This is a genomic window from Candidatus Hydrogenedentota bacterium (genome assembly GCA_013359265.1).
Lineage (GTDB): Bacteria > Hydrogenedentota > Hydrogenedentia > Hydrogenedentales > SLHB01 > JABWCD01.
The window spans coordinates 115,343-173,013 of sequence record JABWCD010000004.1 but is presented as its reverse complement, the minus strand read 5'-3'; the positions used below and the strand labels follow the sequence as shown (position 1 = coordinate 173,013).

The window sequence follows — 57,671 nt, the reverse complement described above, 5'->3', positions numbered from 1 at the left end:
TCGTCGCCGGCGCGTCACTCGACAACAACATCATTTGCACGGCCGAGAAGGAAGTCGTTGTGGTGTCATCCGTCGCCGACGAACTGAAGCGCGAGATGATTGCGTGCGGATGCGTAGAAGTCACCGGCAGCGACATCGAACGTCTGTGCAACGTGATCTTCGATTCTCGCGATGGCCGAAACGGCGTCATCAACAAGAATTGGATCGGCAAAGACGCAAACCTGATCCTGCGCGAAGTCGGAATCGACGCGCCCGCATCGACGCGCCTTGCAATCTGCGAAGTGGACCGCGATCATCCGCTCCCGTGGACCGAGCAGCTTATGCCGGTGTTGCCAGTCGTGCGCGCTGCAAATGCCGACGATGCAATCGATCTTGCGCTGGCCTACGAGGGCGGCCGCCGCCACACCGCGACAATGCACTCGCGAAACATCGATAAGCTGTCCAAGATGGCGCGGCTCGTAAACTGCTCGATCTTTGTGAAAAACGGCCCGACCTTCGCCGGCCTCGGCATGGGCGGCGAGGGCTACACCTCCTTCACCATCGCCAGCCCCACCGGCGAAGGCATGACCTCCCCCATCAGCTTCACGCGCGAGCGCCGCTGCACCTTGGTGGATTCGTTCCGCATTGTGTGATGAAAAATCGTGCGGGGCGCACAGGGAGCAATGGGGCCGCAATTGCGTAGATTTGGCACACGTTTCGGTTCCTTGGTTTCCTGACTTTCGATCTCGGCGCGTCGCGCAAGTACAAGGTAGTGCCGCATTCAATCTGTGATTCCGCATGGCCGACGCACAGCGGCGTCTCGGTAAATGACGCATCGCTGCGCTCGTCGAGACACGGCAATACTCTTCCCACCAGTCCATCTCGTCATGATCGAATGCCTTCCAGATTCCTGACCCCGGATCTCCTTTCCCCTTTTGAAACTTAAAATCCGAGATTCGAGATTCCTCTGGTTCGCAGCACGACATCCCAACGGACCAGTCGGGCCGCGCCATGTTATACTCATTCCAGGATTACGGCCGTGGGGGATTGCGCCATGATCCATCCGACTCTCTTGTTTCTCTTTGGGCTTGCGGCGTTTGGTCAGCCAGGGGCGGCGCTCGTTCCCGTTCCAGATGCCCATGCCGAAGACAACCCTCTCATCCCATTGCCCAATGCAGCAGCACCGGAACCCGGCGCCAGCGTGCGCGACGAACGATTGGGAACATCGCAGACGCGCGTCACTTCTCAGACAGGATTGCGCCACGAATACTCGCGCCATGATCCATTCAACGCCGATTGCAGTCTGATCCTCCTCATGGACACCGCGAACGGCGCATGGAATGTATTCAAGACGAATCAACGCCCGTACGATGTGGACGGCCAACTCGTGCGCACGATTGAACTGGAAGAACCGCGTTGGGACGCCGCCACCAGAACAACGCTCTGGGGCACGCGCGAGTTCAGCATCCTCCGAATCGACGTCGAATCGGGGGAGTCGACGGTGGTCAAGGACTTCCGAACCGATCCCGTCGTCGGACCGATCCTGAAGGCCGAACCCGACCTGTACCGAATCACGATGAAGGACGAAGGCGAGGCGTCATTGGATCGGCGTTACTGGGCGTTCATCGTGCAAGGCATGAACGAAGACTATCGCGCCCGGTATCTCCTCGTGTGGGACCGCACCGACGACCAGGTGATCGGCCTGCGGAAACTCGCGGCGGCCGAGTCGCGAATCGATTGGGTCGGCATGTCGCCCAAGGGAAATTGGGTGCTCGTAGGCTCGGATCACGACAATGCCGCGCCGCTGGCCGGATTGGTGATGGCCGACCGCACATTGAAGCGGTTCCATCCGCTGCACTACAGCACGGGCCACGCCGACGTCGGGCTTGACGCGCAGGGCAGCGAAGTGATCGTGATGCAAAACGCGCAGACGGACTACATCGATCTCATCCCGCTCGATCTCGCGGTGAAGCCCATCGCTCCCGGCGGCCGGTACGAAGGCTCCGGACATGTGCCGCTGGTGCGCCTCTTCTACGCATCGGACTCCCCCGTCGGCTTCAGCAGCGGCGTACACATCTCCTGCAACTACCCCGGCTGGTGTCTCGTGTCCACGCACATCGAACCAGGCGTCGCGGCAAAGAACTGGCTGGACCGATCCATCATCCTCGTCCGCCTCGATCCCGCGCGCCCGCGCGCGTACTTCGCCGCGAAAGTGTACGGCACGTGCAGCAGCTACTGGGAAGAGACGCACGCGGCGATCAGCGCGGACGGCTCGCGAATTGTATGGGCCACGAACTGGGGCCGCAACCCGGGAAATGATAAGGTTTGGCTCATGGAACTTGTACTGCCACACGACTGGCAACGCGTCGTCCCACCTTCACAGTGACCCCAAGCACGCGGGGACGCGCCAAGCCCGTACACCATTGCCGACAAGAACCGCAGGCCCACGGATTGTCCTCCGGCGCTTTCGGGAAAGACGCCCTGCCTCGCGCCACGACCGCCCGGAGCAGTGCAAGAATGCCGGCATAGCGCAACGTCGGGTCGACGTATTTCTCCAGCACGTAAAACAGAAAGTAGTAGAACCGGCACGAGGCCCACACCAAGACACTTGCCAGAACGGCCGTGCGCGGTAACGGGCTTTCCAACAGGAGCAACAGAAACGCAACGACCGCGATGCAAAGGAATAGGACGCCTTTCGCGACGATGAGCCGTTTAGATTTTAGGTCGGGCATCTATGCTCCGTCGCGGTCCTACGCGGAATAAGATGACGTTCCCATTTGCCGGGCGTGAACGCTTTCTAAAAGCGAAACGCTTCAGTTGCCCACTCCCGTGAGCGGGTTCAGCCAGCGCACCTTCGCAAAGCGCAGGAAGTCGGCATCCGCGGTATGGACGATGGCGCCATACTGGATGGCAAGCGCCGCGATCTGGGCGTCGGTGACCAGGTCCCCAGCCGTCCCGATTTCTTCGAGCAGGGTTAGTACGCGCTCAATGTGCCGCGGATCGGGTTCAATTACTTGCAGGCACGCAACCTCGAGCCATGATCGGACAGTCCTGGCAGCCTCGGTTGGCGTCATCGCGTGGCTGAATAAGTGCGGATTCGTGGCGATACGCATGAACCCGAATAGCACGAGCAAAGGTAAACCTACGGGCTCAGACCCCGAGAGACAATTCTCCCACCACGCCTTCGCCTTCGTGTGGTGGGGCGAATTCTGATCGTGGGCGTAGATGAGCACGTTGAGATCGGGTATGATCACGTCGATTCGGTTCGCTTCAATTCCGCGATAAAGTCCTCGACCTCAAGCTCATCAACGAGCTTATTGAAACCCGCGGGATCGATGCCCGGACGCAATCCCATGGGCCGCGCCTCAACCTTAAAGGGCTTGCGTTCCCGCTGGGGTTCAGAAACACGAAGCCCCGTGCGCACGGCGTCGTTCAACGTCTCCTTAAACGAGCGCCGGGTACGATGCATCGCGTCTTTGAGCAAGCGCTCCACATCAGGATCGAGTGTGACGGTAGTTCTCATGTACGCATTATGATGCCTCAATCTACTGCTGTCAAGATGCCTGAATCGTGGGAACCTTGCCGGACAAAAGACGCCGCATACTAAGTAAATTATTATAAACATAAGAGTTAAATATACCGAACATTTCTTGCGTTTTGGGGGCTTTTCAGGTATGAATTAGCAGGGCCTTTTGCTTTCTGGGGTTCTCGGTCTTAGAGAGGGAATGTTGTAATGTTAGACGGAAAGCTGCGCCCTGCCCACCCGTTCCTGCTCCTCTTTCTCCTCTTGCCCGGAATTGTGCCGGCCTCGTCTGTCGCGGACGAGGCCAAGGGAATCGCAATTCCCAATCCCGTGATGTTCGTCACCCAGACGCCGTACGCCGGCGACTTCGCGATGGTCAATTCGACGTTCGCCAACCACAAAGGGAACTCCGGTTCCTCCCCGCGCGGCGGGCACCTGTACATCCGCTACCCGGACGGGACACTGCGGAATCTGACCGCCGAACTGGGGTACGGCGTGAACAAGAAGAAGCTGCTCACCGTTCGCGACCCCCACGTGCATTGGGATGGCACGAAGGCACTCTTCAGCATGGTCATAGGCGGCATCACGCAGGACGACTACTCCCCCGTCTATTTCCAGATTTACGAGGTGACCGGCATCGGCCAAGGCGAGACGGCGTCCATCAAGAAGCTGAAGCAGCCCAAGAACTACAACAATGTCGCGCCATGCTATGCAACGGACGACCGGATCGTTTTTACGAGTGACCGGCCGCGGAACGGCGACCGGGACCTGTATCCGCAGTTGGACGAATACGAATCGACGGCGACGGTGTCCGGCCTCTGGATCATGAACGCGGACGGCAGCAATCTGCACATCCTCGATCATGCGCCATCGGGCGACTTCGACCCGTTCGTGGACAGCTTCGGGCGCATCGTCTTCACCCGGTGGGACCATTTGCAGCGGGATCAGCAGGCCGATGCGGATATTTACGCAATCATCAACGGCGGCGATACGTCGTATGACGTGGTGACCTACGAGTCCGAGGAGACAAACCAGAAGCATGACTTGGCCCCCGGCGACGAAGTGTTTCCCGAAGCGCGCGGGACGCACGGGCCCGGCGGCGCGTACAACCCCACGTGGGACGATTTGCAGGACACGGAGAACGGGCATACGTTCAACCACTTCATGCCGTGGGCCATCAACGAAGACGGATCGGACCACGAGACGTTGAACCATATCGGGCGTTTGGAAATGGTCGGCTACATTCCCGCCGCGCGCGACTACCTGCCGGAGGCGTACGCGTTTTCGACGCCGCGCATCACGAACTTCTTCCAGCTCGCCGAGGACCCGACGAAACCCGGGCGGTATTACGGGACGAACGCCCCGGAGTTTTCCACGCACGCCGCGGGGCAGATCGTGCGCCTCGACGCGCCGCGAGGAAAGAACGCGGACGATCTCGCCGTAAAGTACATCACGCACAAGAACACGGCGGGGTACATCGGCGACGGGCAACAGCCGGACGACACGCGCCCGGGTCTGTTTCGCGACCCGATGCCAATGACCGACGGGACGCTGTGGGCCGCGCATAGCTCGAGTCCATACGCGGACGAAGAGACCGTGAACGATCCCGGCTATCCCAACCCGTACACCTACAGCAGCCGCTATGATTTCGCGATTCGCCAACTCGTCAAGGGCGGGCCAAACAAGAGCTTCATCCCCGGCGCGCGGCTAATCCCCGGCGGCATCGCCGGAAAGGTGAAGTACTTCGAGAACAACGGCTACCGCGAGGTGAAGTACGACGGCTTAATGTGGGAACTCCAGCCGGTAGAGGTCGTCGCGCGGACGCGTCCCGAGTCGAACGTGACACCGCTTCCGGATATCGAGGCAGACATCCTCGATGCCGAGCTTGGCGGCGAAGCTGGCGTGCAGGAATTGCGCGACTATCTTGTTGCCAACAATCTTGCGCTGGTCATCGCGCGCGATGTGACCATGCGCGCGGACGAGCAGCAGGACTTCAATCTGAAAGTCGCGGGCAGCGGCCACCAACACGCGGAGACAGGGTCTACGCCGAAAGAAATCAAGTGGCTTCAATTCTTCAGCGGCAAGCAAGTGCGCGGCTATCGCTGGGACGGGCGGCGCGTGCTTGGGCGCGCAATGGGCGATGACCTGAACCCGCCAAATGCGAACGCGCCGGAAGGCGCGGTAAAGATCGCCGACGACGGATCGGCTGCCGCCTTCGTGCCGGCGCAACGCGCCATGGCATGGCAGACCACCGAACCCGACGGCACGGCCGCCGTCCGCGAGCGGCTCTGGGTGACGTTCAAATCGGGCGAAATCCGCGTATGCACGAATTGCCACGGCGTAAATACGACCGACTTGTTTGGTAACCCCCCACCCACCAATTCGCCGCAGGCCTTGGTGGATTTGTTGGATTGGTGGAAATCGCTGAAGTCGGGCGGTGAGTAATCCACTGCCGGAGCGAATAGAGCGAGACTATGCACATTCGCCGGAGCGAGTCTATGGCAGTACACTCAACAAATCTTGCGCGACCAAGGGAAAGAGCGGGCTCGACTGGGTGTCATCGTCGTAGCGGCCGGTGATCGTGTCGTAATGGCTCCAGCCTTCGAGGATGCGGAGGCGGTCCGGATTCGCTAGGGTGTGCTCGCGGATCAGTTTCAGGCGCGGCGTGAAGGGGCGCAGCGGGAGTGTCCGGCCATTGACCACGCGCGTCTTGTAGATGAGTTTGTCTTCCCTGCCGTCGAGCATGAGTTGGCTTTGGAGTGGTACGAAGCCGTCACTCAACAGAAAAGTCCCGAGCGGCGCATGCGATCCGTTCGTTTCGATTTGCGCCATAAGTGCGCTGAGAAGACGCAAGGCCGCATCGTAGTACAGGCCGGTGTTCCCCCCGCCGTAGGCCTGTTCGGCTTGGTCGCGCAACTCGTCGAGATTATTTCCCGGTTCCAGGTAGGCGCCATAAAGAAAGAACTTGTCCATGTTGATCCCGCCTCGATTCTTCGGCGTGATCTCGTCGATGCCGCCGCAGTAATTCGGCAAAAGGTCTGCGGGCTCAAACGTTTCATCGGAGTATCCGGGCAACTCGCGCGCGTCGGTTGCGTTCGCGTCGCGGGCCGAGAGCGTGCGCCACTCGAAGCCGCGCAAGGGAATCCACGCGCGAAACGTCCGCGTCGGGATGCCGCCGATGCCTTGCGCGTCCAAGTTGGCCCAGCCCATGTCCATGTCGCTCTGGCGCTGCGTCGAAAGATAGTTATCGAGCAAAAAGCCGGCGAACACGCCGCGCAACGGTTGCGGGAGAATCTGCCGGGGGAGCGGCCCAAGTTGCGCGAGTGCGTAGCGCACCCATTCCGGCGTGGCGCCGGGCGAACCCGTGTGCGGCGCGCTGAGTGTGACGACGCCAAGGCAGCGTTCGGCCATGTTCGGGAAATTGGCGAGGAAGGCGCGCGCGGTGACGCCCCCTTGGCTGTGCGTAAGCATGCAGAAGGGGCCATTGGGGAGGAGGTAGTTCTCGCCGTCCGTGCCTTCACTGCCGTTTAGTTCGGCGTCGAGGATGAAGCGGTTGAGATATGCCGCGAGGCTTTCGTCGAATCCCGGGTACGCGTCGCTGTAGCCCACCGCGGCGTTGACGCCTTCGTTCGGTGTCAGGTATTTCCAGAGTTGGAATTCTTGGCGGAACTCGGAGGCCTCGTCGCTCTCCGACGCCCAGCGCACGAACACCTCCCAAAAATCGGTGCTCAGCCCGTGAACAAGGATCAACGGCGTCGGCCCGTTGACCTCCGATGCCGCGGTGCGCGTCAGTTTCCAGTTCGCCTTTGCCGCGGGGTCTTCAGAAAGGTGTTGCTGGTCGAATAGGCGCGGTTCGGCGGCAAGAACCGGAGTAACCGACAGAGCCAACGCGATCACAAAACGCATGAGTCCATTCCAAACCTGCACGCCCGATGGCGGGCACGAGAATACCACAGCCAAGGCGGCCCTGGCAGAGTCCACTGAAAATAGCGCGATGACAAAATGTGACGTCACCCTGCATTGCCAGCGTGTTGGTCCATTTCGTCTTTTTGGTCGTTTAGGTCCTATTGGTCCTTTCGACTTCCTGACCTGTTCATTACTCGCTGCCTCACCGTTCGCTACTTCGCGTCACCTCCCAGTGCAACACGCTGGGCTAGAGGTTAGAACAGGAACGTACGGGTATGCGAGTGTCTTTGGCAAATCCAAAAAAGGCCGCGGCCGCTGCACGCGCCATAAACCTGGACGTGAATTCTTAACGGGTTTGGCACGGTATCGCCGCCTTTCTTGCCGTCGGACCAATCGTCCGTTCCACAAGATTTTGCGGGGCATCGTAGAGCCCGGACTCCGCGCCGGGCGGACTTAGACCAGTGTTCCTGTTCGTGCCTTGTTTGAAGCACCCATAAGTTTGAGCGGAGCAAACCACTGGGTTTCCGCCTTGGCTCCCAGTACTGACCCCGATATCGTGCCGCCCCTGATAGCGTTCAACACAAGGTAGGAGCGGACCAAAGGTTCATTCCATGTCGAACACGAAGATCTGACCTCGAGAAGTTTCGCTTGCTCCAATTCCGCCCGAGCCAATCTGCACCCCAGTTCACCGGGGGGTGTCATCCCCGCGGCTACCACAGAATCTGGACTTACGACGATTTCGGCATCGCGCCCCCCTTGAACCGTCAAAAAGCCATACGACACCCCCCTCCTTGTATCGTCAAGAATCCGCGCCACCTTACCGAACCGCTGCCGCACAACTTCGCCCGCGATACCCCTTGTTTCGACAAAAGAATTCCGCACCCCCCCGCCCCAGATTTTCCTCGGACGCCGCTGAAAGCCCAAAAGGTCCTTGTCCTCCGTGGCAGTCGCGTAAGAGGTGCCTGTCCTCCAGAGCGTTAAGCGAAAGAGGATGCAACGCGGTGGGCATGTAAGGTGAAAGCCTCTCGCTCGTTCGCTCGTTCCCAAGCTCCCAGCTTGGGAACGGGTGCGGATACGCTCGGTGGCAAGGAGCTTGGAAACGAGAAAAGCGGATTGAATCGTGCACAGCCACCACGTGCCACGCGACCACAGATGGTCGTCGTAAGTCGTCCCCTTGCTTCCTAACTCCATCGCTATTCGCTACTTCGCTGGTCGCTACCTCGCTCGCCCGAGTGCAACACGATGGCCTTACAGGGTGAAGTCGATCGCTCATGGCAGTCTTCTCGTAGTAGCATCGGATATACTTCACCGTTCGTCGGCGGGGTGCGCGCACAACGGTGGAGATATCGGATGAGGACTATGAAGAAACGGATCGTGCTATTTCTAATTGGGTCGTTCATTGCGTTCGTTGCGCGCGGCAATGAGATTGCGGAACTTGTGAAGGGCGCTCCGGAGGTCCCGCCGGGGTATACGGATTACAAGGAAGTCCAGAAGGCGGTGCTATCGGGACAAGTGAAGCTGATCAAACCGCCCAAGGAATTGCCGGCGTCGATCGCGGTCACGAAGGACATCGAGTACGGCAAAGGCGGCGACAAACCGTTGCTGCTCGATCTGTACGCGCCGAAGGAACTCGCGAAGCCGGTACCCGCGCTTGTCTTCATTCACGGTGGCGGCTGGCAGATGGGCGATAAGAAGGACTACGAGGTCTATTGCATCGATTACGCGGCGAAGGGTTACGTTTGCGTGACGATAAATTACCGCTTGCGGCAGGACGCCCTTTTCCCCGCTGCCGTCGAGGACTGCAAGGCGGCTGTGCGTTGGATGCGCGCGAACGCCGCGAAGTTCGGCGCAGACCCGGAGAAAATAGCGGCAATTGGCGGGTCGGCGGGCGGACATCTCTCGATGATGGTGGGGTATTGCGACGATCCGGCGATGGAAGGCAGTGGCGGCAATCCGGAGCAGAGCAGCAGGGTGCAGGTCGTGGTGAACTTTTATGGTGTGCCCGATCTAACCGGCGAACTGGCGAAAGAAGCGCCCGAGGCGATCAACTTCCTGGGCAAGAAGCAAGACGAAGATTTTGCGCTGTATGCCAAGGCATCGCCCCTGACATTTCTGGACAGGAGCGACCCGCCCACGTTGAGTTTCCACGGCACGATCGACGAATTGGTCCCATTCGTGGAGACCGACCGGCTCCACGCCAATCTAGACGCGTTGGGAATCCCGAATGCGTATGACAAGATCGAGGGGTGGCCCCACACGATGGACGCGGCGGTCGAGATTAACAAGCATTGTCAGTACGTGATCGATCGGTTCCTGGAGAAATATCTGCCGCTGCCGAAGTGAACGGGAACCCGCCGGGCGCGTCGCCGCACTTGCGTGGCGCAACAATCGATTGCGTGGCCCGTGAGCATTTGCGGATGAAACGCGGCGCTATTCGCCGAGATCGTCGGTGTATTTTCTGTATAGGCCGCGGAACTGGTGGTAGGTCAGGCCGAGCAGGTCGGCGGCTTTGCGCTGGTTGAAGCGCGCGCGCTCGAGCGCGGAACGCAGCATCGTCAGTTCCACGTCGCGAATGGCCTCGTCGTACGTTTTCCCCTCGAGCAACGTGTCGAGGGCCGGCGCGGCGGCGGGTTGCGCGACGATCGAAGACGACGATTGCGCCGCAGGTGCAAAGGTCCGTTGTTGTTTCACATTGAACGGCGAACAAAACGGATCGAAAACGATTTCCACGTCGGTGATTATTGCGTCGTCGGAGCGGTAGACCGCGCGTTCGACGACATTCTTCAATTCGCGTACGTTGCCCGGCCAGTCGTGGTTCTCGAGTTTGGCGACGGCGCGATCCGTGAACTGGGGCACATCGCCGCGATTCAACTCATAGGCCATACGCGCCGCGAAATGGTTCGCGAGGAGCATGATGTCCTCCCGGCGCTCGCGCATTGGCGGAATGAAAAGCACCTCAAACGAGAGGCGATCGAGCAGGTCGCGCATGAAGTGGCCGAGTTCGGCCATCTCGGCCAGGTTCATATTCGTTGCGCCGATGATGCGGGCGTCCACCTGAATCGAGCGCGAACTGCCCACGCGCTCGAAACTGCCGTATTCGACCACGCGCAGTATCTTCTCTTGCGTCTCGATGGGGATATTGCCGATTTCATCGAGGAACAGCGTTCCCTGGTTCGCCGCCTCGAAACGGCCCGAGCGGCGGCGGCCCGCGCCGGTGAATGCTCCCTCCTCGTGTCCGAACAGTTCGGACTCGATCAGCGTGGATGCGAGCGCGGCGCAGTTCAGCGCAACGAAGGGTTCCTGCCACCGCGGCGACAGAAAGTGCAAGCGGGACGCGGCCAGTTCCTTGCCGGTGCCGCGTTCCCCGATAAGGAGGACGGGCCTGTCCACGCGGGCCACGCGAGAGAGCTGTTCCTGAAATCCAAGGAATATCTCGGATTGGCCCAGCGCTTCCTGCGGGGCTTGTGTTGCGCGTGAGGCGGGCGGGGGCGTCTCGCGGGGTCCGGCCATAGGGTTCTCCGCCATCGGTTTCGTGACGAAGCCAGAGTTTAGCGATTTTCACCAGAGCAGGTCAAGGGAATTCTAGGTGTAAGCAACGCTAAACCGAATAGTTACAAGCCCTTGTGTAGTCTGGCCGATTCTGGCACGTGGATTGTGTACTGCGGTGTGTCACAAGACGAAACGGGAGCTCGGAACCATGAACCAGTTGACCACGAATCGGGAACGCCGGCGCGCGAAGCGGGTGTCCTGCGCCGCAGCAGTCCGGTACCAGTTGGGCCGTGAAATCGGCGGTCACGCGACGCTCGCGGATGTCGATCACGGAGGAATCGGAGTACTGGTCTCGCACCCGTTGCGGGAAGGCCAGCGCGTGATGCTCGAAGTCGACGAACCGAAACGCGGCGACGGCACGGTGGAACTGAAGGGCCGAGTCGCGTGGTGCGAGAAGTGTGCGGATGGATATCGCGCAGGCATCCGCGTGTATCACGACGAAGGCGACGCGCGCGTGGCGTTGTGCGCGCTGATGTGCGCGGCGCTGAAGCAGCAGGCGGCCGTCGCCGATTTGCGCAACCGGCACTTTATCTATGCGGAGTGGAAGCTTGTCTCGCTCGCCGCAAACGAGGAGCCGCACTGGATTTGGAAGAAGCGCGAGCGCCTTACCGGCGCGATGCGAAACGTGCTGGCGCTGGGTTACTAACGACGCGGCAATCGCCGCGAATGGATGACGAAGGAGGAAACATGGGTATCTTCACACGGGCGCGCGACATTATCAGCTCGAACATCAACGCGATGCTGGACCAAGCCGAGGACCCGGAAAAGATCGTGAACCTGATGGTGCGCGAGATGGAAGACACGCTCATCGAATTGAAGGCGTCGTGCGCGGGCGCGAAGGCCGCGAAACGGCGCATCGAACAAGACCGCGAGGCGGCGGTGAAGCAGGTCGCCGATTGGTCGGCCCGCGCGCAGCGCGCGGTCGACAAGGGCCGCGACGATTTGGCGCGCGAGGCGCTGATCGAGAAGCGCCGTCAGGTGGAGCACGTTGATGCGCTCGATCGCGAGCACGCGCAGTGCTCCGGCGTGATTGACCAGTACAACGAGGATATGAAGCTGCTTGAAGAGAAGTTGAACGCGGCGCGCGAGAAACAGCGCGTGCTGGTGCAGCGGCACATCCACGCGGTGCACAAGCGCCGCGCACAGGGTGACATTCGACGCATGGAAACGTCGGACGTGTTCGCACGGTTCGACGACGTCGAGTATCGCATCGAGCGGCTGGAAGCGGAGGCGGACCTTGCGGGACCACCGCCGTTGCCGGGTCTGAGCGAGGCGATCGACGCGCTTGATGACGACGACGAAATCGAACAGGAACTGCGCAAGCTCAAGGGCGCCTCGGTACGGTAGGGGCAAGAGACTACGGGCAAGACTGATGGTCTGTTTGTGGGCCAAAGCAGAGCTTTTCAAGAGTGCGTTCCCAACTGGAAAGTCGGGAACGAGGCGGACCGAACAATGACGACGGCCCAACGGCCGCGCGTGGGACGAAAGGAAGGAACGACGATGGGATATTCATACGGGTACGGACGTACGGGCTTATACCGTTCGCGCGACGGCGTGTTCTTCGGCGTGTGCCGCGGCATCGCGGAATACTTTGACATATCGGTGTTCTGGACGCGCGTGATCGTGGTCGTCACGTTCGTGCTGACTGGTTTTTTCCCGATTGTGCTGCTGTACATTCTGGCAGCGCTGTTGATGAAACCCGAACCGCGTTGCAGGTATTAACTGGACAGAACATGGTGGAACCGGGCGAGATTGGCTGAACGCCGAACCTCGATTGCCAGGACGATCAAGATCGCGACTCGAAGGCGGCTGGCCTTCGTCATACGATAGAAACCTCAAGCCCCTCAATGGGAAGTTGACACACCCTACTTCCCCTTCCCCTCGCGGTGCGGCGCCCCTCCGCACCGCGAGCACCTCTTTTTTCGATGCGTGTTTGCCGCGCCGGTACCACAGGCGAAGGCGAATCGAAGGCGGCGATGCCTAACGCCAGAATCCGATGCAGTGCGCGGGAAGGACTGGCATTACACTCCCGAATGTTTCCGCGCCCGCGCGGGTGGCGGGAAAATAGTTGGACGAGTTGTAGTGGCTGTACTTTATGAACTCGACGTGGCCATCGAAATGCAAGACGTTTATGCCGGCCGGAGTATGGGAAAACTCGTCTTCGCCGAGCGGTACGCGGTCCCAGACAACGGGGATTCCGCTGTAACCTGGCGAGCCGGTGATGCGCGTCGAATCCGGCCAGACGGGGACCAACACCTCCAGGATGTTTCCCGCTATTACGGAATGCGGGGCGATCATGTATGCGTCGAATAACCCCTTTGCTTGCTCATCGGAGAAGATTGCGTACCCCGTGTAGATATAGAAAAGCGAGGAGACGCATTCCGGGTCCATCGATCTGCTGCCGGTCTGGCGCGCCGAATCAAAGAGGCCGGGCTTTGAAAACGGACTTTGTGGGCAGACGAGGACGTTTAGATCGGCCAAGTACTCGGGATAGACTAATCGGAGATCGAACATCCAATTGTCGATGATTGGGCTCAGCGGGGGCAGAAATTCACCGCGACTTTCGGATGCATACATCCTGAGGACAATCCCGATCTGTTTCAGATTGTTCTGGCAACTGGCTCGACGTGATGCCTCGCGTGCGCGGGAGAACATTGGAAGACAAATCAGGATCGTGGCGAACACAACAACGAGGATGGCGGCGAGTTCCACGATTCGAGTCTTCGACCCAGGGATTCGCGCTCGCATGATCACGCCGCCTCCGCCGAGTACGGCTTTGGCGCACTCACGCGCCGCAACGAGGCCGAGAGAAGCGCCAACGCAAATCCGCAAAACGCCGCGGCCGCGCATGCGCTAACGGTCGCACCCGCAAACGCAACCGCACACGTCACCAGGGTAATGCAGGCGGCGAGTGCAACATGACGTCCTCTACTCCAGATTCTTCGCGTGAACCGCGCTACGACGAAGCGGCCCGCTAGCGCGCCGCCGAGAAGTGCAGCGGCGAGCGCAGTGTATCGAATGGATGAAACGATCGATCGCGGAACGGTGGTGAGCGTGAGCGTCAACGGCCTTCCCTGCGCGGCGAGGATGGCGCCGAAACGGTAGGGTATCCCGTCTTTGGGCAAATTGACGGGAACCGGAAGCACGCCGGAGATCGCGGACGCAGCCTTGGATGAACCGGCTTCTTGCGGCGTCAACATATCTCCCGAATAGCGCGGGGAGCCGGCTTGTGCCTGAGACGCAGGGCCGTTGATATCGGTGATGTAAAACCGTTCGACTCCCTCTCGCAGCCGGTATAGCGTCTCCTGCCGCGTCACCGACGTTGGTTGCGGACCAGTACGTTGCATTACGATCGTGCCCGGAAGCGGCGAACTAGACGGATGGACATCGCCCGCGCTAGAGAACAGGGTCCTCCGCTCGGGCAGTAATACCTCCCAATCGACCGTACTCGCCAAAATGTCCGTTGCGGGCGCGGTGAGGTCCGTTGCGCACCACAGCCCCTTCGGCTCGGCGATTCGTTGCATATACAGCAGTTGGACCGGGAAACTTCCGAGGCGCCGGTCTACCTCGACCGATTTCGATAATGGGATGAGGACCTCGCCCGTCGCCGCATCGCGCGCAGGTTTTACGACGCGGTCGCCGACCATGGCCGACCAAATCTCGGCGCTCTTGCCGACATTCAAGCGCAAGAATTGCCGCACGCTGTTACGAACGTCGTACGAGGCCCGGGTAACAGCCATGCCGTCAGCGGTGACAAGCGTGGTCAGGCTTGCGAAATCAATGCTCGAGTCGGGAACTGCGACGTCCTCGAGCCGTCTCACATCTACAGCGAGTAGGCGTTCGCCCTCACCGTAGCGGAACGCTAGCAAGAGCGGCGTCGCTGACATGGATCGCAATTCCGCCGGCAGTTCCGCCGTGTCGAGCCGAGTCAGTCCTTCGATAGTTGCTGCCGGATTCACTTCGACGTTGCCGCGTGCGGAAACGCCGACGTAACCAGACTCGCGCACAACACCAGGCACATTCGGGAGCGGGATGTTCGCCAATTCTCCGTCAAATGGGCGCTCGTAGGCGAGGGTCACGTTGTAGCTGTCGTTTACGCGGTGGTTGGTCTTGATCTCGATCCGTTGTTTGGATTCCTCATCTTGGCGCGACCACGCGAGACCTTGTCCTGCGACTTCGAGCACGTTCACTTCGGCTGGGAGCAGTACGGAAAACGTGTCGGTGTCCCCGCGTAATATCCGATAGCGAAGTTGCACCGTGCTGGTGACATAGGATTCAGTCAGCGCAGCCAGCGTCCACGATGTGCAAGCGATTCGCGGCTCGACTGCCGGCGGGGCAACCGGCAACTTCGCAGGCAGTGTCCAACTTACGGCGAGCTTTTGCGATTTTGGGAAGGCCAAATCCGCCTGGACACCGGTCTCCGTTTGCGTTACCTCCGTGACGCTCGCCGCAGGCGCGTGGACCTTTGCGTCCTTCGCGGGGATGCGCAGGGTCATGCGCGTCATGGCGCTTTCCCGGCATGGAAATTCAAACGAGACGACGCCCTGATTCTCCGTGGCTGCTACGTAGAACGTCATGTTCACGTCATGTTCGCCCGCGCCTTGTTTTAGCAGCGTTAATTGACCATTGTCGTCTGGCGTAAGGCTGGCGGGCGCGTTGTCAAGCGTGAGGCCGGTTACCGCGACTGTGTCGCCGACGAGCGGAATGCGCACCCATTCCGACGGCTCCCAGATTTGCAGATGAAAGGTTGCGGTGATCTTTACTGATGCACTATCTTCGCGGGCTTCCGCGAGGTAGGTTGCTTCCACAAGCGACCACTGGGCGGGCGGTTTAGGCGGAGGCGGGGTGACCTTTTCCTTTGCGGCACTTAGCGCTTCCCACATTACGCGGAAGTCGGCCCAGGGTATCTGCATCTGCGCCTGGGACAGCGACGGTAACGCAGCTATGTTGTCTGCGTGCGCGGGAAACCCCAGAAAAGTCACAAGGAGCACAATGGCTTGAACGTGTCTCATGGGCGGCCCTCCATGCGTTTATTCGGCGGGCCGTTATGTCCGCCGGCAATTGTCAGTACGCCGGCGGAGTGGGAAGGTTCATTTCAGGAGGGATGGAATATCCGGGTGATCCATTTCAAACGCTACATGTCCGTCGAGATATAGGATACTTCCGCCCGATGGACGTGCACGGGGTGACGTGTCAAAAACAACGGGGAGCAGGGACTGATATTCGCTCGAAGATGCCGGGTTGTTGATGTCTGTTATGAAGAACCTCTCGATGCCATCCTTCAACCGATAGAATGTTTTTCCGCCCACGTGGATGTCGCCATCGAGTTGTGCGGCGTCGAGGCCTCGGCGCGCTTCGGCGAGGGGCTTGAGTTCGGACGCGTCCTGGATTGCCCATGCCGTATATGTGTAGCTCCTTGCCGCGATTCGGGTGATACGTTCCCAATCGACCGGCTTCTTTGCAGCAAGTTCGTTTAGCTCCTCGGTTAGTTTCTCGGCTTCCGGCAATTCCGGGTTCACCAAGACCGCGAGGTCGGTCAAGTACTCCGGGTACACGGACCGAATGTCGAACATCCACACATCGGGATAGGGCGCGATGGGCGGATACTTCTCGCCTTTGGATTCGTCCGCGTACATCTTGAAGACTATTCCCAGTTGTTTGAGATTGTTTTGATTGCTGGCACGGCGCGATGCTTCTCGGGCCCGTGAAAACAAGGGCAACACAACGGAGACCACTACGCAAACCACCACGGCACTAGCCAGGACTGGAACCCACGGAAACCCGCTCCGACGATTCACACGCCTGACCTCAACGTCCGCTTCGATAGCGCGCCGGACGGCGGATGCGGCTAAGTCGGGCGGCGGCGATTCTGCCGATACCGACTGCAGCGCAGCGATCGCTTTCCGCTGCGATTCCAGCGTTTCGCGCCATTCATCTGAATGTTCGACCAGGCGCTCCACGTCCGCATGGTCCGCCGCGGAGAGCGTGCCCAGAATGTAACCGCGAACCAGGCGTGTGCGTTCCACGTCACGGGGATTCATGGCAGTATGTCCCGCAGCTCACCAAGCAAGTAGGTGACGGCTTTGTTCATGCGCGATTTCACGGTGCCCACGGGGATGAACAAGGCGCGGGCAATCTCGTTGTATGGCATTTCTTGGTAGCGAGCCATGAGAAACACTGTCCTTTGCTTGATGGGCAGCTTTTCGATTGCCGCTTTCAGCCGTTGCTCCAATTCGTTGGCGCGCGCCAGCGCATCCGGTGCGGGATTGCCGTTCGCAATAGTATTCGCCACGGGCCACGAGTCGCTTGCTTCTGCCGTGGAAGATTCCAAGGATGTCAGCCTCCGACGCTTGCGAGTCCGCAGCCGATCCCGGCACAAGTTGGTGGCGATACGGTATATCCAGGGGCGTACAGGCGCACCGGGACGGTACCGCGCGCGATGTTGAAACACTCGTAGGAATGTCTCCTGAAACACGTCCTCCGCCTCGATGCGATCGCCGAGCATGCGGCACGCGTAGTTAAAGAGCGGCGACTCGTACCGGCGCACGAGCTGCTCGAACGCTTCCGTCGAATCGTCGCAGACCGCCGCCATCAGCGCCTCGTCGCTTTCGGTTAGACTACTGTCCTGCGAAGAATACGTCATAGGCGTCTGGGTGGTTCAGTCCGGACTTCACTGGTTCGAGAGACTGATAGCCACAGAAGTTTCAGAACCCGTACGGGTGGTGATCACCGACAAGACGCGCTTTTCTTTCTTGTAGATCAGCGACACCATCTCACCCTGCTTGACGGATGCGTCTTCGGTCCAACCGTTCTTTGCGGCCTGATCTTTGTAGAACGATTCTACTTTGGCTGCGGAATCGGTTGTCGTACCCTGAAGCGCTGCGCCTTCGGGGGTTGAAAAGGCCGTCACGAGTTTCACCCCGGCGTAGACCGGCACGTCGGATGGCCAGTTGTCCGGGACCTTCGTCCCTTCACCAATGCTCATCGTCCCCTCGCTCGTCGTTACTTTCATAGAATCTGAATCGATTGAGACATCGGCCTTTTGGCCCTGGGCCGCCATCGCGGACTCGACGACTTTTTCCGCGGCACTCTCCGAAGCGCTCTTCCCACATCCGACCGTTGCCAGCGCCAGTAGAGCGGTCATACACAGCGAAAAGCGGAACCGTTGCATAGCAATTCTCCCTCTGATTGTCCCCACGTTTTGTCGCGGTGAAACCGTCCGTTTCTCGGACGCGCGACAGTCAAGGAGCTACGTCCAAACCACGTATTCAATTGTAACCGAACCTCGATTCCTTGCGGACACCAGCGGGACGCGCGGGCGCGGGCCGCTTTTACTTAGGTGTTGACCTAAGTATCATTTTCTGTTACAGTCTGTCGCATGTCCGCCGAACTGAAATCGGTCGATTCGGTCTTTCGCGCCCTGTCCGACCCGACGCGGCGGCGCGTGCTGGAACGGCTGAGCAGGGGCGCTGCATCGGTGAGCGAGTTGGCGGGGCCGTTCGACATGGCACTGCCATCGTTCGTGCAGCATTTGCGGCTGCTGGAAGATACCGGCCTGGTGCAATCCACGAAGAAGGGCCGTGTGCGGACGTATCGGCTCGCGCCGAAACGTTTGAAGATCGCGGAAGACTGGCTGATGCGGCAGCGTTCGCTGTGGGAGCGCCGTTTGGATCAGCTTGACGAGTATCTCTTGAAATTGAAGGAGCAACAGCTATGAGCCTCTCCCCCATTTACACGTTTGATCCAAAACTTGACCTGAAGCTTGAGCGGGTAATCGACGTGCCGCGCGAACTCGTGTGGAAAGCGTGGACCGAGCCGGAGCACGTGAAGGTGTGGTTCTGTCCGAAGCCGTGGTATGTGTCGGAGTGCGAGATTGACCTGCGGCAGGGCGGCAGGTTCTGGACGATTATGAATGGGCCGGAGGGGCAGTCGTTCCCGAACGAAGGATGTTACCTTGAAATCGTGCCTAACGAACGGCTCGTGTGGACAGATGCGCTGTTGCCTGGGTACCGACCCGCCGAGAAACCGTTCATGACGGCGATCCTCGAGCTTGAGCCAAGTGGCAACGGCACGCGCTACGTGGCGACGGCGCTGCACCGCGACGAGACTTCGCGCAAGCAGCACGAGGACATGGGATTCGCGGAAGGCTGGGGAAAGGCGCTGGACCAGTTGGTCGCGCACGTGAAGACGATGTGATCGTTCCCCGCGCCAAGTATACTATATGTGATTAAGGACTTGGTTTGTCGGGTACCGGTGGAATTCAATTCGTAACGGCGGACAAGGGCTAAAACGTTGGGGTAATCGTACCGATTGAGCTTTGGCGCAAAATCGAGTCGGAACGCGAAGCCGCGTATTGACGGTCCAGCCCGGCGATGAAACGCAGGCTGCTCGATGCGAAGAAATGAACAAGGGGAATTCCGCAAAAAGTCGATCGTGAAACGTTAGAAGTCGATCGTGCCCCCAATGGAGTCTCGCGGAAGCAGAATTTGCTACGGAGGAGAAGGAAATGAAATCGGTCGAGCAAATTCAACAGCAGTTGAGCGAATTGCCGTTGGAAAAGCAGAATGAAGTACTCGACTTTATCTCATTTCTGCGACATCAAGCGACGACCGAACAACTTGTGCCCGGGAAGCGTACGCTCCATCAACACCCTGCCTTCGGATCCTGGCGTGGACGCAACATTGATTCGCTGAAATATCAAGAAGTCCTCCGCTCCGAGTGGGAACGGGCATGATAGCGGTCTTTGATACAAACATAGTGATTGATGCACTGAACGGGTCGCCGTCAGCCGATGCGGAGTACGATCGCTATGAACGAGTACTTGTCAGCCGAATCACCTGGATGGAGGTCCTGGCCGGGGCGCAGGGCGACGATTCCCAATTGCGCGACTTCCTCGAAACCCTTTTTGCAGTCATTCCACTCGATCTCGCGGTCGCCGAAACGGCGGTACAATTGCGCCGCAGGTATCACGTGCGATTGCCCGACGCCATTATCTGGGCGACGGCGAAAACACAAAACGCAGTGTTGGTCTCTCGCAATACTAAGGACTTCAAAGAAGAATGGGGCGGCATACGCGTCCCTTACAATGTGTAGTTCGTGTTGCGGGCGATCATCTCACTTGTCGTGCGCGGCGAGTCGTTCGACGGCGCGAACGGCGGACACAACGCAGTCATTGAGCCCGACGCCACGGTAGGCGTTGCCGGCGAAGTAGAGACCGGGGTGGCGTTGTTCCGCTGCGTCGATGGCGTCAAGGTTTTCGGCATGGTTGAGCAAGTACTGCGGAATCCCGGGCGCGTGGCGGAATATGCGGACAAGTTGAGGCGCGCCGGAGACCTGCATAAGCGGGTGAATCTCGCGCTGGACGATGGCAAGCAACTCGGCGTCGGATAGCCGCACGGCGTCCGGATCGGTTGCGCCGCCGATCATCGTGCGGAGCAGTACGCCGCCGCTCGGCGCTTCGTGAGGGAAGATCGAAGAAGTCCATAGACAACCGAGTGCGCGTTTGCCTTCGCTGCGCGGGACAAGGAACCCGAAGCCGTCAACATCGCGCGCTACTTGGTCTCCCGAGTACCCGGTACATACGACCACAATATCCGCGTAGGGAATGTTTGTAAGCGTATTGCAGAGGTCCGGATCGAGATTGGCCAGCGCAACTGCGGCCGCGTGGGTTGGCATGGCGACCACGATGTAACGCGCGTTCACTGTGTCGCCGGCGGATGTCTCGATGGAGTATTCGCCGTTCTCGCGCGTGACTCGTTTCGCGCCGTTACCGTAAAGCATGCGCGGCCCGATTTGTTCGGCGACGTGACGAGGAAGAAATCCGATACCCTCGCGAAACGTCGTCAGCACGCCTCCCGGTCCCATTGCGCTGGCGCTCTTATTGATGCGGCGTTTGCTCATCAAGGCTTTGAAGAGCGTGCCGTACTCGCGCTCCATCGCGGCCATACGGGGAAAGCAGTGCTCGAGCGAGAGAAGTTTGGCGTCACCACCAAACACTCCGCTCACCATGCACGAGACGAGGGTGTCCGCTGCCTCTGGTCCGATGCGGCGCGCGGCGAAGTTCCAGATGGTCTCGGGCGAGATATCGGTTTTCTGCGCGACAAACGGTTCGCATAGCAGCCGTAGGCGGCCGCGCACGGATAGCAGCGGACTGAACAAGAATGCCGGCGGCGGCTTGATTTCGACGAGTTGACCATTCTTCAGAATTAACCGTTTTGCCGCGGCCTCGTTCGCTCGGACCAATTCGCCGGTGAGGCCGAGATCGTCGACCCACTTCAAGGTGAGCGGTTCGCGATCGAGAAACCCGTTGGGGCCCCAGTCGAGACGAAAGCCGTCGACGGCGTCGGTGCGTGTGGTGCCGCCGGCGGTGTCGGAGGATTCGAGCACGAGCACCGATTCCCGGCCGAGCAGTTCGCACAAGTAGTGCGCGGCGCACATGCCTGTCACGCCGCCGCCAAGAACCGCCACTTTGGTTTCGTACGTCATCGAATCCTCATAACGCGCACCCCAGTATAACGATTTGTGCAACAGCGACGCGATTGCCGCGTCCGAGCGTGTGGTACACTTGAGGTGTTATGGGCGACAATTTCTATCCGCCACCGCCGCTTCTTTCGGCGAAGCAATACGCAGTTCTCGCAAGCGTGATTCTTGCGACGCTGGCGGGCGGTATTGGTGTTGGGTATTGGATCGGCGCCGAACGCGATGAGGTTGCCGAGACGTTGGTTGCGGAGGTGCCCGCTGGTTCGCCATCGATCACGCGCGGTGAGCAGGCCCCGGCCGTGGTGGAACGCCTGCCCGAGGGCCCCTTCACCGCGTCGTTCGAAGAAGGGCAACTTCTGGCCTACCGGTTGGACACGGAAATCGAGGGCGGCGGAACGGACAGCGGCGACTTCGCGGAAGTTTATATGAAGTTTGGCAGCGACGTTACGCTTTACACAAAGAAAGTAGCGGACGACGGAACGGCAGACATGCGGTTCGTCTTCGAGCACGCGTCTGTCGCAGGCACCTTTTTCGAGAGTCCGTTCGAGATATCGTTCGATCAGCCGACCGACGCGAGCGATCCAAAAGGCGACGCCGTACAACACACACCGCAGTACGCGTTCCTGACTACGCCGATCGAAATGCGTGTTGCGCCGGACGGGACCATTCTGGACATTTCAAGCCCGGGATCGTTGAAAGACATGTTGGGATCGATCGCGACCATTCCGCACCTGAAGTTTCCGAATACGGAATTGGCCGAGGGAATGGAATGGGAGACAAAGCTGAAATTGCCCGTGCCGGGAATCGGGGACGCAATCGATACGACGGTACACAACAAGCTGATCGGCTTGGAACGGTTGGGGAATTACGAATGCGGCGTCGTCCGCCAGCAGATCGGTGCGCGGGCGAAGGACACGCAGGCGAGCGCGAGCGGCAATCCGGGTGAACAACCGATGTTGTTCAGCGTGCCGCTTTTCGATTTGCAGGGCGAGAACATCATCTACTTCGACGTGAAAACCGGGCGGTTGGTGCATGCGGCGCTCGATATGACGTTTGCACTGCGTATCAAGGAGCAGCTCGGCGACGCGGGACGGTTGTTGCAACAACTCATTCCGAGCATGTCCGGCGAACCAGGCGCCCGAAGTTTGGACGATTTGCTGCAGCCCGAAGACAAGCCGGATTTGATGGATCTCTCGCTCACGATTGACGGTGCAATGAGCCTGGTGAACGAGGGCATGCCACAGCCGGTAGGGCAGTAGGCAATCGCGCGAGCTCGTTAGTGATTGCCAGTGCCTCTCTACTTGCGCTTTATGTCGTCAACAAATGCGTATGCGTCCCGGGCATCACGACTGTGGCTGGTGAACGGATCGCCAGCCGAACGACATAAAGTGAATAGGGAAGAAGGCACAAGGCGACGATGTCTGGCGCACGCGAGAATGCAAAATAACAGGTGACTGTCCCCATTTAAATTAAATTCGAAGGGCGCGCGGCAAGCCACTGCCGACACTTCGGCGCGGCGCATCTTGTTCCCATACGCCCGGCACGATGAACCCGCACTCGCAACAGGCGGCGCCGTTCATGCGATTTTCGATGACGGTAAAGCCGTGCCGGCGGATGAGCGTCGCACCACACTTTGGACAATCCGTGTTTTCGCGATTCCCCACGAGGCCAGGCAGATTGCCGGGGTAGACATAGCGAAGCCCCGCCTCCTTGCCCGCCGAGTACGCGCGGTCGAGGTCGTCGAGGGTGGTGCGCGGCGGTTCGGTCATCTTGTAATCCGGGTGGAACGCGGTGACATGCCACGGGATATCGCGCGATACACCCGCGATAAACTTCGCCATCGCGCGCAGTTCGTCGTCGCCACTGTTGAAACCCGGAACCACCAAGGTAACCAGTTCGACCCAGAACCCCATTTCCTTCAAGCGCACGATGGTATCGAGAACATTCTGAAGCACGCCGCCGAGTTTCCGGTACTGCTTGTCGTTGAATCCCTTCAGGTCGACCTTATACAGCGAGACGAAGGGCCGAATGAACTCGAGGACTTCGGGCGTGCCATTCCCATTGCTTACGTAGCCGCAGACGAGACCACGCTCGCGCGCTTTTTCGAATACTTTTACCGCCCAGTCCGACGTAATCAACGGCTCGTTGTAGGTGCTCACCACTACGGGTGCGCCGTGGGCCACGGCCGACGCGACGAGTTCGTCCGCCGAACACATGTGCGGGAGCGCGATCGCATTGTCATCGCGTAAGGCTTGGCTCGTAACCCAGTTTTGGCAGTACCCGCAGTGGAAGTCGCACCCCAGCATTCCAAACGACAGGGCGTCGCGCCCGGGATACGCGTGAAAGAAGGGCTTCTTCTCGATCGGATCGATCTGTAGTCCGGCGACATATCCGCCCGGAACGCGCAGCGTCCCATTGACGTTGAAACGCACCCGGCATATACCGGACTTTCCCTCACGAATGAGGCAGCGGTGCCCGCACGCGAGACAACGCACCGCGCCGCCCGCCTCGCCGGCCGTAAGCTGTGGCGCGGCCGAAATGGTGTTGCGCGTGAGCAAGTCGCGGAGGTTTGAAGTAACCGCTGCCATCTTGGGTCGCTCCCATTGCATCAAGGCAAATGGTCTTTTCCCACACATTCATTGTAGCACTGCCTGCCTGCCGAGGATACAGTTTGGGTTGGCAGTGCAAGAGGTGTTGGGCGCCGGATGGGTTGGGCACACATTAGTCAGTTGTGACCATTTTTTGATTCATATTTATGGGATTTTGTAAATTATCTAACTTTTGCATTTTCCTAACCTATTGAATAATAAGGCCTTATTACACACAATAGATATGGATCAATTCTTGCTGCTACCACAATTGGTGGTGTATGGCGCCTAATGAGAGAAGTGACGCAGGCGTCAAGTGTTAATGAAGGAGAAGTCATGAGATCGAAATGGGTTTTGCTTGCGGTAGCAGTACTTACCGCGTGGGGTGGAACCGCCGATGCGGAGGTGATCTTCGATAATGGGGCAACCCAGTCGATTTGGGGACTTGCCAGCGACGGGGTGTTCTTCCTGGCGGCGGATAATTTCGTTCTCCAAGAGGGAGCGAACACCATCACCGATATCCATTGGTGGGGCTTCTACAGCGAAAACGGCAATGGGGACAAGGTACCCATAGTCGACAATTTCACGGTGTTCATCTTTGCGGACAATGGCGGCGAACCAGGCGCTGTGCCGCTGTACACGCTGGTGGATGCTGTGCAATCGAGCGACAATGGGACAGTAGTTGCAGGTGCGCTTACTGAATACGAGTACGTAATGGACATCAATCCACTCGAGCTTACGCCGGGTACAACGTATTGGTTGGCGATTGCAAACAATGTGTCCACCCCCGTCAAGGGGCAGTTAGTCCAAAGTCTTTGGAACTGGTCATTCTCCAATGCGGTCGGCGGTGATGCCCACGCGAAAGCGCCGCAAGTCTGGGTTGATGCCAACGTCGAGTTGGCGTTTCAACTGACGAACGACGGAGTCGTTCCGGAACCCGCGACGGTAACGTTGCTTGGGGCCGGCCTTGTGGGTATCGCCGTGCGCCGGCGTTTCTTCCGCAACCGTTAGACGAGCAAGATCGAACTGCGTGTGTCGCGCGCCCGTTCGGGGAGAACGGGCGCGTTTCGATTCTCTTGCGAGTTGCGTTCAGTTACGTGGCGCTGCTGTTCGCGTGAAAACACGGGTTAGTCCGGGATTTCGATATTCAGTTTGTCGCCGTGAACGTGGACACGGTACCGGCACACGCCGTCTTTCGGGTCCGGGTCGCATGGCTTAACGTCGAAGGACCAGCCGTGCCACGGGCACGTGACTTCAGTGCCGTCGAGCCAGCCGTCGGATAGGGGCCCGCCAGCGTGCGGACAGGAGTCGCTGATTGCGTAGAAGGTGCCGCCTATATTGAACACGGCAACACGGTGTTTGCCGCAGGTGAAAGCCTTGCCTTCGCCGTCCGGAATGTCGGACGCGACCCCGACCGTTACCACTTCCGCCATTGCACACCTCAAACCGATTTGAACTTGCACAAAGCGGCAGGAGTCTACTCGTATGCGGAAGGCACTTCAAGTGCTTGGCTGCGGCCCGAAACGCCCGCGGTTTGTCTTCAAAACAACGCCATGCCGCCAGCGCCCACGGCTTCTCGAGTTGGTTTGGCGGGCTGGAATCATGCGCCCAATTTGTGTTGTTATAGCTGGCAACCACGCTGATCTTGGGAACAACACCGTTAGCCCCTTTCCGGGGGCCAGAAGGAAGGAGCCAATAGATGCCGTACACTTTGCCCCCGCTTCCGTATGCGTTTAACGCGCTGGAGCCGCACATCGACGCGCGAACGATGGAAATCCACCACGACAAGCATCACCAGGCGTATATCACGAACGTGAACACGGCGCTCGAAGGGACGGGCATCGACGCGCACCCCATCGAGGAGGTGTTGAAGAATATCAACGACGTGCCGGAAGCCAAGCGGCAGGCGGTCATCAATAACGGCGGCGGTCACGCGAACCACACGCTGTTTTGGCAGATCATGGCGCCGAACGCGGGCGGTCAGCCGAGCGGTGCGTTGGCCGACGCGATCAAGTCGGAACTCGGCGGCTTCGAGAAGTTCCAGGAAGAGTTCACGAAGGCCGGTACGACGCGCTTCGGGAGCGGCTGGGCGTGGCTGGTCGTGAATAAGGACAGGAAGTTGCAGGTCTTGAGCACCGGGAACCAGGATTCGCCGTTAATGCAGGGCCTTACGCCGATTCTGGGCATGGACGTGTGGGAGCACGCGTATTATCTGAACTATCAGAACCGCCGCCCGGACTACATCAAGGCGTTCTATAACGTGATTCATTGGGCGAAGGTAGCGGAGCTCTACGCCGCGGCGAAGTAAGCGCCCGCGATCCGCGAGCGAAGCGCTACATGCGCGAAAAATTAGGGGGACCTTGCGTACGCGAAGCGAGGTCCCCTTTTCCGCATTATCCGGAGCGAAGCGGCCCTTGACGAATTTGGCGCAAAGGTATAGCGTGAACTCTGTAGGTGCTTAGGGCGCGCTGCCGTGAGTGCGGTGCGCCGTACGCGGGGGAGGGAAGGTCATATGCCGTACTTTGATGTGTTCTACGGGTTCCTGCTTCCGGCTGTGCAGGTGCTTTACCGCCTGCTGATGTGGATCATGGCCTTGATTGGCGGGCCAATCTTTTAGAGCCTCTAACTGCGGGTGGTTGGTACCCAGGGTAGCCCCGCCTGCGTCGAAGCGACTTCGGCGGGCCAACCCTGGGCTGCGCGCCGAAACCCCTTCGGGGTAAACGCAAAGACGTTATTATTGTTAGAGCCTCTTAGTGTGACGGTGCGATTCGACACGTCCGTGACGATGCCGCAACCGGGGCGTTGTCACTCGTAGTGCAGCAATTCCAGGCGAGTCAGGACTCGGCGGATGGGCTTAACGTACGAGATTCGGGGCGATATTTTGTGGTTCGCCACGCACGGCGCGGTCGATTTCGTTGACGGGCTGCACGTCATACAGTGTGGATTCGCCGAAGCGTCTGACTTGGCCGCGCGCGACGCAGAGCGAAAATGGCACCTGCTCTTCGACGTGCGAGAATCGACTGAGAGCCGCACGTCCGGCGAACTACGCGATATCGCGACCCTCATCGCGTCGCACCGTGGTATGCTCAGCGGACGCTGCGCCATCATCGTCTCGAAGCCGCTGTATTATGGCTTAAGCCGCATGTTCGCCGTGTTTATGGAGAGCTTCGGACTTTCGACATCGGTCCTTCATTCCGATGAGGAAGCCGTCCGGTGGCTCCGGGCGCCGGTGCATTGAGTCACGGCGGAGGGTGAGGCAGACCGCGTTCGCGGCGCGCGGAACCGACCAGCCAATCCAGCAGTTCCACGCGCAGGTTTTCCGGTGGGTTCGAGTAGTGGTCGCCCGAATACATTCGAACTTGCACTTCATAGCCTTCATTCCATAACTCGCCACACAATTTCTCCGTGCCTTTGCGGTTGAAGTCGCGATCGCCATAGAGAAACGCCACGCGCACGCCCTGTGGCGGCCGCTTGCATTCGCTGCCTCGCGGAAACACAACTTGTATCAATCCCGCAAAATTTTGCGGATGCCGGCACATACAGTCCCAATTGCTTCTCGCTCCGCCGCTTGCACCGTAGGTAAAGCCGAGTTCGGGATGGACACGCAAGCCGGGAAGAATGGTATTAAACGCGAGTTCCTGGGCGTATTCGTTATAGGCGAAAGTCTTGTTCGAGCTGTGGTTCAGCGAAACAATAATGATGTCATTCTGCTCGGCGTACTTCTTGAAGCCCTGGAAACCGGGCCGGCCTTCGGGCATTGAGATCAAGAGTCCGGGAAAGAACTCCTCCGTGCGTTCCTGGTACGCCATGGGTACAAAGACGTCGATAGTGTAGGCGGCATTGCTCTTGCACGGGACGTCGCGATAGACGCCGGGTTTCCAATCGGGAACACCGTCGATTGCCGCGACGCTCCATTCTTCGGGGGGAATCACGCGGCCGGGCTCGGTCGTGGGCGCTTTGGCTCTTGCCAACAATGCGGCGCGCTCTTCGGCCGCGCGGCGTTCGCGATCGATGGCGCGGTTGGCCCGTAGCCTTCGAATTTCATCGTCGGGCAAGGGTGCGAGCGACACGTTCGATCGGTTCACGGATTGAACGTAAAAGGCGGCTGAAGCGAGTACTGCGAATCCGATGACCGCAAGCGCCGCCAGACGCAGTCGTGCACTGCGCTCACGCCTCACCATGGCGCCCGTCGGGACCGGTGGCGGGCCAAGGTCCATTTCAGAAAGTGGCTGAGGCGCGACGCCATTTTCCGCGTCCGCGATTCGCTCGAGGAGTCTCTTGCCGCGGGGTACGCCGAGGTCATTAATCATGTGCTCAGCCACGTCGCGCGCTTCCGCGAACCTGCCCAGTGCGATCAGGCAGCGCCCCCGCGCGTACCAGAGATTCTTGTCGCAGGAGAATTCCGCCTTCAGCGTCTCGAGCCGATTAAGGGCCGCGGCGGCGTTTCCCGCACGGAACAATTCGTCGGCTTCCTTGAACAGTATCTGTGCGCGCGCGCGATCCATCGGGTACCCCATACAGATATCATTGGTCTAGCACAGGGAAACATGCGCGTCAAGCCGGTGCGGCGGCCGCGAGCGAAAGCGGCTGCTCGTGGTAAGGTGAACATTGCCGCACGTTCAAACGAGGAGGCGCGATGGTTCATCAAGGTTTGATATCGATTTCCAGCAGCAAGCATGGGGATACGCACGACATCACGGAGGCGGTACGGCGGATCGTTGTTGAGTCTGATATTTCGAAGGGCGTCGTACACGTGTTCAACGTGGGAAGCACGGCTTCGATTGGATGCATCGAGTTCGAACCGGGACTCCAACGCGATCTGCCGGAAATGCTGGATCGGCTGATCCCACCGAGCCTGACGTATGGCCACGAGCAGGCTTGGCATGATGGAAACGGACATTCACACTTGCAGGCGACGTTGCTCGGGCCGTCGCTGACCGTTCCGGTCAAGGATAAGGCGCTGGTGTTGGGAATGTGGCAGCAGATATTTCACCTTGAGTGCGACGTAAAGCCCCGTAAACGCACAATCGTTGTAACCGTGATTGGTGAGTAGCGCGGCTATTCGGCGATGCCGAATTTCACGTTGACGGAAACGCGAACGTCGATTGCACCCGGCGCGAAGGTGCCGGTGATTTCGTCATCCGGTTTCGGAGCTTCGGCCGAATAGGCAACATTACTGATGGAGCTTGTGAGACTCCGTCCAGAGTCCTCTTCAACCGTAATGACAGGGCCCAACTTGGCACCGAGTTCCGACAGCATTGACTCGGCTTTCTGTTTGGCGATTTGTACCGCGGAAGTGCGCGCATCCTTGCGCAGGTCGTATATCCGGGACGACTGCCAGTTGAAATTCACGTCGGCGCCGGTCTCTTCAACAAGCGCATCAAAGAATTCGTCGAACCGATTCACGTCCCGCTGCTTCACCGAGATCGTTCGGCTCACGACGTAATGCTTAAACGTCGTCTGCCGTCCCTGTTCGTCGTGGTTGTATTCCTTGTGGATGGAGACGTTCGAAGTCTGGACATCGACAGGTTGCGTACCGAGCGATTTGATCAATTCCATCGCGGCCGATATTCGTCCATCGTTCTGATGCTTCGCCACCAACAAGGCGGCATTCGTATCGACAATAGAGACGTTCCAGGCGACGAAATCGGGCACGACCTGAATCACGGCGGTGCCGGTGACGGAGATGCTTCGTTCGGTTTCGGCGGGGGCTGCGGCTGCAACGATAAAGACTAAGGCGAGTCCAAGTGATGCTTTTCGCATGAGTGAATCCTCCATTTGCGGGAGATCATATCGTGCAATGGGGGAATAGTTGTGAAGGATTTGTAAAAGATGCGTAACCCAAACGGCGTCTGCGCACCTCCGCACTGCGGGCTGCACCACTCCGCCTCGCAGTGCAATACGGCGGCTATGCAGTCACTTGTCGCTGACAGGCGTAAGAATGGATTCCACAAACGATAGCGCGTCACCCAGCGGCATCGTTCCGTTTTCGCCCGTGTCGCGACGCTTCCACTCGATATTGCCCTCTTTAAGGTTGCGTTCGCTGACTATCAGGCGGATGGGGATGCCGAGGAGATCGGCGTCGGCGAACTGCACGCCGGGGCGCTCGTCGCGGTCGTCGTAGAGCACTTCGATGCCTTTGGCGGTGAGAGCGGCGTACAGATTCGCCGCCGTGTCCTTCACACCCGGCGCGTTGAGTTTAAGCGCGTTGAGTTGCACCTGCCACGGCGCGACGGCAAGCGGCCATTTCGGGCCGTATTGGTCGCGGTGGACCTCCATGATCGAACTCATGAGCCGGCCGATGCCGATGCCGTAGCACCCCATGATAGGGACGCATTTTTGTTGCGCTTCGTCGTTGTATGTCATGCCCATCGATTCGGTGTACTTCGATCCGAGTTGGAAGATGTTTCCGACCTCAATACCACGTTGCAGCGCGATCGTCCCTTTGCCGTCGGGTGTGTTGTCGCCGTCGGCGATCATCGCGATATCGACGGTTTCAACGCCGGGCATGTCGCGTTCCAGATTAAAGTTCTTCACGTGGTAGTCGATTTCGTTCGCACCGGTTACCAAATTGTTGGAGGTAGCGACAGTCGAATCGACGACGATGCGCCACTTCGACTTGTCAAGGCCCATGGGCGAGGCGAAACCGGGCACACCGCCGGCACCGCGAATGCGCGCATCGTTTGCGGGTACGGGAATCGCTTGGATGATCTTCGCCAACTTTGGCTCGCAGATGTCGCGGTCACCGCGAATCACTGCAATGACCGGTTTGCCATTCTCATCCGAATCGTAGAACACGGCCTTGGCGGTTTGGCGCGTCTCAACGCCGAGGAACTTCGCAACTTCCTCGATCGTCTTCAAGCCGGGCGTGTGGACCTTCTCCAACGGTTTCGGCGATTCCGGAAACCCTTCGATGATGCCCGTAGCGACCTCGCGGTTGGCGTAGTAGCCGGTCGCGGAGCAAGTCGCGATGGTGTCCTCCCCCACTTCGGTGAGCAGAATGAACTCGTGCGAAATCTTTCCGCCCATCATGCCGGAGTCCGCTTCAACGGCCACGACATTGGAGAGGCCGGTGCGCGCGAAGATGCGCTCGTAGGCGCGGTAGCACTCCGCGTAGTACGATTCGAGGTCTTCCTGCGTGCGGTGGAACGAGTATCCATCTTTCATGGTGAATTCGCGGACACGGATGAGGCCGCCTCGCGAACGGGGTTCATCGCGGAATTTCGTCTGTATTTGATAAACCATGAATGGCAGTTGCGCGTAGCTGTGAATTTCGTTGCGGCACAGGTGGACAACGGCCTCTTCGTGCGTCATGGCAAGGACCATATCGTGGCCTGCCCGGTCCTTGAAGCGGGCAAGTTCCGGGCCGACACTTTCGTAGCGGCCGGACTCGTCCCACAGATCGCGCGGTTGCACGACGGGCATGAGCACTTCCTGTCCGCCGATGCGATCCATTTCCTCTCGGACAATTTGCTCGATCTTGCGAATGACACGAAGGCCCGCCGGCAGGAGCGAATAGATGCCGTTTGCGACCTGGCGCGCGTATCCGCCGCGCAGCAGTAGTGCGTGACTTTCGAGGGTGGCTTCGGCGGGGCGTTCTTTGTACCGATGGCCGACAAGTTGGCTCATGCGCATAGAAACGGCGTACTCCTTAAGGCAGTTGGGAAAGGCAGGTTATAGCAGAGGGCGAGGCTGCTTTGCGACTTCGCCCGGGAAAACCAATGCTATGCGAGATGCGGGAATGCGACGTGCTAATGTTGCTCGGCAGGGCTCTTCGAACCTTCCCCGCCGTGGAGGTGTTCGACCTGGTGTTGCTTCCCTTTCTTGATAAGGCCTGGGAGGATATTCCCGCCCAAACCGGGGAACATCGCGGAGATGCGCGAAAGCCACGCACGGCTCCACGGCACGGCAACTTCGAGTTCTCTGTTTTGCAGCACGCGCGTCATAATGACGTCGCCAATTTCATTTAGCGAAAGCAGGCGCGGCCCGGAAAACACCATTGCACCGGCGTCGATTCGCGCGCATTGTTCGACGAGCGGCGTGCGGATCGCATCGGGACAGACCACGGTCGTGTCGATACCGTATTGCCGCAATTCGTTTGCAATGGCGAGGGTGAACCCGCGCACGCCGTGTTTGGACGCCACGTAGACGGCGATTCCCGGGATTGGCGCGATTCCCGCGAGCGACGCGATATTGACGATGTGCCCGCGCTTTAGCGGAACCATGTGGCGCGCGGCGACCTGGGTGCCCCAGATAACACCTTTCAGGTTTACGTCGATCTGCATGTCGATTTCTTTGGCCGGTTGGTCTTGAATCCAGCCGCCGACCATCACACCGGCGATGTTCATGCAGACGTCAATCGTGCCGAACGCGGAGGCGGCGCGCGCAAAGACTTCCTCCCACGCCTCGAGTTTGCGTACGTCAAGCGTATCGAGTTTGACGCGGTCTTCCGGCCACGCCGCTTCGTTCGCGTGGCGGGCGAGCGCCTCCATGTTGACGTCCGTGGCGTAAACGCGCGCGCCTTGTTTGACGAGGCGGTCCGTGACGTGTTGTGCGATGCCGCTCGCGCAACCGGTGATGAAATAGGATTTCGCGTTGCCCGTATTCATGCCCCTGCTCCCTGCGGTGCGCCAAACTTCACCGGCCCAAACGTGAATGTGGGAACGATTCCCGGGAACATCCAATAGGCGGTAAGTTCGGACGAATTGACGACGTTGTAGAAATCGGGATTGCGCTGCGACGTGCCCGCGATCTCGCGCTCCTGAATCATGGAGATATATTGGTCCAGCCCGCGCTCGAGGGTATTGCTGTTGAGAATTACATCGATGCCGGTTGTCTGCGCGTACTTGCGCAGGCCCGGAATACGCGACTTCATTGGCGCGTACGAGTCGGCCCCGACACCATTCTCGCTAGTTACGAACAGTCCCTCGGGAGTACGGACGACAATCGAGTGGTTGCCCTCCGTGTGCCCGGGGGTCTGCACGAGCGCTACACCCTTGCCAAGTACGATGTCGCCGTCGAGCAGCACGATTTTCTCTTCCGGCACGCCCGCAATGCCGTCGGGGCAGTACCACAGTTTTTGCGGTGGCAACAGCGCCTTCGTCGATTCCCATTCCTGCCTCATGACCAAGAGCTTGGCGTTCGGGAAATAGGCGGGCGTGTCAGCCGTGCCCAGCCAGCGGCGGACGTCCTGCGTATGCAGATGGTCGTACGTGATGTAATCGACTTGTTCGGGGCGAATCCCGACCTGCGCCAGCCATGTTTCTACCGTGCCAATCTCCGGCGCCATGAGCGGTTCGAGCTGCGCGCGCAGCGATCCGAAGCTGAGGGTCAAGTTCTTAAAGAACGGGGTTTCGGCGTTGCGGCGGTAATCCGATGGAGACACGAGCATCGTCTTCAGGCCATCGACGCTTTGGAACTGTACGACGAACACGCGATTCAGGATGTGGACGTAAGGGATTGGCACGGTGCAAGCGTCCTTCAGGGCGTAACGGCGTGGGTACGGAGCGCGCACCAAGTCGAAGGATTGGTAGTAAGGCACCGGATCGGCGGCGAGCAATTCTTCCCGGAACGGCTTGCACGCCTCGACGATGGCCTGGAGACGATCTTGGGGCGCGGCGTGGTCTCGCGCGCCGTCGAAGTGCGTGCACGCCTGAATGACCGGATCGTCGTAGCCCGTGTGAACAACCGCCATCGGGGAATCTCCCTACCGGTAATTATACGGAAGACGGAGCGTTTCGCAAGTAGCTCGCACGCCCCGTGACACAAAGGGGGTTCGGTGTTATTATTCGTGCGTAGGCTGTCGTGGTGTATTTCAAGACAACTGGCAAGTGAAGGGAGAATTATATGTTGAAGGCATTGCGCGTCGGCGTGTTGGCGGCGATTCTTACCGTGACGGTCCTTTCGGTCACGGGGTGCCCGCGCCGGACCCTTGTACTTCCGGCCGCTGAGACACCGGCGATCGTTCAAGCGCAGTAATAGTCCATACAAGTCGCGGGGCGGTGAACGGAATTCAGACGGGAAACGTGCGGTTGCGCATGCGGCGCGTCTCGATTCGTTTCAGGCTCGCTTGAGACTTCTGCAGCAACGTAGCGTGGCCCCCGTGACAGCCACCGGTCTTGCCTGCGCAGTTCGTCGGCAGGTCCACATACAACAACGAAGGAGAGTTCGGATGCGTCTGACAATTCGAGTGGTTGCATTGTTTCTTGCGGTCGCCGCAGTGGCGGTTTCTTCTAGCGGTTGCCCGCGCACAGGGTTCGCCGAGAAGTCGACGGTCGTTCAATCGGAAACGAAGTAGGTACGGCTCTGCATTCTGAGGCGCTGGGACTGTGCGTTCCGGCGCCTCGCTTTTTTCTCAAGTTCAGATTCCGAACTGTTGGAAGTGGTGTTCGAAATGCCGAGCGTGCATGTAGGTCCAGTAGTCGAGCGTCAGATTCCCGAACATCGCGTGCGGCGTTTTTCGGTTGGGCTGCGCAGCGGCAGCATCGACAAAGCGGTTGAAGGCCGCAAATAATTTCGCGCGCTCGCCTTCAAACCCATCCTGCGGCTCGGGCGTGAATTCGGCGGGCACCTTGATCTTGCCTTTTGGCCAGGACGGCATTACGTGAAACACGAGATAGCGCACGATGTTTCGCGAAAACCACGTGCTACGATCTTGAAAGGCCCGTTCCTCGAGCGACATTTCAATGACCGTGCGCAGGTGGATCAGCATGCGGGTCGCCGAAAGGCCGCCCCACGCCGGTTGAGTGTCCGAGGTCAGCCTGGAAATACGGTCATTAAAAAGGTGAAGGTTTTCGCGAGTGAGTTTTGCGAGCGCCACTTGCTTTAGCCCCGCCCCGTATCGTGCTAGACGCTGAACGATTCGCCGCAGCCGCAGGTGCTGGTGGCGTTAGGATTTTGGAAGACGAAGCCCTTGCTGTTCAGACCTTCCTTGTAGTCGAGCACAATGCCTTTCAGGTAGATCGAAGACTTGCGGTCCATCAGGAAGCGTACGCCATCTTGTTCGACGACGTTGTCGCCCTCACGCTGTTGCCCGAAATCGAGCACATACGAAAGGCCGGAGCATCCGCCGCCTTTTACGGCGAGGCGCACGCCATTTACTTCCGGAGATTCTCGCTCCAACAGGCGTTTCAGTTCCCGGATGGCACCTTCGGTCGCGCTGACAAGCGGTTTGGAGGGTGCGGTTGCCGTATCGGTGGTCATACTGCTTTGTTCGACTCCTACGCCTTCGCCGGTTCGGCCGGTTTCATGAGGCCTTCAAGCACTTCGATAAGCATGTCCGCGTCGACGCCGTAGCCCGCGCAGACCTGGCCTATGGTTTCGTACTGGTTGATTCCGCAGTGCGAACAGCCACCGAGATGAAACGCGGCGAACACCTCCGCGACGCGCGGGTGAATCGACATCGCCTCACCGATGGTCATGTCGAGACTGAAATAGGACACGCCATGCTCGCCGTTGTGCTCGAATTCGGCAACCTCTTTTATGTGGTCGTCGGACCAATGGCCCAGAAATTCCTCCTCCGAGGATTTGGTCATATACGCCATATTCGTCATCTTCTTGACGAGCGGGTTCGGGACACAGTCTACCTCGCCCGTGGCCGGTATGACGGTCATCTGGCGCTGGATGGCGAACGTATCGTCGCACTCGTAATACACCCAGGCATCGCCCTTCCCGGGGACAGGTTGGCTAATTTTGTAATAAAGCATGGCAGTCTCTCCGACTCTCGGCGCTTACTTATGGTAAACACAAGCCAAGCATAGCATATTTCGTGTAGGCGGCAGAGCGCCGCGGAATCGTTGCGCGCCGGAGGTGCCCGTAGCCGGAAGGCCGCGCTCTAACGGATTTCGAGCATCCGGTCGATTGGCAGGCGCGCGTCGCGAATTATGTTTGCGGGCAGTTCGATCTTGTACTGAATTCTTTCCAGCGAGGCCAATGTATCCTCGAGCGTGATTTGTGCCATGTGCGGACAGCGGTGGCTGCACAGGCGCAGCATTTCCTTCTCGGGGTTCTCGGCGGCGATGTTATCGCCCATGCTGCATTCGGTCAGCAGGAGGTATCGGTCCGCTTTCGTTTTGCGGACATATTCCACCATCTGCTTGGTGCTGCCCGAGGCGTCGCACTTAGCGAGGACTTCCGGGCTAACCTCCGGGTGGGCGATGATGACCACGTCGGGAAATTGGGAACGCACCGTGTCGACGTCGTCGACAGTGAACAATTCGTGGACTTCGCAGCGCGCGTGCCAGCCGATGATGGCCTTCTCTGGAAGCGGGCGCGGTCCCTCGATACTCGCCAGAACGAACGGCAGACCCGATTCTCGCGCCGTGTTATGCGCGAGGTATTCGTCCGGAAGGAAGACGATGTGCTTGTGGCCCTTTTCCAGAAGGTGGCGCACAACGCCCGCGGCATTGCCGGACGTACAGCAGTAGTCGGATTCCGCCTTCACGTCGGCGTAGGTGTTCACATAGCTGACGACGACAGCGCCGGGATATTGCGCGCGCAAGGTACGTACGTCTTCGACCGTAATACCCGCCGCGAGCGAGCACCCCGCCTTTTGGGATGGTATCAGGACAGTCTTCTCGGGATTGAGGATTTTTGCCGTCTCCGCCATGAACTGCACGCCGCAAAACACGATGATGTCCGCGTCCGTTTCCGCCGAGATACGCGAGAGTTCGAGCGAATCGCCGACGTAATCCGGCACGGAGTGAAACAGCGCCGGTTCCATGTAGTTATGACCGAGAATGACCGCGTTCATCTCGCGCTTGAGCAGGTTGATCCGGTACGCATAGTCGGCCTTCACCTGCAGTTCGACGTCCGGTACGATGGCCGAGAGCTTTGTGCGCATGCGCTCGAGGGTCTCGTCGCGGCTCGGGGCCTGTTGTATGGTTAACGCGCCTGGCATTTTATGTGTCGCCTTTCGCGTCCATTTGGACGCGCGTACGGCCGTGCAGATTCACGGCTCCTTGTACTATTTTAACGGGAAATCCATTTCGTCAGCAAATAGCGGTCGTGGTCGGAAAAGCCGAGTTTGCGATAGACGGCCTGCGCGCCGGTGTTGCCACGCTCGACTTCCAGGTGCAGCGCCCGGACACCGTGATTGGCGCAGAACTCCTCCGCCAACTCAATGGCGCGGCGGGCAATCCCCTGGCCGCGATGCGATTCTTCGATATAGAGTTCGTCCAGAAACGCGTCGACGCCGCGAAACTCCAAGCTGTACCCAAAAGTCACGACGGCGTATCCCATCGGCGTGCCGCCGTCTTCCATGATCCACGCAGCGCCGTGGCGCTCGTCTGCGAGAAGTCCTTCGAGAGCGGTTCGCGCGGCGCGTTCGTCGTACGGAATGGAATCGTGCTCGTAAAGCCGCCCCATCAAGTAGACTACGGCGTCGATGGCCGGGGAGTCCGGCGCGAGTCTGCTGAAGTCGACAGGCATCGTGCGTCTGTTGTGCGGCCGATTGCGGATTATTCCGTGCTGACGACGTCGCTCTTTCCGTCAAGCGCGGAAAGGAGCGTGTGCCAGGCAAGCGTGGCGCATTTGATGCGCACCGGAAACTCGCGCACGCCCGCGAACACGGCGAGCCGGCCGGCCTTCTCTTCGTCGACCGGCGCGTCCGGCGGAGACGTGACCATTTTGTGGAACGCAGCGAACAGCGCTTCCGCCTCCTTGACGGTCTTTCCTTTGACGAGTGTCGTCATGACGGAGGCTGACGACTTGGAGATTGCGCAGCCCGCACCGCTGAAGCTCACATCGTCGATGACATCGCCGCTCAGCTTCAGATAGAGCGTGAAATGGTCGCCACAAAGCGGGTTGAAGCCTTCCAGCTTTCGCGTCGCATCGGGCATTTCACGAAAGTTACGCGGCTTCTTGTTGTGTTCGAGGATGACCTGTTCGTAGAGGGCGCGGTTGCCTGCCATTTAGTCGAAGACCTCTTTGACCTTCTTGATGGCGGCGCCGAGCGCGTCGAGGTCTTCTTTCGTGTTATAAAACGCCAGCGACGCGCGCGCCGTTGCGGGAACGCCAAATCGTTGCATGACCGGTTGCGCGCAGTGGTGGCCCGCGCGTATGGCAACGCCCTGTTCGCTCAGAATCTGGCCGATGTCGTGGGCGTGCGCCGAGTCCATGATGAAGGACAGAGCACCGGCCTTCTCCTTCGCGGTACCTATGAGACGTACGCCGTCGATCGATTGCAGGAGTTGCGTGCCGTACTGCGTGAGATCGTGTTCGTATGCGGCAATGCGATCCATGCCGATAGACTCGATATAATCCACAGCCGCACCAAGACCGATCACTCCCGCGATATTGGGTGTGCCGGCTTCAAACTTGTACGGCAGACCGTTATATGTCGTCTTTTCGAATGTCACGGACAGAATCATGTCGCCGCCGCCCATGAACGGGGGCATGCGATTCAAGAGTTCGGCGCGACCGCACAACACGCCGATGCCCGTTGGGCCGAACATTTTGTGCCCCGAACATACGAAGAAATCACAATTAAGTTCCTGGAAGTCGATTGGCAGATGCGGTGCAGCCTGCGCGGCGTCGACAAGGGCGGGCACGCCGTGCCTGTGCGCGATCTCGATGATCTCGCGGATGGGATTTATCGTTCCGAGGGCGTTCGATATGTAGACGATGCTGACCAATTTCGTCCGCGGCGTGAAGAGTTTTTCAAACTCTTCCATGAGCAACTCGCCGCGATCGTTGATGGGGGCCACGCGCAGCTTCGCGCCTTTCTCCTCGCAGAGCATTTGCCACGGTACGATGTTCGAGTGGTGTTCCATCGTGGAGATGATTATCTCGTCGCCTTCGCCGATGTTCTGGCGGCCGAAGGTCTGCGCGACGAGGTTGATGCCTTCCGTGGTGCCGCGAGTGAATATCACCTCACAGCTCAGTTTCACGCCAAGGAAGCGCTGGACTTTCTTGCGCGCCTCCTCGTACGCGCTGGTGGCGATTTCGCTGAGGTAATGCATGCCGCGATGCACATTGGCGTTCTGCGCTTCGTAGTAGTGGCGCTCGGTGTCGATCACTACACGGGGCTTTTGGCTCGTCGCGGCATTGTCGAGATAGACGAGGTCCTTCCCCCCGCGCCGCACGTGCAACACGGGAAAGTCGTCGCGAATCCGCGCGATGTCCGTCGCCGTAAGCGGGGACCGTCTTGGCGAAGCGGGGTTCTTGTGCGGACCCGCTAGCATTGTTCCTGTGGCCACGTAATGCCGTCCTCAGCCCGGTATCGGGCTGTATTTGTTGTAGACGAAACGTTCGAGACGCGTGCGCACGGCATCGATTTCAATCTGGTTCACAACCTCGTCCGCGAACCCGTACGTTAGCATGCCCAACGCCATGGCCTCGCTCATGCCGCGCGTGCGGAAATAAAATACCAACTCATCCGGCGGCCGGCCAACTGTGGCGCCGTGCGTACACTTCACGTCGTCCGCGAAAATCTCGAGGAGCGGCTTCGTGTCTATGGTCGCCTTGTCCGACAGCACCAAGTTCTGATTGAGTTGGTTCGAGTCGGTCTTTTGCGCGACGCGATGCACGTAGACTTTGCCGCTGAATACCGCGTGACTCTTGTCGTCCAGCACGCCTTTGTATCCGATCCAGCTCGTGCACTGCGGCTTGGCATGCTCGATGGACGTTGGGTTGTCCACAAGCTGGTCGCCGCTGGTCATGTACAACCCATGAAGCGAGGTGTGCGCGCCGTCGCCGTCCAGCAACACGTTGATTTCGTTCCGGATAATCTTGCCCGACTGGCTAATCGCATGGGACTTGAAGGTCCCTCCGCGATCGACGCGGACTTTCGTGGTCGCGAGGTGATACGCCTCCGGCGATTCATGAATCAATTTGTGCAAATGCAGCGATGCGTTCTCGCCCACGGCGACTTCGGAGATCGCGTTCGTAAAGTACTTCGGACCGTCTTCCAGGCAAACATGGCTTTCGACGATGTCCGCCTTAGCGCCTGGTTCGAGCACGATCAAGTTGCGCGGATACGCCACCGTTCCGTCGCGCTTCGTGTTCACGAACAGAAGATAGATGGGGGCTTCGGACGCAGTATCTTTCTCGATGTGAACGAAAGCGCCGTCGGCGAGAAAAGTCGTGTTCAGCGCCGCGAAGGCGTTTGAGGTCCCGTTCAGATAATGGCCCAGGTGCGGTTCGATCAGCACTTCGTGCGTGGTCAACGCGTTCGCCAGACCGAGGGCCGTGATGCCGCCCGGCATTCGTGACAAACTCTCCGAGAAGTGTCCATCGACAAAGACGAGTTCGGCACCTTTGCCGTCGTAACGGAACGGCGCGATGTCTTCCACCGTGACTTGCGACACGTTCGCCGCCGCAGGACTGAAAGGCGTTCGGAGGATCGGCGTAATATTGGTGAAGCGCCACTCCTCCATTTTGCGGTGGGGAAATTCGAGTTCGGCGAAGCGCGCGGCGCTTTTCGCGCGAATGGCCTGCGCCCATGCGGGCCCGGTGTTGCGCACTTGGTCCGCGCCATCGAGAAAGTGCGCCTTATTAACCGGTATTTCCTGTGGCTGAGACATGGCGCACCGCTACTCCGCGCCGGCGCCAACCGGCACTTCGTCCTTGAGCCAGTCATAGCCTTTCGCTTCGAGTTCGAGGGCGAGTTCTTTGCCGCCGGACTTGACGATCTTTCCACGCCAGAGCACGTGCACGAAATCAGGCACGATATAGTTCAGCAAACGCTGGTAGTGTGTAACGACAATCATCGAGCGCTGCGGACTGCGCAAACGGTTTACGCCGTCGGCGACGATGCGGAGGGCATCGATATCGAGACCCGAATCGCTTTCGTCCAGAATCGCAAGCTTAGGCTCGAGTACGGCCAACTGAAGGATTTCGTTGCGCTTTTTTTCGCCGCCGGAGAACCCTTCGTTTACGGGGCGGTCCGCGAACTTCGGGTCGATGGCCACAAGCTCCATCTTTTCCCTCAGCAAATCGCGAAACTCGAGCGCATCGAGTTCTTCGAGGCCATGACTCTTGCGGATTTCGTTCAGGCCGGCTTGCAGAAAGTACGCGTTCGATATGCCGGGAATCTCGACCGGGTACTGAAACGCCATAAACAGGCCCAGCCGCGCGCGTTCCTCCGCCGGCATTTCCAGCAAGTCCTGGCCGAGGAAGGTCACACCGCCGTCCGTTACTTCATAGGCCTCGTTGCCGGCCAGCACCTGAGCGAGCGTGCTCTTGCCGGAACCGTTCGGCCCCATCACCGCGTGCACTTCACCCGAGCCAATCTTCAAATCCACGCCGCGAAGGATTTCGTTGCCTTCGACGCTGGCGTGGAGGTTCACAATCTCGATCATTTACCCGACGCTCCCTTCCAGACTCACCCCCAGCAGCTTGGTCGCCTCGACCGCGAACTCCATCGGGAGGTGATCGAACACTTCCTTGCAGAACCCGTTGACCACCATCGATATCGCATCTTCCGGCCCGATGCCGCGTTGTTTGCAGTAGAACAACTGCGCTTCGCTGATCTTCGACGTCGAGGCTTCGTGCTCGACGCTCGACGTGTTGTTGCGCACTTCGATATACGGAAACGTGTGCGCGCCGCATTCGCTGCCAATCAGAAGCGAATCGCACTGCGTGTAGTTGCGCGCATTCGCCGCCTTGGGCATTACCATCACCTGACCGCGGTAGCTATTGTTCCCGTGGCCCGCGGAGATGGTCTTGGAAATGATGGTGCTTTTCGTGTTGCGGCCCATGTGCACCATCTTCGTGCCGGTGTCGGCCTGCTGATAATTGTTGCTGACCGCGACCGAATAGAACTCGCCGACGGAGTTGTCGCCCATGAGCAGGCAACTCGGATACTTCCAGGTAATCGCGGAGCCCGTCTCGACCTGAGTCCATGAAATGTGCGAGTTTACGCCCTGGCATTTGCCGCGTTTCGTCACGAAATTGTAGATACCGCCTTTACCTTCCTTATCGCCGGCGTACCAGTTCTGTACGGTCGAATAATTGATTGTCGCGTTGTCCAGCGCGACCAACTCCACGACCGCGGCGTGCAACTGGTTCTCGTCGCGCATTGGCGCCGTGCACCCTTCGAGGTAATTCACGAAACCGCCTTCGTCGGCGATGATCAGTGTCCGCTCGAACTGCCCCGTCTCGGCCGCGTTGATGCGGAAGTAGGTCGAGAGGTCCATTGGGCACTTCACGCCCTTGGGGATGTAACAGAACGAACCGTCGCTGAACACCGCGCTGTTCAGGGCGGCGAAGAAATTGTCGTTCGCTGGAACCACGGAACCGAGGTAGTTCTTGACCAGGTCCGGGCACTCGTGGACAGCCTCGGAGAACGAGCAGAAGATAATCCCCTTCTTCTTCAGGATTTCCTTGTGGGTCGTGGCGACGGAGACACTGTCGAATACAGCGTCAACCGCGACGCCGGCAAGCCGCTTCTGCTCGTCCAAGGGAATTCCGAGCTTTTCGAAAGTTTCGAGTAGCTCCTTGTCCACTTCGTCCAAGCTGCTGAGCTTCTTCTTCTCACGCTTCGGCGCGGAGAAATAACGCTGCGCCTGATAGTCGATGGGCGGATAGGTCACGTTCGGCCACGTCGGCTCTGTCATCGTCTGCCATTGCCGAAACGCCTTGATGCGCCAATCCAGGAGCCAACCCGGCTCTTCTTTCTTGGCGGAGAGCCGCGCGACCACGTCGTCGTTCAGACCCGGCTCGAAGGTTTCGCTCTCGATCTCGGTCGCCCAGCCGTACTTGTACGACTGATTTGCGAGTTCTTCGATTTCCCGCGTGCTCTGTTCGACTCGTGTCCCGGTGTATTCGGGGCCTGTGAGTGTTTCCTTCGTTCCGCTCATATCATTTGCCTTGTTCTCAAACAAAGAATTATACGCATGCCACTTCTGCATAGTCACGCGTGCTCTATCGTCGTAGACCCCACCGTCACCCGACGGTGCGATTGACTCGCGCTTGGGTGACCGTGTGCACGGGCCAAGAGGTTTGGAGTGCGCGTCGGGCGCCCTACCACTTGTGAACGAATGACTTAACAGCAATATTCCCGACGGAAGTAGTGGAGGGAACCGAAGCCGAGCCGGTGAAAATACGCCGAATAGTGCGTCAAATAATCCACGTGACAAGGAATTGACCACGCATGCTATGCATGTGTGGAACTAAATAGCGCACATTCGTTTTTAACTGTGCAGCGCGATGGTCGCCAACGCCTCGAAGCACGGGATCGAGGGGACCGGCGCGTGAGGTGTGGTACCGACGTCGAAATCGCAATTGCCGGGGCAAGGAAGGTAGCGGCATGAAGTCTTCCAGGCGGACGATGGGCGCCACACTTATTGCAGGGGCGTGCCTCGCGTTCTTTGCTTTTGGCTTCAAGGGCGGATCATGGGTGACGGAGCGGCTTGCCGTCACCGAGGTGGAAGTCGTCGCCCGGCACCCGAATATCGACGCAATCGACGCGGCCCGGTCCCCGGTCGAACCGCTCCGCGGCCGATGGGCGCAGTATCGGCAGCCAGCGGGCAGCGCCAGTCCACTCGCGATGTATGTCGAAGAGTTGGGCCGACTGGCGTCGATTGGCTACGTGCAAGGTTCACATGTGGCGGTGAACTCGGCGGTAGTCACGCGTTACGACCCGAGCCGCGAGTACAATTCGCCAACGCTGGTCGTTTCGGGTCATGCGCCAAGTGCCGAGCTCATCGATACCGACGGAAACGTCCTCCATACGTGGTCGTGTTCATTCGAGGAAGTATGGCCCCGGCGGGACGTGAGGGATGGCGAATCGCAGAAATACTTCTGGCGTCGGGTCCACTTGTATCCGGATGGGTCGTTGTTGGCAATCTTTGAATACCTTGGCGCCGTGAAGCTGGACGCGCATTCAAACGTCATCTGGGCCAGGACCAACAGCTTCAATCACGATATTTCGGTGGCCAAAGATGGCACGATCTACATGCTCGAGCAAAAGCCGACGCAACGCCCTGCCGTGAACCCCGATTTGGAGATCATGGACGACCATGTCACCCGGTTGACTCCGGACGGGGCCGTGATCGATTCCGTGTCACTGGTTGATTGCGTGCTCAACTCGCCCTGCCACGACCTTTTGGACCGTGTCGTGCTGGAATCCGCCGACATATTCCACTCGAATACGCTCAAGGTCATCACGGAAGAACAGTCGCGCGCGTGGCCCCTTGCTAGGCCCGGCATGGTGCTGGTATCGCTTCGCGAACTGCACACCATCGCGCTGGTCGACCTGTTGGAGAAGAAGGTGGTGTGGTGGTCCACCGACATTGCGCGGTATCAACACGAGCCAACCGTAACACCGCACGGGACAATCCTGTTGTTCGACAACATATGGTGCGGTGGCCGCTCGCGGGTCATCGAGATCGATCCAGCGACGAACGAGATTGTATGGCAGTACATCGGCACACAGGACAAGCCGTTCTTCAGCCTGACGTGCAGTACCGCGCAGTTCCTCCCGAACGGGAACCGGCTCATTACGGTCTCCGACGAAGGGCGGGCATTTTCACTCGATCCCGACGGCAATATCGTATGGGAGTATGTGAACCCGCACCGCGCTGGGGAGAACGACGAACTCATCGCGACGCTGTTCCAGTGCCAGCGATTGCCGAAGGGTTTTCCGATCGACTGGGTCGACCGCGCGTCGAACCAGAAGACGGCGAACGTGCAGGAAGCGCGAGACGCAGCGCGCTCTGCCGGCGAGGCCTGAAATCACAGCGCGACGGCGCCCGTCTGAGCGCCGTCACGCGAATGTCCGTCTCGGAACATGATTCCAGTCTAATACCGGTAGTGCTCCGCCTTGTATGGACCTTCCACCGGCACCCCCAGGTACTTGGCCTGCTTTTCGGAGAGGCGTTCGAGCTTCGCGCCGAGCTTGCCAAGGTGAAGGCGCGCGACTTCTTCGTCGAGCTTTTTCGGCAGCGTATAGACCTTTCCAATCTCGTACTTGTCTGTTTCCGTTGCGAGCGAGATTTGAGCGAGCGTCTGGTTTGAGAACGAGTTGGACATGACAAAAGACGGATGGCCTGTAGCGCAGCCGAGGTTCACCAGGCGCCCGCGCGCGAGAAGTATGAGTGACTTGCCGTTCGCGAACGTGAACTTGTCGACTTGCGGCTTAATCTCCATTTCCTTCACGCGTCCGGCCTTCGCTTCGTTTTCGAGCCATGCGACTTCGATCTCGGAATCGAAGTGGCCGATGTTGCACAGGATAGCCTCGTCCTTCATGTGGATGAAATGTTCACCGCGGATGACGTCGCAGCAGCCTGTCGTCGTGACGAAGATGTCGCCTATTGGCGCTGCTTCGGACATCGTGACGACTTGGTACCCTTCCATGCACGCCTGCAACGCGCAAATGGGATCGATCTCGGTGATGAGCACGCGCGCGCCGAGACCGCGCATGGCGTCGGCGCAGCCCTTGCCCACGTCGCCGTAGCCGGCAATAACGACGACTTTGCCCGCAACCATCACGTCCGTCGCGCGCTTGATACCGTCGGCGAGCGATTCGCGGCAGCCGTAGAGATTGTCGAACTTCGACTTCGTAACCGAATCGTTCACATTGATCGCCCGCGTGAGCAGCTTGCTGTCGTTCATCATGTGGTAGAGCCGGTGCACGCCCGTGGTCGTCTCTTCCGAAACGCCAACCCATTCCTCGACGTAGTCATGCCACTTCGAGGGGTTTTCGGCATGCACGCGATGAAGCAATTCGTCGATGATCTGAATCTCGGGGTTTGAGGTATCGACTGGCGGGAGCGAACCATGCTCGCTGTAATGGTTCTCGAAGTCGTAGCCGCGGTGGATCAACAACGTCGCATCGCCACCGTCGTCGACGATGAGGTGCGGGCCCGACCCGTCCGGCCACGTCAACGCGGCCAGGGTATAGTCCCAGTACTCCTTAAGCGTCTCGCCCTTGATCGCGAAGACTGGCACACCGGCCTCTGCGATCGCCGCGGCGGCATGGTCCTGCGTCGAGAAAATGTTGCAACTCGCCCAACGCACGTCCGCCCCGAGCGCCTTCAACGTTTCGATGAGTACGGCGGTCTGGATCGTCATGTGCAGCGAGCCAGTGACGCGCCTTCCCGCGAGCGGCTGTTGCGCGGCGTAGCGTTCGCGGATGGCCATGAGGCCAGGCATCTCCTTCTCGGCAATGTCGATTTCCTTGCGGCCCCACTCGGCCAATTTCATATCGGCGACGATATAGGCCGCCTGCTCATCACGTGTAACAACTGCCATTTGCTTCTCCTCGACTACCGCTTCGCGGCCGGTTTCTTCACGTTCGAATTGAACACCAACTCACACACCTCGACGGGCCGTTCGCTGCCCATGAAGTTTACCTTCGCCGTCTTGCCAATCTTCGGCGCTGACTCCATACCCTCGAGCATCTTTTTCGGCGCGGCCACATGGCTCGCGGATTTCGTTTCCGCCCACTCCATCGTGAGAAAGGCGATGTTTACCGTCTCGCCCATGATGTCCGGGCGCGCGTAGTCCGGATGGCCGACGGATCCCAGATAAATCTCACCGCTGTTCAGCCCGACCCCGAGGTCCGGGCCAATCAGTGTTTTCGCCTCCTTCGCCACGCGCAATGCGCGTTCCCGGTGCGACGTGCTCGAGAAAAACGCGAGGTACCGATCGCCCATGTACTTCACGGGCACACCGTCGTGGCGCAACGTCAACTCCGTCAACTGGTAGAACAACCCGTTCGCCCAGATGGCGAAATCCCGCGCGCCCATCTTCAACGACTTCTCGTATGCGCCGGCAACGCTCGAAACGAAGACGCTTGCCTCGAAGACGTCCCTGCCCGTCTCGCCAACGCCCAGTATCCAGTCAACCGACACGCCCAGCAACTTGGCCAGCGCCCCGAGCACGCCGATGTCCGGCGCGTTCTCGCCGCGTTCCCATTTCGACACGGCCTGCGGGCTGACGTTGAGTGCGTTGGCGACGTCCTGCTGCTTGAGCCCGCGCTTTTCACGCTGGCCCCGGATTCGCTTGGCTAAGTCGGGCAAGAACACGGAGAAAACTCGCCTCCCGTAACTTCCAGAATTTTATGCCGCCGCGCCGTTAACAACAATGGCGATGCGGTTGAGCGCAGTATCGTGGGGGTTGACAGCATATCACGTTCACGGGACCTGCCTCATAGCCGAAAAACAACATAGTCCTAACGGATTTCTCATCCGCCGCTAGCCAGCCGCAAAGAAGAGTGCGACAAGATTGGCGCATTCCGGGGAGAACAACGAAGTGCCCGGTGCGGCGCTTTCACCCGGAAAGTTTTCCGGAGCATTAACGCAAGGAGTATGCAGTATGCGTAAGAAGAGCGGGTTTACCCTCATTGAATTGCTGGTGGTCATTGCGATCATTGCCATCCTGGCGGCAATTTTGTTGCCGGCGCTGGCGCGGGCACGCGAAGCAGCGCGACGCGCGTCGTGTCAAAACAATCTCAAACAGATCGGCATCATTCTGAAAATGTACTCGGGGGAAAGCCAGGGCGAGAAGTTCCCTCCCATGCAGGGTCTTGCGCCGTACTATGCGGATGGCGTGACGGGCCCGCTTGCCGCCAACTGCAATTCGCAGGACGAGGCGGAGTTTTCGCCGCGTGTTACCTCGTGGTACCCCGAGTACCTCACCGACTGGAACGTGTTGACATGCCCGTCGGCGCCGGATTACGGCGACGTAGTCGAACACCTCTCGATCATTGCCGACGGATGCCCGTACGCAGGGTACGCGGACAATCCTTCGGACAGTTACGTTTACGCCGGCTGGGTAGTGGATCGTGCCGACGCCACGGATCCAATCACGGTTGTCGGTCCCGGACTCGAGGTGTCGACGCAAGTACTCCTCGTGTTTGCCCAGTTGGACGCGGCGGACGCGTTCGCAACGTCCATTCCACCAAATCCGGCGGGCGCGTATGCGGCATTGGATAGCGACGTAAACGTCGGCACCCCGAACGGAAACGGCGGCAGCAGCACAGTCTTCCGGCTTCGCGAAGGGGTCGAGCGCTTCCTCATTACCGACATCAACAATCCCGCAGGAAGCGCACAAGCGCAGTCGGAAGTTGTTACCTTCTACGACGTGATCAATTCGAGCCTGGCAGATGACGGCGGCGCTTCAATGAACCACGTACCTGGAGGCTGCAACGTGCTGTACATGGACGGCCACGTCGAGTTCCGCAAGTACGAGCGAAACGGCAAGTATCCCGTCAACGAAATGTCTGCGGATATGACGGCTTTCGTCATCTAAGCGGTGTTGGCTCAGGACCCCGGGAGGGAGGCAGGGGCGCACCTGTCTCCCTCCCATTCCCATTATTTTGGCGGGTTTCAGAGTCATTCGTGAACTTTCACACGATAGTTGACTTTTGCATCCCGACCGGTATATAGTCTCGCGTCTTTTGACCGCGCACACGGGGCCCTAGCATTGCTTCGGCGCCGTGCGGCAAGGGACCTCCCGAAGGCTTCACCTTTTCGCGACGGGGTTCGTACTGGGGATTCGAAGCGCGCCCGGCTCGGGCATACGGGAGCGAGTTCGGTTGTTCACAATCGTGAATACAATCACGATTGAATGGTGACGGCAGCTTCTGGTTGGGCTGCCTACTGACGAGTCGATAGGAATTCCGTAGGGAGTACTCTTGCCTGCGGGGCCCGGTTTCGACCCATTTTTTGATGAAGTAAGGTAAGAGGTACCGCGTGGCTCAGCTTTTTCCGTCCGGTATGAACACGGTCGCCCGGGTCTCCATCATCGGTGGAGCGCTGTTTGTGCTCGTTGGGGGCGCGGCGGCCATGCACCTCTACTGGTCCCCCCTTGGCACGAACGTGAACGTTGCCAAGGAGCAGGTGGTACCGTTCAGCCACCGTCACCACGTGCAAGCGATGGGTATCGACTGCCGCTACTGTCACACGACAGTTGAGACCGGTGCGTTCGCAGGCATTCCCCCCACCGAGACGTGTATGACGTGCCATTCCCAGGTGTGGACCGAGGCGCCCATGCTCGCGCCGGTGCGTGAAAGCTGGGACACGGGCAAACCGCTCGAGTGGGTACGGCTCAACGACCTTCCGGACTTTGTTTACTTCAACCACAGCATCCACGTGAACCGCGGTATCGGGTGTGTCACCTGCCACGGACAAGTCGACGACATGCCGCTGATGATGAAGGCGCAGACGCTCCACATGCGGTGGTGCATTAACTGCCATGAGTACCCCGAAAAATTCATCCGGCCGAAGGACAAGGTCTTCGACATGCGGTGGACCCCCGCGGCCGATGGTACGACGCAGGCGGAGATCGGACCGCAGCTCGTCAAAGAGTACGGAATTCAAAAGGGACAACTGACCAACTGCTCGGTGTGCCACCGGTGAGCAGAGGAACGACGGGTATTACATCAGCCGTGACACACGAAGAATTCATAGTCTCGCCCGAACCGGTGAAGGTAAGCGACGTGCGCGAGCGGCTCGCGGCCAAACGCGGACCGGAGTATTGGCGCGCGCTCGAGGAGTTTGCCGAAACCGACGCGTTTGTCGATATCATGCACCGCGAGTTTCCGCGGGGCGCGTCGGAATTGCAGAGCGGCATCGAGCGCCGCAGTTTCCTCAAGTGCATGGGCGCGTCGATTGCCCTAGCAGGCGTGACCGCGGCCTGTTCGCGCCAACCCGATGAGCGGATTATTCCGTTCGTGAAGCCATCGGTCGAAATGCAGCCCGGAACGCCGGTCTACTTCGCGACCGCGATGCCAAACCACGGGTACGCGCTCGGCGTTTTGGCGGAAAACCACACGGGCCGCCCGGTCAAGATCGAAGGTAATCCGAACCATCCCGCGAGCCTTGGCGCAACCGACATTTTCGCGCAGGCATCAATCCTCTCACTCTATGATCCCGATCGATCGAATGTCGCGCTCCGACGCGGTTCGATTACAACGTGGGAAACGTTTGTCGCCGAAATGGATGTCATCATTAACGGCGAGAAAGACGCGACCGGCAAGAAATTAAGGCCGGGATTGATCGATGCAGGCGGCACTGGAATCCGGGTGCTCACCGGCACAGTGACCTCCCCCACGCTTGCGGCGCAGTTGAAAGCGTTTCAGACCGCGTTCCCCCAGGCTCGTTGGCACCAGTACGAGCCGTGCAATAGAGACAACGTAAACGCGGGCGCAAGCGCCGCATTTGGAGCGCCCGCCGGCATTCAGTACAAGTTCGACCTGGCGAATGTTGTCGTTTCGTTCGACGCAAACTTCCTCTCGGACGACCCCGGCTCCGTACGGTATTCGAGGGACTTTGCGGCGCGTCGCGACGCCGAAGGCGACACGGCAATGAACCGGCTGTATGTCGTCGAAAGCACTCCCACGCTGACCGGCGCGATAGCCGATCATTTCCTGCACGTCCGGCCCTCGCACGTCGAAACGGTAGCACGTGCCGTAGCGCGCAAACTTGGAATAGACGCACCCGGCGCCGACGTCGATGCCGCGCATGCGCACCTGGTTGACGCCATCGCCGCTGACCTGCAATCCAACAAGGGTGCCAGCATCGTGATCGCGGGCGGCAGCCAGCCTGCGATTCTCCACACGATTGTTCACGCGATAAACGAGTCGCTCGGCAACGCGGGAAAAACAGTCGTCTACACCGATCCGGTCGAGGCCGATCCAACCGATCAGTTGGCGTCCTTGCGCGCGCTGGTCAGCGACATGGATGCGGGCAACGTGAGCACACTGGTCATCGTTGGCGTGAATCCGGTCTACGATGCACCGGCCGACCTGAACTTTGCAGCGGCACTCCAGAAGGTCAGTCACCGAATCCATATGGGTTTGTATCAGGACGAGACCTCGGATTTGTGCCATTGGCACTTGCCGGAGGCGCACTACCTCGAATCGTGGGGGGATTGCCGCGCGTTCGACGGTACAGCCGCCTTGATCCAACCGCTCATCGCGCCGCTGTACAACGGAAAGGCGGCGATTGAATTAATGGCGGCCTTATTCGGCAAGGGCGGTACGAGCTACGACCTGGTCCGCAAATACTGGCAAGACTACCGCGGCACGGAAGGTTTTGAACCGTTCTGGCGTCAGTCGCTTGCAAAAGGCGTCGTTGAAAATACCACATTCCAGCCCAAGCAGGTCCAAGTCGCCGCGGGCGTCATCGCAAAGCCGCAGGAACCTGCCACAACGGATGGTATCGAGCTTTCGTTCCGCCCAGACCCCACGATTGGCGATGGGAGGTGGACTAACAACGGTTGGCTCCAGGAACTTCCGAAGCCGCTGACAAAATTAACGTGGGATAATGCAGTAATCCTTTCGTTTAACACTGCCGCGAAACTTGGCGTGGAACTGTTTGACGAGGTCAATGTCGAGTCCGGCAACCGAGCGGTGCGCGGGCAGGTCTGGATTCAACCGGGCCACCCCGACGATGTCGCCACACTGCACCTGGGTTACGGCCGTACACGAGCAGGCCACGTCGGCGACGGCACGGGATTCAACGCGTACGCCGTCCGCACGTCGGATTCGCCGTGGTTCGCGGGTGGCGCGAAAATCACCCGCATCGGGAAAGGCGAGCAGTTCGCACGCACCGAACTGCACCAGGTGATGACGGAAGAGCAGCGCCCGATCGCGCGCATGGCGTCGCTCGAAACGTTTAAGACAGACCCTGACTCGATTCACCATCTTCCCTTCGCGCATGACGCGAAGGAGACAATTTTCCCCCCGTACCCCTACGAGGGGTACTCGTGGGCGATGACGCTCGATATGAACAAGTGCACGGGGTGCGGCGTGTGCGCCATCTCGTGTCAGGCGGAGAACAACATTCCGGTCGTTGGCAAGGCGCAGGTCATCGCGGGCCGCCAAATGCACTGGATTCGCGTGGATCGGTACTACAAGGGCGATCCCAACGGCGAAGTTCAGGTTGTCCACCAGCCCGTTCCGTGTATGCAGTGCGAGAATGCGCCCTGCGAGGTCGTGTGCCCCGTTGCGGCGACCATGCACAGCCAGGAAGGGCTGAACGACATGGTGTACAACCGTTGCGTCGGCACCCGGTACTGCTCGAACAACTGCCCGTACAAGGTGCGGCGATTCAATTTCTTCCAGTTCTCCGACCAGAAGACGCCGACCCTGCAGATGATGTACAACCCGGACGTCACTGTCCGCACGCGTGGCGTGATGGAGAAGTGTACGTACTGCGTCCAGCGCATCAATTTGGCGCGCATCGGCGCGAAGAAGGAGGACCGCCCGATACGCGACGGCGAAATTACGCCCGCGTGTCAGCAGGCGTGCCCCTCGGGCGCAATCGTGTTCGGCGATCAGAAGGACGCCGAAAGCCGCGTCGCGCAATCGAAGAAGAGCAAGCGCAATTACACGTTGTTGGGCGATTTGAACACGCGCCCGCGCACGACGTATCTCGCGAAGCTACGCAATCCAAACCCGGCATTACCCGAATCGGAAGGTCCAGCAGAGCATGGCGGACACCACTAGACGTTTGCACGAAATAGACCCGCAGGTCCCGCTGCTGGAGCCAGGCCACGACTACGGCTCGCTGACCGACAAAGTCAGCGACATCGTGGACGTAAAGCCGCACCCCAAGACGTGGTTCATCCTGTTCCTTCCGGCGTCGCTTGGCGTGATGCTGCTGTTAATCGCGCTCACCAAGCTTTTCGCCGAAGGGGTTGGCATCTGGGGTATCCGGATTCCCGTCGGCTGGGGATGGGACATCATCAACTTTGTCTGGTGGATCGGTATCGGTCACGCAGGAACGTTGATCTCCGCGATTCTACTCCTGTTCATGCAGGATTGGCGCACCTCCATCAACCGATTCGCGGAAGCCATGACGCTGTTCGCGGTCATGTGCGCGGGAATGTATCCCATCATCCACATGGGCCGCCCATGGGTCGCGTACTTCATTCTCCCCTATCCCAACTCGATGGCGTTGTGGCCGCAGTTCCGAAGCCCGCTTGCGTGGGACGTATTCGCGATCTCGACCTACTTCTCGGTGTCCTTGCTCTTTTGGTATACGGGTCTCGTGCCTGACTTCGCGACGATGCGCGACCGCGCCAAGAACAAAGTCGCGAAATACATCTTCGCGATTTTCTCTCTGGGCTGGCGCGGATCGGCGCGGCACTGGTCGCGCTACGAAATGGCCTACCTCCTGCTGGCGGGCCTCTCGACGCCACTCGTCGTGTCCGTACACAGCATCATCTCCTTCGACTTCTCCGTGGGCATCATTCCCGGTTGGCACACGACCATTTTTCCGCCGTATTTCGTCGCGGGCGCGGTGTACGCGGGCTTCGCGATGGTGCTGATTCTCGCGATCCCCATACGCCGCCTGTACCACCTCCAGGACATCATCACGATGAAGCACATCGACCTGATGGCGATCGTCATGCTGGTCACCGGCCTCGTGGTGTTCTACGGCTACGTGATGGAAGCGTTCTTCGCGTGGTACAGCAACAGCTTCTGGGAGCGCGCCATGATGGTCCACCGCTCGATGGGCTATTACGCGTGGTCGTACTGGGCGCTCATCTTCTGCAACGGGCTGGTCCCGCAGTTCCTGTGGTTCAAACGCGTGCGCAGGAGCACCGTTTCCCTGTTCGTCATTTCGGTAATCGTCAGCATCGGGATGTGGCTCGAGCGGTACGTCATTATCGTCACGAGCCTTGCACGCGACTTCCTGCCGACGAACTGGGGCAATTACCACGGCACGCAGTGGGACGTTGCCACCTTTGTTGGAACACTCGGGTTCTTTACATTCATGTTCCTGCTGTTCGTCCGGTTTATCCCGATGATCAGCGCGTTCGAGTTGAAGATGCTGCTTGAGAAGCAGAAGCACAAAGGCAAAGCGCACTAAGCCATGCACACGGAACACGAGGAAAACGAGAAGCCGTTCGGGTTGATGGCGGAATTCGATTCGCCGGACGACGTCTTGCACGCCGCGCAGAAAGCGTACGATTCGGGCTACCGCAAAATCGAGGCCTACTCGCCCTTCCCGATACACGGCCTCGACGAGGCGGTAGGATTTCCGAAGAATGCCGTCGCCACCGTCGTACTCATCGGAGGCGTGATCGGCGCCATGACCGGGTTCGGCATGCAGTTTATCGCATTGACGTATCACTATCCGTTCCTGATCGGCGGACGTCCTTTGTTTTCGTGGCCGATGTTCATCCCAATTACGTTCGAGTGCGGCATTCTCTTCGCCTCTTTATCCGCGTTCATTGGTATGTTCGCGCTGAACGGACTGCCCATGCCGTACCACCCCGTGTTTAATGTTCCGCGCTTCAACGAGAAGGCGACGCGCGACGGCTTTTTCTTGACGGTCGAGAGCGGCGACGACCGCTACGACGAAGCGGAGACCAGGGCGTTCCTCGAAGGCCTTGGCGCAAAACAAGTCGTGCTGGTTGAGGCATAACGGTTCGGACAACGACATGTCACTTACTTCGTACATTCAAAATGCGGTCCGCGCGCGGCATCTCGCGCTCGCGGCGGCCACGGTGCTCTGGGCTTCCGGATGCCATCAAGGCATGTGGAACGGCAGCCGCATCAAGCCACTCGAGCAGATGCCAAACGTCCCGATGTTCGCCGGAGGACATCTGACGTTCGTCGAGGGGACGGTCCCGTTCAACGCCGCGCACACCGACGAGTTCTTCTACACCGGTAAGATCAATGGCGAATATGCCACCTCGTTTCCTTTCCCTGTCACGAAGGAAGTCCTCCTGCGCGGGCAAGACCGATTCAATATTTTTTGTGCGCCGTGCCACAGCCAGGTTGGCGACGGCAACGGCATGATCGTACAGCGCGAAATGAAGCAGGCCGGAAACTTCCATCAGCCGCGCTTGCGCGAGGCCGCGCCCGGATACTTCTTCGACGTGATGACAAATGGCTTCGGCGTCATGTACAGCTACGCGTCGCGCGTCACACCGGAAGACCGCTGGAAGATCGCTGCGTATATCCGCGCGCTCCAGCTCAGCCAGGATGCGTCGCTTGCCGACGTGCCCGAGGACGAGAAGACACAACTCCAGCAACCCCAGACCATCGATACGGCCGCGCCGACGCACGAGGGAACGAATGCAGCACACTGAACCTAATCCGCGATTGCTCGCGCTCCAGCGTAGCGCGCTCATTGTCGGTGCGATCGGTATCGCCGTATTGGTTGGCGGAATCGCCGTCGTGGGAATCGGCGGATTCTTCCAGTCGTACCTCTATGGCTTCATTTTCTGGAACGGTCTGGCGTTGGGTTGCCTTTCCGCGCTGATGCTGCACCACATGGTTTCCGGCAGATGGGGGTTCATGATCCAGCGCATCCTCGAGGCCGGAGCGCGCAACCTGCTTCTAACCGCGGTGCTCGCGTTGCCGATCCTATTCGCAGGTATGAAGTATCTCTACCCTTGGATGCCGAACGCTGTAGAGACGCTGAACGGCATCGACCACGGTCATCACAAGGCGGAATCGCTCATCGTTCCCATCCTGCACGTTTCCTGGTACAGCCAGGGCTTCTTTATCGCGCGCATTGCAGTCTATTTTGCGGTGTGGATTCTCCTGATGGGCCGTTTGACCGGCCTCAGCGTGAAACTCGATGCCACGGGCGATCAAACCATCATCGGCAAATTCCGCCGCACGTCGGCCCCTGGACTGGTGGTCTACGTGGTGACGATGACGTTTGCGGCGTGCGATCTCGGGATGTCGCTCGAACCCGAATGGTTTTCGACGATCTATGGACCTCTCTATATCGTGGGACAGGGTCTAGCCACCTTGGCGTTTTCGGTGATCATCCTGAACAAGATTGCCGATGACAAGCCGCATGCGCCCGTCATTCGGACGGACTACTTCCACCACATCGGCAGCCTGATGTGCGGATTTGTTGTGCTGTGGACGTACATCCAGTTCTCCCAGTTCCTGATCACGTATTCGGGCAACTTGCCGGAAGAAATTCCGTGGTACCTGCACCGCCAGGGGAACTTCTTCGCCATCGTTTCGGTCGCGCTCATGGTCTTCCACTTCTTCCTGCCGCTGTTTATCTTGTTGCAGCGCCGGGTCAAGCGCGCGCGCCGCGGGCTCCTCTTCATGGCAAAATGGGTTTTCATTGCGCGCATCACTGACGTATTCTGGATCATAATTCCCGCGTTCCACCCGCAAGGTGCGGGATACGGCGTATTCCCGTTCGTGATGAACCTTGCCGCACTGGCGGGTATCGGCGGAATATGGGTGTATGTGTTCGTACGGAACATACACAAACATCCGTTGCTTCCGCTGAACGACGACCGAATGAACGAGTCTCTCGGCCTTGGACCGTTCGCGCACAAGGAGGCCGCAGAACATGCATAAGCACGAAAAGCCCATCATTCACGAGCACGGCATTTCCGGCTATGACGTAAAGGATGTCCAGGGAAAGCCATTGGCCGTCTATTTCATCATTCTGACGCTCGTCACGATCGCGAGCGCGATTACGGCGCTCGTCGCATGGAAGGCTTGGGAAAGCCGGCCAAGCAGCGGCTCCGTCGCGGTGTTGCCCGTTGCGGAACAACGTGCGCTGCCGGAGCTGCCGCTCCTCCAGCCGCGGCCTCAGGTGGATATTAAGGCCCTGCACGCATCCGAAGCGGCGAAGTTGAACCGTTACGCGTGGATAGACAAACCGGCCCAGATCGTACAGATCCCGATTTCGCGCGCTATGGATCTTGTCGCCGAACGTGGTCTCCCGCACGGCCCGGAAGCCCACGTGCCCGGCCAGGGCCAAATGAGCGCGCCGGCCGCCCCTGCCGCGACGGCAGGTTTATAGGTTTCGCGATGAACGCCTCATGCACAACGCATCTCAGCAAGGCCGGTCTGATACTAGCCGCCGCGTTTCTGTGTTTATGCGTGCCGTCGATCGCCCAGGTAATGACGGCGCCGGAGCCGCCAAAGGTCGAGATCGTGCAGAAGCTCGAAGGCCAAGTCCCCATGGATTTGACTTTCGTGGACGAGTCTGGAGACGTGGTCGCGTTGAAGGACCTGACGCAGGGCAAGCCCACCGTGTTGGCGCTGGTCTACTACGAGTGCCCAATGCTGTGCGGCGAGATTATGCAGGGCATGCTCAAGGCATTCAACGATCTAGAGTTCACGATCGGCGAGGAATACCAGGTAATCACGGTAAGCTTCAATCCCGACGAAAACCATGAACTTGCGGCTCTCAAGAAGAAGAATATGCTTGAGCACTACAAGGTCTCGGCCGGGGCATCGGGTTGGCACTTCTTGACGACCAAGGATGAGAACAACGTGCGGGCGCTGGCGGACGCGGTTGGCTTCCAGTACCAGTATTTGCCCAGTGTCGATCAATACGCCCATGCGAGCGGGATCATGGTCCTGACGCCCGCGGGCAAGGTATCGCGGTACTTCTACGGAATCGAGTATCCCGCGCGCGACCTTCGTTTCGGTCTAATCGACGCCGCGGACGGCAAGATTGGTTCGCTTGCGGACGAAATCCTGCTTCTGTGCTACCGCTACGACCCCGCGAGTGGTTCGTACGGCTTTGTAGTCATGTCCGCCATACGCATTGGCGGCCTGGTCACGGTTGCGTTTCTGGGTCTGCTCGTTGGTGGATACCTGTTCAAAGAATTCCGGGAACGGCGCCGCGCGACACCCACGCGGATCGCTCCTTCGAGTTGACGCGAATGCGGGGCGCACGACACACGGCGCAGGGGAGTCACGTTGAGCGACATACGATTGTGGCCGGGCCACAAGTCGAAAGGCAAAGTGCAGA

Annotated in this window: 55 protein-coding genes (1 of these 55 cut by a window edge); 26 read left to right on the top strand and 29 right to left on the bottom strand. The window is 59.3% G+C overall.

Annotated elements, in window-relative coordinates; translation table 11 throughout:
* Together HUU46_04535 and HUU46_04530 are read left to right on the top strand one after the other, a co-directional pair.
* Positions 1-632 carry the 3' end of an aldehyde dehydrogenase EutE gene (locus HUU46_04535; GenBank protein ID NUM52893.1) on the top strand. It extends 685 nt beyond the left edge of the window, so the window shows 632 of its 1,317 coding nt (coding positions 686-1,317); its start codon lies beyond the left edge, outside the window; its stop codon occupies positions 630-632.
* Between the two features lie 401 nt (positions 633-1,033).
* Positions 1,034-2,365 carry a hypothetical protein gene (locus HUU46_04530; GenBank protein NUM52892.1) on the top strand — a complete coding sequence of 444 codons (1,332 nt, stop codon included), beginning with the start codon at positions 1,034-1,036 and terminating at the stop codon, positions 2,363-2,365.
* A 427-nt stretch (positions 2,366-2,792) separates the two neighbouring features.
* Here the strand turns inward: HUU46_04530 and HUU46_04525 are convergent, their stop codons facing one another.
* The gene (locus HUU46_04525; GenBank protein NUM52891.1) at positions 2,793-3,233 is read right to left on the bottom strand and encodes a type II toxin-antitoxin system VapC family toxin; all 441 of its coding nucleotides are present in this window, start codon (positions 3,231-3,233) and stop codon (positions 2,793-2,795) included.
* Complete coding sequence (locus tag HUU46_04520) at positions 3,230-3,502, bottom strand: antitoxin (GenBank protein NUM52890.1); 273 nt, start codon at positions 3,500-3,502, stop codon at positions 3,230-3,232. The genes HUU46_04525 and HUU46_04520 overlap by 4 nt, the downstream gene beginning before the upstream one ends.
* A 210-nt stretch (positions 3,503-3,712) precedes the next feature.
* On the opposite strand from HUU46_04520, the gene HUU46_04515 reads away from it, so the two are divergent.
* The gene (locus tag HUU46_04515; GenBank protein NUM52889.1) at positions 3,713-5,947 is read left to right on the top strand and encodes a hypothetical protein; all 2,235 of its coding nucleotides are present in this window, start codon (positions 3,713-3,715) and stop codon (positions 5,945-5,947) included.
* Between the two features lie 51 nt (positions 5,948-5,998).
* On the opposite strand, the gene HUU46_04510 is transcribed toward HUU46_04515, so the two are convergent.
* Entirely contained in the window at positions 5,999-7,408 is a 1,410-nt protein-coding gene (locus HUU46_04510; GenBank protein NUM52888.1) for a hypothetical protein, read from the bottom strand.
* A 1,359-nt stretch (positions 7,409-8,767) separates the two neighbouring features.
* On the opposite strand from HUU46_04510, the gene HUU46_04505 reads away from it, so the two are divergent.
* A complete protein-coding gene (locus tag HUU46_04505) occupies positions 8,768-9,751 on the top strand; it encodes an alpha/beta hydrolase (protein ID NUM52887.1) in 984 nt (327 codons plus the stop codon).
* 87 nt (positions 9,752-9,838) lie between these two features.
* On the opposite strand, the gene pspF is transcribed toward HUU46_04505, so the two are convergent.
* The gene (gene pspF / locus HUU46_04500; GenBank protein ID NUM52886.1) at positions 9,839-10,918 is read right to left on the bottom strand and encodes a phage shock protein operon transcriptional activator; all 1,080 of its coding nucleotides are present in this window, start codon (positions 10,916-10,918) and stop codon (positions 9,839-9,841) included.
* 187 nt (positions 10,919-11,105) lie between these two features.
* On the opposite strand from pspF, the gene HUU46_04495 reads away from it, so the two are divergent.
* The 3 genes from HUU46_04495 to HUU46_04485 all read left to right on the top strand — a co-directional run bounded on the left by HUU46_04495 (position 11,106) and on the right by HUU46_04485 (position 12,679).
* Positions 11,106-11,603: a PilZ domain-containing protein gene (locus HUU46_04495; GenBank protein NUM52885.1), complete on the top strand. Its 498-nt coding sequence runs from the start codon at positions 11,106-11,108 to the stop codon at positions 11,601-11,603.
* Between the two features lie 41 nt (positions 11,604-11,644).
* The gene (locus tag HUU46_04490) at positions 11,645-12,304 is read left to right on the top strand and encodes a PspA/IM30 family protein (GenBank protein ID NUM52884.1); all 660 of its coding nucleotides are present in this window, start codon (positions 11,645-11,647) and stop codon (positions 12,302-12,304) included.
* 105 nt (positions 12,305-12,409) lie between these two features.
* Positions 12,410-12,679 carry a PspC domain-containing protein gene (locus HUU46_04485; protein ID NUM52883.1) on the top strand — a complete coding sequence of 90 codons (270 nt, stop codon included), beginning with the start codon at positions 12,410-12,412 and terminating at the stop codon, positions 12,677-12,679.
* A 258-nt stretch (positions 12,680-12,937) separates the two neighbouring features.
* On the opposite strand, the gene HUU46_04480 is transcribed toward HUU46_04485, so the two are convergent.
* From HUU46_04480 to HUU46_04460, 5 genes are all read right to left on the bottom strand, one after another.
* Positions 12,938-13,705, bottom strand: a complete 768-nt coding sequence (locus HUU46_04480; protein ID NUM52882.1) for a DUF1559 domain-containing protein — start codon at positions 13,703-13,705, stop codon at positions 12,938-12,940.
* Between the two features lie 2 nt (positions 13,706-13,707).
* A complete protein-coding gene (locus HUU46_04475; GenBank protein NUM52881.1) occupies positions 13,708-15,969 on the bottom strand; it encodes a hypothetical protein in 2,262 nt (753 codons plus the stop codon).
* 78 nt (positions 15,970-16,047) lie between these two features.
* On the bottom strand, positions 16,048-16,998 hold the full coding sequence (locus HUU46_04470; protein ID NUM52880.1) for a DUF1559 domain-containing protein: 951 nt from the start codon (positions 16,996-16,998) through the stop codon (positions 16,048-16,050).
* On the bottom strand, positions 16,995-17,600 hold the full coding sequence (locus HUU46_04465) for a sigma-70 family RNA polymerase sigma factor (protein ID NUM52879.1): 606 nt from the start codon (positions 17,598-17,600) through the stop codon (positions 16,995-16,997). The genes HUU46_04470 and HUU46_04465 overlap by 4 nt, the downstream gene beginning before the upstream one ends.
* A 27-nt stretch (positions 17,601-17,627) precedes the next feature.
* Entirely contained in the window at positions 17,628-18,128 is a 501-nt protein-coding gene (locus HUU46_04460; GenBank protein NUM52878.1) for a hypothetical protein, read from the bottom strand.
* Between the two features lie 207 nt (positions 18,129-18,335).
* Between HUU46_04460 and HUU46_04455 the strand changes: the two genes are divergently transcribed.
* The 4 genes from HUU46_04455 (at position 18,336) to HUU46_04440 (ending at position 20,050) form a co-directional block, all read left to right on the top strand.
* Positions 18,336-18,674, top strand: a complete 339-nt coding sequence (locus tag HUU46_04455; protein NUM52877.1) for a winged helix-turn-helix transcriptional regulator — start codon at positions 18,336-18,338, stop codon at positions 18,672-18,674.
* A complete protein-coding gene (locus HUU46_04450; GenBank protein NUM52876.1) occupies positions 18,671-19,153 on the top strand; it encodes an SRPBCC family protein in 483 nt (160 codons plus the stop codon). The genes HUU46_04455 and HUU46_04450 overlap by 4 nt, the downstream gene beginning before the upstream one ends.
* 310 nt (positions 19,154-19,463) lie before the next feature.
* Positions 19,464-19,691: a DUF2281 domain-containing protein gene (locus HUU46_04445; GenBank protein NUM52875.1), complete on the top strand. Its 228-nt coding sequence runs from the start codon at positions 19,464-19,466 to the stop codon at positions 19,689-19,691.
* Positions 19,688-20,050, top strand: coding sequence for a type II toxin-antitoxin system VapC family toxin (locus tag HUU46_04440; GenBank protein ID NUM52874.1), 363 nt, complete (start codon positions 19,688-19,690; stop codon positions 20,048-20,050). The genes HUU46_04445 and HUU46_04440 overlap by 4 nt, the downstream gene beginning before the upstream one ends.
* 21 nt (positions 20,051-20,071) lie before the next feature.
* Here the strand turns inward: HUU46_04440 and hemG are convergent, their stop codons facing one another.
* Entirely contained in the window at positions 20,072-21,442 is a 1,371-nt protein-coding gene (gene hemG / locus HUU46_04435; GenBank protein NUM52873.1) for a protoporphyrinogen oxidase, read from the bottom strand.
* Positions 21,443-21,531: 89 nt separating this feature from the next.
* Between hemG and HUU46_04430 the strand changes: the two genes are divergently transcribed.
* Positions 21,532-22,695 (top strand): hypothetical protein, encoded by a 1,164-nt coding sequence (locus tag HUU46_04430; GenBank protein NUM52872.1) that lies wholly within the window; start codon positions 21,532-21,534, stop codon positions 22,693-22,695.
* A gap of 210 nt (positions 22,696-22,905) precedes the next feature.
* On the opposite strand, the gene amrS is transcribed toward HUU46_04430, so the two are convergent.
* Positions 22,906-24,024 carry an AmmeMemoRadiSam system radical SAM enzyme gene (gene amrS / locus HUU46_04425; protein NUM52871.1) on the bottom strand — a complete coding sequence of 373 codons (1,119 nt, stop codon included), beginning with the start codon at positions 24,022-24,024 and terminating at the stop codon, positions 22,906-22,908.
* A 336-nt stretch (positions 24,025-24,360) separates the two neighbouring features.
* Between amrS and HUU46_04420 the strand changes: the two genes are divergently transcribed.
* Positions 24,361-25,035, top strand: coding sequence for a PEP-CTERM sorting domain-containing protein (locus HUU46_04420; GenBank protein ID NUM52870.1), 675 nt, complete (start codon positions 24,361-24,363; stop codon positions 25,033-25,035).
* Between the two features lie 116 nt (positions 25,036-25,151).
* Here HUU46_04420 and HUU46_04415 read toward each other — a convergent pair whose 3' ends face one another.
* On the bottom strand, positions 25,152-25,457 hold the full coding sequence (locus tag HUU46_04415; protein NUM52869.1) for a Rieske 2Fe-2S domain-containing protein: 306 nt from the start codon (positions 25,455-25,457) through the stop codon (positions 25,152-25,154).
* 266 nt (positions 25,458-25,723) lie between these two features.
* On the opposite strand from HUU46_04415, the gene HUU46_04410 reads away from it, so the two are divergent.
* On the top strand, positions 25,724-26,332 hold the full coding sequence (locus HUU46_04410) for a superoxide dismutase (protein ID NUM52868.1): 609 nt from the start codon (positions 25,724-25,726) through the stop codon (positions 26,330-26,332).
* A gap of 540 nt (positions 26,333-26,872) precedes the next feature.
* Positions 26,873-27,262 (top strand): hypothetical protein, encoded by a 390-nt coding sequence (locus HUU46_04405; protein NUM52867.1) that lies wholly within the window; start codon positions 26,873-26,875, stop codon positions 27,260-27,262.
* A gap of 1 nt (position 27,263) precedes the next feature.
* Here HUU46_04405 and HUU46_04400 read toward each other — a convergent pair whose 3' ends face one another.
* Positions 27,264-28,529, bottom strand: a complete 1,266-nt coding sequence (locus HUU46_04400) for a tetratricopeptide repeat protein (GenBank protein ID NUM52866.1) — start codon at positions 28,527-28,529, stop codon at positions 27,264-27,266.
* Positions 28,530-28,660: 131 nt separating this feature from the next.
* Here HUU46_04400 and HUU46_04395 point away from each other — a divergent pair, with 131 nt between their 5' ends.
* Complete coding sequence (locus HUU46_04395) at positions 28,661-29,077, top strand: YjbQ family protein (protein ID NUM52865.1); 417 nt, start codon at positions 28,661-28,663, stop codon at positions 29,075-29,077.
* A 5-nt stretch (positions 29,078-29,082) separates the two neighbouring features.
* Here HUU46_04395 and HUU46_04390 read toward each other — a convergent pair whose 3' ends face one another.
* From HUU46_04390 to sufB, 14 genes are all read right to left on the bottom strand, one after another.
* Positions 29,083-29,787 (bottom strand): SIMPL domain-containing protein, encoded by a 705-nt coding sequence (locus HUU46_04390; protein ID NUM52864.1) that lies wholly within the window; start codon positions 29,785-29,787, stop codon positions 29,083-29,085.
* 153 nt (positions 29,788-29,940) lie between these two features.
* Entirely contained in the window at positions 29,941-31,659 is a 1,719-nt protein-coding gene (locus tag HUU46_04385; GenBank protein ID NUM52863.1) for a proline--tRNA ligase, read from the bottom strand.
* Between the two features lie 116 nt (positions 31,660-31,775).
* A complete protein-coding gene (locus HUU46_04380; GenBank protein ID NUM52862.1) occupies positions 31,776-32,633 on the bottom strand; it encodes an SDR family NAD(P)-dependent oxidoreductase in 858 nt (285 codons plus the stop codon).
* The gene (locus HUU46_04375; protein ID NUM52861.1) at positions 32,630-33,718 is read right to left on the bottom strand and encodes a hypothetical protein; all 1,089 of its coding nucleotides are present in this window, start codon (positions 33,716-33,718) and stop codon (positions 32,630-32,632) included. The genes HUU46_04380 and HUU46_04375 overlap by 4 nt, the downstream gene beginning before the upstream one ends.
* 666 nt (positions 33,719-34,384) lie before the next feature.
* Positions 34,385-34,843, bottom strand: a complete 459-nt coding sequence (locus HUU46_04370; protein NUM52860.1) for a DUF1569 domain-containing protein — start codon at positions 34,841-34,843, stop codon at positions 34,385-34,387.
* A 26-nt stretch (positions 34,844-34,869) separates the two neighbouring features.
* Positions 34,870-35,226, bottom strand: a complete 357-nt coding sequence (locus HUU46_04365; GenBank protein ID NUM52859.1) for an iron-sulfur cluster assembly accessory protein — start codon at positions 35,224-35,226, stop codon at positions 34,870-34,872.
* Between the two features lie 17 nt (positions 35,227-35,243).
* Positions 35,244-35,558, bottom strand: a complete 315-nt coding sequence (locus HUU46_04360) for a DUF1858 domain-containing protein (GenBank protein NUM52858.1) — start codon at positions 35,556-35,558, stop codon at positions 35,244-35,246.
* A gap of 299 nt (positions 35,559-35,857) precedes the next feature.
* Positions 35,858-36,922 carry a quinolinate synthase NadA gene (gene nadA, locus HUU46_04355; protein ID NUM52857.1) on the bottom strand — a complete coding sequence of 355 codons (1,065 nt, stop codon included), beginning with the start codon at positions 36,920-36,922 and terminating at the stop codon, positions 35,858-35,860.
* 71 nt (positions 36,923-36,993) lie between these two features.
* Positions 36,994-37,452: a GNAT family N-acetyltransferase gene (locus HUU46_04350; protein NUM52856.1), complete on the bottom strand. Its 459-nt coding sequence runs from the start codon at positions 37,450-37,452 to the stop codon at positions 36,994-36,996.
* Between the two features lie 29 nt (positions 37,453-37,481).
* Complete coding sequence (locus HUU46_04345) at positions 37,482-37,934, bottom strand: SUF system NifU family Fe-S cluster assembly protein (protein NUM52855.1); 453 nt, start codon at positions 37,932-37,934, stop codon at positions 37,482-37,484.
* Positions 37,935-39,206, bottom strand: a complete 1,272-nt coding sequence (locus HUU46_04340) for a cysteine desulfurase (protein ID NUM52854.1) — start codon at positions 39,204-39,206, stop codon at positions 37,935-37,937. It lies immediately after the preceding gene.
* A 27-nt stretch (positions 39,207-39,233) separates the two neighbouring features.
* A complete protein-coding gene (gene sufD, locus HUU46_04335; GenBank protein NUM52853.1) occupies positions 39,234-40,547 on the bottom strand; it encodes a Fe-S cluster assembly protein SufD in 1,314 nt (437 codons plus the stop codon).
* Positions 40,548-40,556: 9 nt separating this feature from the next.
* Positions 40,557-41,324, bottom strand: coding sequence for a Fe-S cluster assembly ATPase SufC (gene sufC, locus HUU46_04330; protein NUM52852.1), 768 nt, complete (start codon positions 41,322-41,324; stop codon positions 40,557-40,559).
* Positions 41,325-42,824, bottom strand: a complete 1,500-nt coding sequence (gene sufB, locus HUU46_04325; GenBank protein ID NUM52851.1) for a Fe-S cluster assembly protein SufB — start codon at positions 42,822-42,824, stop codon at positions 41,325-41,327.
* Between the two features lie 449 nt (positions 42,825-43,273).
* On the opposite strand from sufB, the gene HUU46_04320 reads away from it, so the two are divergent.
* Positions 43,274-44,698 (top strand): hypothetical protein, encoded by a 1,425-nt coding sequence (locus HUU46_04320; protein NUM52850.1) that lies wholly within the window; start codon positions 43,274-43,276, stop codon positions 44,696-44,698.
* Positions 44,699-44,766: 68 nt separating this feature from the next.
* Here the strand turns inward: HUU46_04320 and HUU46_04315 are convergent, their stop codons facing one another.
* Together HUU46_04315 and HUU46_04310 are read right to left on the bottom strand one after the other, a co-directional pair.
* A complete protein-coding gene (locus HUU46_04315) occupies positions 44,767-46,218 on the bottom strand; it encodes an adenosylhomocysteinase (protein NUM52849.1) in 1,452 nt (483 codons plus the stop codon).
* A 14-nt stretch (positions 46,219-46,232) separates the two neighbouring features.
* The gene (locus tag HUU46_04310; protein NUM52848.1) at positions 46,233-46,994 is read right to left on the bottom strand and encodes a helix-turn-helix domain-containing protein; all 762 of its coding nucleotides are present in this window, start codon (positions 46,992-46,994) and stop codon (positions 46,233-46,235) included.
* A gap of 289 nt (positions 46,995-47,283) precedes the next feature.
* On the opposite strand from HUU46_04310, the gene HUU46_04305 reads away from it, so the two are divergent.
* From HUU46_04305 to HUU46_04265, 9 genes are all read left to right on the top strand, one after another.
* Entirely contained in the window at positions 47,284-48,219 is a 936-nt protein-coding gene (locus HUU46_04305) for a DUF1559 domain-containing protein (protein ID NUM52847.1), read from the top strand.
* Positions 48,220-48,686: 467 nt separating this feature from the next.
* Positions 48,687-49,328, top strand: coding sequence for a cytochrome c3 family protein (locus tag HUU46_04300; protein ID NUM52846.1), 642 nt, complete (start codon positions 48,687-48,689; stop codon positions 49,326-49,328).
* Between the two features lie 47 nt (positions 49,329-49,375).
* A complete protein-coding gene (locus tag HUU46_04295; protein ID NUM52845.1) occupies positions 49,376-52,420 on the top strand; it encodes a TAT-variant-translocated molybdopterin oxidoreductase in 3,045 nt (1,014 codons plus the stop codon).
* Positions 52,404-53,789 (top strand): polysulfide reductase NrfD, encoded by a 1,386-nt coding sequence (gene nrfD / locus HUU46_04290; protein NUM52844.1) that lies wholly within the window; start codon positions 52,404-52,406, stop codon positions 53,787-53,789. Before HUU46_04295 ends, nrfD begins: the two co-directional genes overlap by 17 nt.
* Positions 53,790-53,792: 3 nt before the next feature.
* The gene (locus HUU46_04285) at positions 53,793-54,347 is read left to right on the top strand and encodes a DUF3341 domain-containing protein (protein NUM52843.1); all 555 of its coding nucleotides are present in this window, start codon (positions 53,793-53,795) and stop codon (positions 54,345-54,347) included.
* A gap of 16 nt (positions 54,348-54,363) precedes the next feature.
* A complete protein-coding gene (locus tag HUU46_04280) occupies positions 54,364-55,017 on the top strand; it encodes a cytochrome c (protein ID NUM52842.1) in 654 nt (217 codons plus the stop codon).
* Positions 55,004-56,260: a hypothetical protein gene (locus HUU46_04275; GenBank protein ID NUM52841.1), complete on the top strand. Its 1,257-nt coding sequence runs from the start codon at positions 55,004-55,006 to the stop codon at positions 56,258-56,260. The genes HUU46_04280 and HUU46_04275 overlap by 14 nt, the downstream gene beginning before the upstream one ends.
* Positions 56,253-56,711, top strand: coding sequence for a hypothetical protein (locus tag HUU46_04270; protein ID NUM52840.1), 459 nt, complete (start codon positions 56,253-56,255; stop codon positions 56,709-56,711). Before HUU46_04275 ends, HUU46_04270 begins: the two co-directional genes overlap by 8 nt.
* Before the next feature lie 8 nt (positions 56,712-56,719).
* Positions 56,720-57,577, top strand: a complete 858-nt coding sequence (locus tag HUU46_04265) for an SCO family protein (protein NUM52839.1) — start codon at positions 56,720-56,722, stop codon at positions 57,575-57,577.
* The last annotated feature ends 94 nt before the right edge of the window (positions 57,578-57,671 follow it).

Coding starts and splice junctions, on each gene's coding strand:
- HUU46_04530 (NUM52892.1), top strand. CDS start 1,034: ATGATCCATCCGACTCTCTTGTTTCTCTTTGGGCTTGCGGCGTTTGGT.
- HUU46_04520 (NUM52890.1), bottom strand. CDS start 3,502: ATGAGAACTACCGTCACACTCGATCCTGATGTGGAGCGCTTGCTCAAA.
- HUU46_04515 (NUM52889.1), top strand. CDS start 3,713: ATGTTAGACGGAAAGCTGCGCCCTGCCCACCCGTTCCTGCTCCTCTTT.
- HUU46_04510 (NUM52888.1), bottom strand. CDS start 7,408: ATGCGTTTTGTGATCGCGTTGGCTCTGTCGGTTACTCCGGTTCTTGCC.
- HUU46_04505 (NUM52887.1), top strand. CDS start 8,768: ATGAAGAAACGGATCGTGCTATTTCTAATTGGGTCGTTCATTGCGTTC.
- pspF (NUM52886.1), bottom strand. CDS start 10,918: ATGGCCGGACCCCGCGAGACGCCCCCGCCCGCCTCACGCGCAACACAA.
- HUU46_04495 (NUM52885.1), top strand. CDS start 11,106: ATGAACCAGTTGACCACGAATCGGGAACGCCGGCGCGCGAAGCGGGTG.
- HUU46_04490 (NUM52884.1), top strand. CDS start 11,645: ATGGGTATCTTCACACGGGCGCGCGACATTATCAGCTCGAACATCAAC.
- HUU46_04485 (NUM52883.1), top strand. CDS start 12,410: ATGACGACGGCCCAACGGCCGCGCGTGGGACGAAAGGAAGGAACGACG.
- HUU46_04480 (NUM52882.1), bottom strand. CDS start 13,705: ATGCGAGCGCGAATCCCTGGGTCGAAGACTCGAATCGTGGAACTCGCC.
- HUU46_04475 (NUM52881.1), bottom strand. CDS start 15,969: ATGAGACACGTTCAAGCCATTGTGCTCCTTGTGACTTTTCTGGGGTTT.
- HUU46_04470 (NUM52880.1), bottom strand. CDS start 16,998: ATGAATCCCCGTGACGTGGAACGCACACGCCTGGTTCGCGGTTACATT.
- HUU46_04465 (NUM52879.1), bottom strand. CDS start 17,600: ATGACGTATTCTTCGCAGGACAGTAGTCTAACCGAAAGCGACGAGGCG.
- HUU46_04460 (NUM52878.1), bottom strand. CDS start 18,128: ATGCAACGGTTCCGCTTTTCGCTGTGTATGACCGCTCTACTGGCGCTG.
- HUU46_04455 (NUM52877.1), top strand. CDS start 18,336: ATGTCCGCCGAACTGAAATCGGTCGATTCGGTCTTTCGCGCCCTGTCC.
- HUU46_04450 (NUM52876.1), top strand. CDS start 18,671: ATGAGCCTCTCCCCCATTTACACGTTTGATCCAAAACTTGACCTGAAG.
- HUU46_04445 (NUM52875.1), top strand. CDS start 19,464: ATGAAATCGGTCGAGCAAATTCAACAGCAGTTGAGCGAATTGCCGTTG.
- HUU46_04440 (NUM52874.1), top strand. CDS start 19,688: ATGATAGCGGTCTTTGATACAAACATAGTGATTGATGCACTGAACGGG.
- hemG (NUM52873.1), bottom strand. CDS start 21,442: ATGACGTACGAAACCAAAGTGGCGGTTCTTGGCGGCGGCGTGACAGGC.
- HUU46_04430 (NUM52872.1), top strand. CDS start 21,532: ATGGGCGACAATTTCTATCCGCCACCGCCGCTTCTTTCGGCGAAGCAA.
- amrS (NUM52871.1), bottom strand. CDS start 24,024: ATGGCAGCGGTTACTTCAAACCTCCGCGACTTGCTCACGCGCAACACC.
- HUU46_04420 (NUM52870.1), top strand. CDS start 24,361: ATGAGATCGAAATGGGTTTTGCTTGCGGTAGCAGTACTTACCGCGTGG.
- HUU46_04415 (NUM52869.1), bottom strand. CDS start 25,457: ATGGCGGAAGTGGTAACGGTCGGGGTCGCGTCCGACATTCCGGACGGC.
- HUU46_04410 (NUM52868.1), top strand. CDS start 25,724: ATGCCGTACACTTTGCCCCCGCTTCCGTATGCGTTTAACGCGCTGGAG.
- HUU46_04405 (NUM52867.1), top strand. CDS start 26,873: ATGGGCTTAACGTACGAGATTCGGGGCGATATTTTGTGGTTCGCCACG.
- HUU46_04400 (NUM52866.1), bottom strand. CDS start 28,529: ATGGATCGCGCGCGCGCACAGATACTGTTCAAGGAAGCCGACGAATTG.
- HUU46_04395 (NUM52865.1), top strand. CDS start 28,661: ATGGTTCATCAAGGTTTGATATCGATTTCCAGCAGCAAGCATGGGGAT.
- HUU46_04390 (NUM52864.1), bottom strand. CDS start 29,787: ATGCGAAAAGCATCACTTGGACTCGCCTTAGTCTTTATCGTTGCAGCC.
- HUU46_04385 (NUM52863.1), bottom strand. CDS start 31,659: ATGCGCATGAGCCAACTTGTCGGCCATCGGTACAAAGAACGCCCCGCC.
- HUU46_04380 (NUM52862.1), bottom strand. CDS start 32,633: ATGAATACGGGCAACGCGAAATCCTATTTCATCACCGGTTGCGCGAGC.
- HUU46_04375 (NUM52861.1), bottom strand. CDS start 33,718: ATGGCGGTTGTTCACACGGGCTACGACGATCCGGTCATTCAGGCGTGC.
- HUU46_04365 (NUM52859.1), bottom strand. CDS start 35,226: ATGACCACCGATACGGCAACCGCACCCTCCAAACCGCTTGTCAGCGCG.
- HUU46_04360 (NUM52858.1), bottom strand. CDS start 35,558: ATGACCAAATCCTCGGAGGAGGAATTTCTGGGCCATTGGTCCGACGAC.
- nadA (NUM52857.1), bottom strand. CDS start 36,922: ATGCCAGGCGCGTTAACCATACAACAGGCCCCGAGCCGCGACGAGACC.
- HUU46_04350 (NUM52856.1), bottom strand. CDS start 37,452: ATGCCTGTCGACTTCAGCAGACTCGCGCCGGACTCCCCGGCCATCGAC.
- HUU46_04345 (NUM52855.1), bottom strand. CDS start 37,934: ATGGCAGGCAACCGCGCCCTCTACGAACAGGTCATCCTCGAACACAAC.
- HUU46_04340 (NUM52854.1), bottom strand. CDS start 39,206: ATGCTAGCGGGTCCGCACAAGAACCCCGCTTCGCCAAGACGGTCCCCG.
- sufD (NUM52853.1), bottom strand. CDS start 40,547: ATGTCTCAGCCACAGGAAATACCGGTTAATAAGGCGCACTTTCTCGAT.
- sufC (NUM52852.1), bottom strand. CDS start 41,324: ATGATCGAGATTGTGAACCTCCACGCCAGCGTCGAAGGCAACGAAATC.
- sufB (NUM52851.1), bottom strand. CDS start 42,824: ATGAGCGGAACGAAGGAAACACTCACAGGCCCCGAATACACCGGGACA.
- HUU46_04320 (NUM52850.1), top strand. CDS start 43,274: ATGAAGTCTTCCAGGCGGACGATGGGCGCCACACTTATTGCAGGGGCG.
- HUU46_04315 (NUM52849.1), bottom strand. CDS start 46,218: ATGGCAGTTGTTACACGTGATGAGCAGGCGGCCTATATCGTCGCCGAT.
- HUU46_04305 (NUM52847.1), top strand. CDS start 47,284: ATGCGTAAGAAGAGCGGGTTTACCCTCATTGAATTGCTGGTGGTCATT.
- HUU46_04300 (NUM52846.1), top strand. CDS start 48,687: ATGAACACGGTCGCCCGGGTCTCCATCATCGGTGGAGCGCTGTTTGTG.
- nrfD (NUM52844.1), top strand. CDS start 52,404: ATGGCGGACACCACTAGACGTTTGCACGAAATAGACCCGCAGGTCCCG.
- HUU46_04285 (NUM52843.1), top strand. CDS start 53,793: ATGCACACGGAACACGAGGAAAACGAGAAGCCGTTCGGGTTGATGGCG.
- HUU46_04280 (NUM52842.1), top strand. CDS start 54,364: ATGTCACTTACTTCGTACATTCAAAATGCGGTCCGCGCGCGGCATCTC.
- HUU46_04275 (NUM52841.1), top strand. CDS start 55,004: ATGCAGCACACTGAACCTAATCCGCGATTGCTCGCGCTCCAGCGTAGC.
- HUU46_04270 (NUM52840.1), top strand. CDS start 56,253: ATGCATAAGCACGAAAAGCCCATCATTCACGAGCACGGCATTTCCGGC.
- HUU46_04265 (NUM52839.1), top strand. CDS start 56,720: ATGAACGCCTCATGCACAACGCATCTCAGCAAGGCCGGTCTGATACTA.